The organism is Bacillus sp. 1A (genome assembly GCF_052682215.1).
The window spans coordinates 4,502,888-4,560,558 of record NZ_JBQYLZ010000001.1 but is presented as its reverse complement, the minus strand read 5'-3'; the positions used below and the strand labels follow the sequence as shown (position 1 = coordinate 4,560,558).

General features: G+C 33.3%; 58 protein-coding genes and 4 pseudogenes. 49 read left to right on the top strand and 13 right to left on the bottom strand.

Annotated features, from left to right (window positions below):
- Nucleotides 1-194: 194 nt before the first annotated feature.
- The gene (locus tag ACUN0F_RS23375; protein ID WP_264461300.1) at nucleotides 195-1,064 is read right to left on the bottom strand and encodes a hypothetical protein; all 870 of its coding nucleotides are present in this window, start codon (nucleotides 1,062-1,064) and stop codon (nucleotides 195-197) included.
- Nucleotides 1,065-1,308: 244 nt separating this feature from the next.
- On the opposite strand from ACUN0F_RS23375, the gene cbpA reads away from it, so the two are divergent.
- The 4 genes from cbpA (at nucleotide 1,309) to ACUN0F_RS23355 (ending at nucleotide 4,671) form a co-directional block, all read left to right on the top strand.
- Nucleotides 1,309-1,956 (top strand): cyclic di-AMP binding protein CbpA, encoded by a 648-nt coding sequence (cbpA, locus tag ACUN0F_RS23370; protein ID WP_001220512.1) that lies wholly within the window; start codon nucleotides 1,309-1,311, stop codon nucleotides 1,954-1,956.
- Nucleotides 1,957-2,392: 436 nt separating this feature from the next.
- Complete coding sequence (brnQ4, locus tag ACUN0F_RS23365; protein ID WP_412677871.1) at nucleotides 2,393-3,730, top strand: branched-chain amino acid transport system II carrier protein BrnQ4; 1,338 nt, start codon at nucleotides 2,393-2,395, stop codon at nucleotides 3,728-3,730.
- Between the two features lie 66 nt (nucleotides 3,731-3,796).
- Entirely contained in the window at nucleotides 3,797-4,126 is a 330-nt protein-coding gene (gene csaA / locus ACUN0F_RS23360; protein ID WP_046954946.1) for a chaperone CsaA, read from the top strand.
- A 17-nt stretch (nucleotides 4,127-4,143) separates the two neighbouring features.
- Nucleotides 4,144-4,671, top strand: coding sequence for a DUF1572 domain-containing protein (locus ACUN0F_RS23355; RefSeq protein WP_000351092.1), 528 nt, complete (start codon nucleotides 4,144-4,146; stop codon nucleotides 4,669-4,671).
- Here the strand turns inward: ACUN0F_RS23355 and ACUN0F_RS23350 are convergent.
- On the bottom strand, nucleotides 4,644-4,949 hold the full coding sequence (locus ACUN0F_RS23350) for a hypothetical protein (RefSeq protein ID WP_046954945.1): 306 nt from the start codon (nucleotides 4,947-4,949) through the stop codon (nucleotides 4,644-4,646). The genes ACUN0F_RS23355 and ACUN0F_RS23350 overlap by 28 nt on opposite strands.
- A gap of 4 nt (nucleotides 4,950-4,953) precedes the next feature.
- Nucleotides 4,954-5,250 carry a hypothetical protein gene (locus tag ACUN0F_RS23345; protein ID WP_046954944.1) on the bottom strand — a complete coding sequence of 99 codons (297 nt, stop codon included), beginning with the start codon at nucleotides 5,248-5,250 and terminating at the stop codon, nucleotides 4,954-4,956.
- 89 nt (nucleotides 5,251-5,339) lie between these two features.
- Here ACUN0F_RS23345 and spoIIP point away from each other — a divergent pair, with 89 nt between their 5' ends.
- The 5 genes from spoIIP to ACUN0F_RS23320 all read left to right on the top strand — a co-directional run bounded on the left by spoIIP (nucleotide 5,340) and on the right by ACUN0F_RS23320 (nucleotide 10,102).
- Nucleotides 5,340-6,494 carry a stage II sporulation protein SpoIIP gene (gene spoIIP, locus ACUN0F_RS23340; RefSeq protein WP_001079307.1) on the top strand — a complete coding sequence of 385 codons (1,155 nt, stop codon included), beginning with the start codon at nucleotides 5,340-5,342 and terminating at the stop codon, nucleotides 6,492-6,494.
- A gap of 226 nt (nucleotides 6,495-6,720) precedes the next feature.
- Nucleotides 6,721-7,218 carry a GNAT family N-acetyltransferase gene (locus ACUN0F_RS23335; RefSeq protein WP_000617581.1) on the top strand — a complete coding sequence of 166 codons (498 nt, stop codon included), beginning with the start codon at nucleotides 6,721-6,723 and terminating at the stop codon, nucleotides 7,216-7,218.
- An 11-nt stretch (nucleotides 7,219-7,229) separates the two neighbouring features.
- The gene (locus ACUN0F_RS23330) at nucleotides 7,230-7,970 is read left to right on the top strand and encodes a M15 family metallopeptidase (protein ID WP_264461303.1); all 741 of its coding nucleotides are present in this window, start codon (nucleotides 7,230-7,232) and stop codon (nucleotides 7,968-7,970) included.
- 23 nt (nucleotides 7,971-7,993) lie between these two features.
- Nucleotides 7,994-8,440 carry an NUDIX hydrolase gene (locus ACUN0F_RS23325; protein ID WP_445540266.1) on the top strand — a complete coding sequence of 149 codons (447 nt, stop codon included), beginning with the start codon at nucleotides 7,994-7,996 and terminating at the stop codon, nucleotides 8,438-8,440.
- 186 nt (nucleotides 8,441-8,626) lie between these two features.
- Nucleotides 8,627-10,102 carry an amidase family protein gene (locus tag ACUN0F_RS23320; protein WP_046954941.1) on the top strand — a complete coding sequence of 492 codons (1,476 nt, stop codon included), beginning with the start codon at nucleotides 8,627-8,629 and terminating at the stop codon, nucleotides 10,100-10,102.
- A gap of 45 nt (nucleotides 10,103-10,147) precedes the next feature.
- On the opposite strand, the gene ACUN0F_RS23315 is transcribed toward ACUN0F_RS23320, so the two are convergent.
- The gene (locus ACUN0F_RS23315; RefSeq protein ID WP_264461306.1) at nucleotides 10,148-11,365 is read right to left on the bottom strand and encodes an MFS transporter; all 1,218 of its coding nucleotides are present in this window, start codon (nucleotides 11,363-11,365) and stop codon (nucleotides 10,148-10,150) included.
- Nucleotides 11,366-11,640: 275 nt separating this feature from the next.
- Here ACUN0F_RS23315 and ACUN0F_RS23310 point away from each other — a divergent pair, with 275 nt between their 5' ends.
- The 4 genes from ACUN0F_RS23310 to ACUN0F_RS23295 all read left to right on the top strand — a co-directional run bounded on the left by ACUN0F_RS23310 (nucleotide 11,641) and on the right by ACUN0F_RS23295 (nucleotide 14,681).
- The gene (locus ACUN0F_RS23310; RefSeq protein WP_000741968.1) at nucleotides 11,641-12,069 is read left to right on the top strand and encodes an NfeD family protein; all 429 of its coding nucleotides are present in this window, start codon (nucleotides 11,641-11,643) and stop codon (nucleotides 12,067-12,069) included.
- 2 nt (nucleotides 12,070-12,071) lie between these two features.
- A complete protein-coding gene (locus ACUN0F_RS23305; RefSeq protein ID WP_088063126.1) occupies nucleotides 12,072-13,043 on the top strand; it encodes an SPFH domain-containing protein in 972 nt (323 codons plus the stop codon).
- 264 nt (nucleotides 13,044-13,307) lie between these two features.
- Nucleotides 13,308-13,898 carry a histidine phosphatase family protein gene (locus ACUN0F_RS23300; protein ID WP_046954937.1) on the top strand — a complete coding sequence of 197 codons (591 nt, stop codon included), beginning with the start codon at nucleotides 13,308-13,310 and terminating at the stop codon, nucleotides 13,896-13,898.
- 6 nt (nucleotides 13,899-13,904) lie between these two features.
- Nucleotides 13,905-14,681 carry a Cof-type HAD-IIB family hydrolase gene (locus ACUN0F_RS23295; protein WP_264461307.1) on the top strand — a complete coding sequence of 259 codons (777 nt, stop codon included), beginning with the start codon at nucleotides 13,905-13,907 and terminating at the stop codon, nucleotides 14,679-14,681.
- A 7-nt stretch (nucleotides 14,682-14,688) separates the two neighbouring features.
- On the opposite strand, the gene ACUN0F_RS23290 is transcribed toward ACUN0F_RS23295, so the two are convergent.
- Nucleotides 14,689-15,150 (bottom strand): DinB family protein, encoded by a 462-nt coding sequence (locus ACUN0F_RS23290; RefSeq protein WP_046954935.1) that lies wholly within the window; start codon nucleotides 15,148-15,150, stop codon nucleotides 14,689-14,691.
- Nucleotides 15,151-15,321: 171 nt separating this feature from the next.
- Here ACUN0F_RS23290 and alr point away from each other — a divergent pair, with 171 nt between their 5' ends.
- Complete coding sequence (gene alr / locus ACUN0F_RS23285) at nucleotides 15,322-16,497, top strand: alanine racemase (RefSeq protein WP_445540265.1); 1,176 nt, start codon at nucleotides 15,322-15,324, stop codon at nucleotides 16,495-16,497.
- A gap of 20 nt (nucleotides 16,498-16,517) precedes the next feature.
- Here the strand turns inward: alr and ACUN0F_RS23280 are convergent.
- Nucleotides 16,518-16,892 (bottom strand): annotated as a pseudogene (locus tag ACUN0F_RS23280) (class I SAM-dependent methyltransferase); the annotation flags it as partial.
- Nucleotides 16,893-17,135: 243 nt separating this feature from the next.
- Between ACUN0F_RS23280 and ACUN0F_RS23275 the strand changes: the two are divergent.
- Nucleotides 17,136-18,248 carry an RNA-guided endonuclease TnpB family protein gene (locus ACUN0F_RS23275; RefSeq protein WP_445540264.1) on the top strand — a complete coding sequence of 371 codons (1,113 nt, stop codon included), beginning with the start codon at nucleotides 17,136-17,138 and terminating at the stop codon, nucleotides 18,246-18,248.
- 343 nt (nucleotides 18,249-18,591) lie between these two features.
- Here the strand turns inward: ACUN0F_RS23275 and ACUN0F_RS23270 are convergent.
- The 3 genes and pseudogenes from ACUN0F_RS23270 to ACUN0F_RS23260 all read right to left on the bottom strand — a co-directional run.
- Nucleotides 18,592-18,888: pseudogene (locus ACUN0F_RS23270) on the bottom strand (class I SAM-dependent methyltransferase); the annotation flags it as partial.
- Entirely contained in the window at nucleotides 18,881-19,768 is an 888-nt protein-coding gene (locus ACUN0F_RS23265) for a GNAT family N-acetyltransferase (protein WP_046959230.1), read from the bottom strand. The pseudogene ACUN0F_RS23270 and the gene ACUN0F_RS23265, both read right to left, overlap by 8 nt.
- A 23-nt stretch (nucleotides 19,769-19,791) precedes the next feature.
- A pseudogene (locus tag ACUN0F_RS23260) lies at nucleotides 19,792-20,669 on the bottom strand (nitrate reductase).
- 386 nt (nucleotides 20,670-21,055) lie between these two features.
- On the opposite strand from ACUN0F_RS23260, the gene ACUN0F_RS23255 reads away from it, so the two are divergent.
- Nucleotides 21,056-22,264 (top strand): macrolide family glycosyltransferase, encoded by a 1,209-nt coding sequence (locus ACUN0F_RS23255; protein ID WP_000024482.1) that lies wholly within the window; start codon nucleotides 21,056-21,058, stop codon nucleotides 22,262-22,264.
- Between the two features lie 169 nt (nucleotides 22,265-22,433).
- Nucleotides 22,434-23,279, top strand: coding sequence for a YitT family protein (locus tag ACUN0F_RS23250; RefSeq protein WP_264461310.1), 846 nt, complete (start codon nucleotides 22,434-22,436; stop codon nucleotides 23,277-23,279).
- Nucleotides 23,280-23,325: 46 nt separating this feature from the next.
- Here the strand turns inward: ACUN0F_RS23250 and pdxR are convergent, their stop codons facing one another.
- Entirely contained in the window at nucleotides 23,326-24,726 is a 1,401-nt protein-coding gene (gene pdxR, locus ACUN0F_RS23245; RefSeq protein ID WP_445540263.1) for a MocR-like pyridoxine biosynthesis transcription factor PdxR, read from the bottom strand.
- A gap of 130 nt (nucleotides 24,727-24,856) precedes the next feature.
- Between pdxR and ACUN0F_RS23240 the strand changes: the two genes are divergently transcribed.
- Both ACUN0F_RS23240 and ACUN0F_RS23235 read left to right on the top strand, forming a co-directional pair.
- Complete coding sequence (locus tag ACUN0F_RS23240; protein ID WP_445540262.1) at nucleotides 24,857-25,279, top strand: GNAT family N-acetyltransferase; 423 nt, start codon at nucleotides 24,857-24,859, stop codon at nucleotides 25,277-25,279.
- 148 nt (nucleotides 25,280-25,427) lie between these two features.
- Nucleotides 25,428-26,555 (top strand): metallophosphoesterase, encoded by a 1,128-nt coding sequence (locus ACUN0F_RS23235; protein WP_445540261.1) that lies wholly within the window; start codon nucleotides 25,428-25,430, stop codon nucleotides 26,553-26,555.
- Between the two features lie 31 nt (nucleotides 26,556-26,586).
- On the opposite strand, the gene ACUN0F_RS23230 is transcribed toward ACUN0F_RS23235, so the two are convergent.
- Nucleotides 26,587-27,213 (bottom strand): DUF1648 domain-containing protein, encoded by a 627-nt coding sequence (locus tag ACUN0F_RS23230; protein ID WP_445540260.1) that lies wholly within the window; start codon nucleotides 27,211-27,213, stop codon nucleotides 26,587-26,589.
- A 136-nt stretch (nucleotides 27,214-27,349) separates the two neighbouring features.
- Between ACUN0F_RS23230 and ACUN0F_RS23225 the strand changes: the two genes are divergently transcribed.
- The 26 genes and pseudogenes from ACUN0F_RS23225 (at nucleotide 27,350) to ACUN0F_RS23100 (ending at nucleotide 53,905) form a co-directional block, all read left to right on the top strand.
- Nucleotides 27,350-27,916 (top strand): GNAT family N-acetyltransferase, encoded by a 567-nt coding sequence (locus tag ACUN0F_RS23225; RefSeq protein WP_445540259.1) that lies wholly within the window; start codon nucleotides 27,350-27,352, stop codon nucleotides 27,914-27,916.
- A 6-nt stretch (nucleotides 27,917-27,922) separates the two neighbouring features.
- Nucleotides 27,923-28,483, top strand: coding sequence for a 2'-5' RNA ligase family protein (locus ACUN0F_RS23220; protein WP_445540258.1), 561 nt, complete (start codon nucleotides 27,923-27,925; stop codon nucleotides 28,481-28,483).
- Nucleotides 28,480-28,965 (top strand): GNAT family N-acetyltransferase, encoded by a 486-nt coding sequence (locus ACUN0F_RS23215; protein WP_445540257.1) that lies wholly within the window; start codon nucleotides 28,480-28,482, stop codon nucleotides 28,963-28,965. The genes ACUN0F_RS23220 and ACUN0F_RS23215 overlap by 4 nt, the downstream gene beginning before the upstream one ends.
- A 12-nt stretch (nucleotides 28,966-28,977) precedes the next feature.
- Nucleotides 28,978-29,349 (top strand): cupin, encoded by a 372-nt coding sequence (locus ACUN0F_RS23210; RefSeq protein WP_445540256.1) that lies wholly within the window; start codon nucleotides 28,978-28,980, stop codon nucleotides 29,347-29,349.
- Nucleotides 29,346-29,774: a GNAT family N-acetyltransferase gene (locus ACUN0F_RS23205; protein WP_264461318.1), complete on the top strand. Its 429-nt coding sequence runs from the start codon at nucleotides 29,346-29,348 to the stop codon at nucleotides 29,772-29,774. Before ACUN0F_RS23210 ends, ACUN0F_RS23205 begins: the two co-directional genes overlap by 4 nt.
- 32 nt (nucleotides 29,775-29,806) lie before the next feature.
- Nucleotides 29,807-30,688 (top strand): phosphotransferase family protein, encoded by an 882-nt coding sequence (locus tag ACUN0F_RS23200; protein WP_445540255.1) that lies wholly within the window; start codon nucleotides 29,807-29,809, stop codon nucleotides 30,686-30,688.
- Between the two features lie 321 nt (nucleotides 30,689-31,009).
- Nucleotides 31,010-31,306 carry a WXG100 family type VII secretion target gene (locus tag ACUN0F_RS23195; protein ID WP_000918598.1) on the top strand — a complete coding sequence of 99 codons (297 nt, stop codon included), beginning with the start codon at nucleotides 31,010-31,012 and terminating at the stop codon, nucleotides 31,304-31,306.
- Nucleotides 31,307-31,432: 126 nt separating this feature from the next.
- Nucleotides 31,433-35,083 (top strand): type VII secretion protein EsaA, encoded by a 3,651-nt coding sequence (gene esaA, locus ACUN0F_RS23190; RefSeq protein ID WP_445540254.1) that lies wholly within the window; start codon nucleotides 31,433-31,435, stop codon nucleotides 35,081-35,083.
- Nucleotides 35,055-35,558 carry a type VII secretion protein EssA gene (gene essA / locus ACUN0F_RS23185; RefSeq protein WP_264461321.1) on the top strand — a complete coding sequence of 168 codons (504 nt, stop codon included), beginning with the start codon at nucleotides 35,055-35,057 and terminating at the stop codon, nucleotides 35,556-35,558. Before esaA ends, essA begins: the two co-directional genes overlap by 29 nt.
- A 4-nt stretch (nucleotides 35,559-35,562) precedes the next feature.
- On the top strand, nucleotides 35,563-35,814 hold the full coding sequence (locus ACUN0F_RS23180) for an EsaB/YukD family protein (RefSeq protein ID WP_264461322.1): 252 nt from the start codon (nucleotides 35,563-35,565) through the stop codon (nucleotides 35,812-35,814).
- A 72-nt stretch (nucleotides 35,815-35,886) separates the two neighbouring features.
- A complete protein-coding gene (gene essB, locus ACUN0F_RS23175) occupies nucleotides 35,887-37,086 on the top strand; it encodes a type VII secretion protein EssB (protein ID WP_445540253.1) in 1,200 nt (399 codons plus the stop codon).
- Nucleotides 37,087-37,129: 43 nt separating this feature from the next.
- A complete protein-coding gene (gene essC / locus ACUN0F_RS23170; protein ID WP_445540252.1) occupies nucleotides 37,130-41,635 on the top strand; it encodes a type VII secretion protein EssC in 4,506 nt (1,501 codons plus the stop codon).
- Complete coding sequence (locus ACUN0F_RS23165; RefSeq protein WP_098069216.1) at nucleotides 41,632-42,426, top strand: DUF3952 domain-containing protein; 795 nt, start codon at nucleotides 41,632-41,634, stop codon at nucleotides 42,424-42,426. The genes essC and ACUN0F_RS23165 overlap by 4 nt, the downstream gene beginning before the upstream one ends.
- Nucleotides 42,427-42,451: 25 nt before the next feature.
- Nucleotides 42,452-44,011: a lipase family protein gene (locus tag ACUN0F_RS23160; protein ID WP_445540251.1), complete on the top strand. Its 1,560-nt coding sequence runs from the start codon at nucleotides 42,452-42,454 to the stop codon at nucleotides 44,009-44,011.
- A 39-nt stretch (nucleotides 44,012-44,050) separates the two neighbouring features.
- Entirely contained in the window at nucleotides 44,051-44,311 is a 261-nt protein-coding gene (locus ACUN0F_RS23155) for a hypothetical protein (protein ID WP_016077813.1), read from the top strand.
- A gap of 1 nt (nucleotide 44,312) precedes the next feature.
- Nucleotides 44,313-44,663 (top strand): DUF4176 domain-containing protein, encoded by a 351-nt coding sequence (locus tag ACUN0F_RS23150; RefSeq protein ID WP_086409583.1) that lies wholly within the window; start codon nucleotides 44,313-44,315, stop codon nucleotides 44,661-44,663.
- Nucleotides 44,664-44,738: 75 nt separating this feature from the next.
- Nucleotides 44,739-45,561: pseudogene (locus ACUN0F_RS23145) on the top strand (DUF3952 domain-containing protein).
- Nucleotides 45,562-45,661: 100 nt separating this feature from the next.
- Nucleotides 45,662-46,456, top strand: a complete 795-nt coding sequence (locus ACUN0F_RS23140; protein WP_445540250.1) for a hypothetical protein — start codon at nucleotides 45,662-45,664, stop codon at nucleotides 46,454-46,456.
- A 206-nt stretch (nucleotides 46,457-46,662) separates the two neighbouring features.
- Nucleotides 46,663-47,466 carry a DUF3952 domain-containing protein gene (locus ACUN0F_RS23135; RefSeq protein WP_445540249.1) on the top strand — a complete coding sequence of 268 codons (804 nt, stop codon included), beginning with the start codon at nucleotides 46,663-46,665 and terminating at the stop codon, nucleotides 47,464-47,466.
- Nucleotides 47,467-47,499: 33 nt separating this feature from the next.
- Nucleotides 47,500-48,315 (top strand): DUF3952 domain-containing protein, encoded by an 816-nt coding sequence (locus ACUN0F_RS23130; protein WP_445540248.1) that lies wholly within the window; start codon nucleotides 47,500-47,502, stop codon nucleotides 48,313-48,315.
- A 417-nt stretch (nucleotides 48,316-48,732) separates the two neighbouring features.
- Nucleotides 48,733-49,494: a hypothetical protein gene (locus ACUN0F_RS23125; protein WP_445540247.1), complete on the top strand. Its 762-nt coding sequence runs from the start codon at nucleotides 48,733-48,735 to the stop codon at nucleotides 49,492-49,494.
- Between the two features lie 62 nt (nucleotides 49,495-49,556).
- The gene (locus tag ACUN0F_RS23120; protein ID WP_445540246.1) at nucleotides 49,557-50,327 is read left to right on the top strand and encodes a hypothetical protein; all 771 of its coding nucleotides are present in this window, start codon (nucleotides 49,557-49,559) and stop codon (nucleotides 50,325-50,327) included.
- A gap of 62 nt (nucleotides 50,328-50,389) precedes the next feature.
- The gene (locus ACUN0F_RS23115) at nucleotides 50,390-51,160 is read left to right on the top strand and encodes a hypothetical protein (protein WP_445540245.1); all 771 of its coding nucleotides are present in this window, start codon (nucleotides 50,390-50,392) and stop codon (nucleotides 51,158-51,160) included.
- A gap of 62 nt (nucleotides 51,161-51,222) precedes the next feature.
- Complete coding sequence (locus ACUN0F_RS23110; protein WP_445540244.1) at nucleotides 51,223-51,999, top strand: hypothetical protein; 777 nt, start codon at nucleotides 51,223-51,225, stop codon at nucleotides 51,997-51,999.
- Between the two features lie 179 nt (nucleotides 52,000-52,178).
- On the top strand, nucleotides 52,179-52,955 hold the full coding sequence (locus tag ACUN0F_RS23105) for a hypothetical protein (RefSeq protein ID WP_445540243.1): 777 nt from the start codon (nucleotides 52,179-52,181) through the stop codon (nucleotides 52,953-52,955).
- A gap of 176 nt (nucleotides 52,956-53,131) precedes the next feature.
- Entirely contained in the window at nucleotides 53,132-53,905 is a 774-nt protein-coding gene (locus ACUN0F_RS23100) for a DUF3952 domain-containing protein (RefSeq protein ID WP_445540844.1), read from the top strand.
- Nucleotides 53,906-54,188: 283 nt separating this feature from the next.
- On the opposite strand, the gene ACUN0F_RS23095 is transcribed toward ACUN0F_RS23100, so the two are convergent.
- Entirely contained in the window at nucleotides 54,189-54,974 is a 786-nt protein-coding gene (locus tag ACUN0F_RS23095) for a GNAT family N-acetyltransferase (protein ID WP_445540242.1), read from the bottom strand.
- Nucleotides 54,975-55,106: 132 nt separating this feature from the next.
- Here ACUN0F_RS23095 and ytfJ point away from each other — a divergent pair, with 132 nt between their 5' ends.
- The 4 genes from ytfJ (at nucleotide 55,107) to ACUN0F_RS23075 (ending at nucleotide 57,123) form a co-directional block, all read left to right on the top strand.
- Nucleotides 55,107-55,532 (top strand): GerW family sporulation protein, encoded by a 426-nt coding sequence (gene ytfJ, locus ACUN0F_RS23090; RefSeq protein WP_000349987.1) that lies wholly within the window; start codon nucleotides 55,107-55,109, stop codon nucleotides 55,530-55,532.
- Nucleotides 55,533-55,692: 160 nt separating this feature from the next.
- A complete protein-coding gene (locus ACUN0F_RS23085; protein WP_000014094.1) occupies nucleotides 55,693-56,469 on the top strand; it encodes an oxalate:formate antiporter in 777 nt (258 codons plus the stop codon).
- Between the two features lie 51 nt (nucleotides 56,470-56,520).
- Nucleotides 56,521-56,841, top strand: a complete 321-nt coding sequence (locus ACUN0F_RS23080; protein ID WP_046959260.1) for a hypothetical protein — start codon at nucleotides 56,521-56,523, stop codon at nucleotides 56,839-56,841.
- Nucleotides 56,842-56,910: 69 nt separating this feature from the next.
- Nucleotides 56,911-57,123, top strand: a complete 213-nt coding sequence (locus tag ACUN0F_RS23075) for a hypothetical protein (protein WP_000842867.1) — start codon at nucleotides 56,911-56,913, stop codon at nucleotides 57,121-57,123.
- A gap of 30 nt (nucleotides 57,124-57,153) precedes the next feature.
- On the opposite strand, the gene ACUN0F_RS23070 is transcribed toward ACUN0F_RS23075, so the two are convergent.
- Nucleotides 57,154-57,492 carry a hypothetical protein gene (locus ACUN0F_RS23070; RefSeq protein WP_001253204.1) on the bottom strand — a complete coding sequence of 113 codons (339 nt, stop codon included), beginning with the start codon at nucleotides 57,490-57,492 and terminating at the stop codon, nucleotides 57,154-57,156.
- Nucleotides 57,493-57,671: the final 179 nt, after the last annotated feature.

Here is a 57,671-nt window from a genome sequence, read left to right as displayed (position 1 = left end):
CCGTAGTTTGGAATAAAGATGTCACCTCCTGCGATTATGTTATACTTTTATAATAAATCCAAACGAAAAGAATAGTCAAAGAAAAAGGGCAAATATTGGTATGTTTCTGCAATAGTTTTTGAATTTGCTGTTATTTTGTCCGCTATACAAAAGGAATAACCCCCTACTTTCAGATTATAGAGGGTTATTTCAAATTAAGGTTTTGGAATACTTCTCGTTAAAGCGTATGATTGTTGTTTAACGTGATTTGTCGTCCATAGTGTTTGAAGGAAAGAGAGTATGCAATACGGGATATACAAAAGTAATAAGCTAATTGTAACAATAACAGGTGCATTTCCGCCGAATTGAACGATAAATTGCAATAGTCCGCTTGCATGAAAAACGCATTCCATAATAACGAATGAAAGAATAATGGAACCTAGAATAGATTTATGATTCGAAGTAAGCGCTAAAAACAATGTATCTACAAGGAAAGAAGATTGTTTTATTTCATATTCATTGGTGTTACTTAAGAAAGGAACCCACTTTTTTATTGCTTGCATAACGATAATCATGGAAGTACTACAAACGATGATAAAAGATGAGTAGTAAGGAAGCTTTATCAATTTTGCGATGTATAGGAGTAGTAATAAGACTGAACATTGTAATAATGCAGTACAAAAAGAGTACGGTATCCATTTTAATAAAGAAGTGAACTTCTTAACCGATTGAGGTGCTTTAAAAAATAAATGGCCGATCCCTAAGCTGATAAAGAATCCAATCGCAAGAGTAAAGGTAAAACGAACAATCGATAAAAAATATATTTCCCATATGTAAGGGAATAACGGTGTTGAATGATTAGAAGTATGAACCATTTGATTTGCTGAGAAAAAGATAGATTCGTGCATCCAATCAATCTTTGGAATTGTCATAGAAGAAAGTTGTGCGAAGTTATGAAAAATGCTTATAAAGCCAGTTATGTATGAGTATTTATGTGTAATGAATAATGCAGGAATAGGACTAATGATAAATATAATGAGAACACCAACGATAAATTTACATATATGTGAGCGCAATAAAGACATGTAATCACCTGCTCTTGGAATATTCAGAAAATTCTTATTCTTATTTTAGCTTTTTTTGGCGTAAGTTACAATATATTTTTCTTAAAGAAATTTAGTATTGTAGGGGATATAAGTGAATGAAACGTGAATAAATTATGACAAGAAAATGAATAATTTTCAGAAAAATGAAATAAATTATTTATTTTTTTCTGAAAATATAATATAGTTATGGCACAGAAAGTATTTTAACATAAGGAGGCTGTTTATGAGGATTAAAGGGAATTATGTGCCGAAAAGGGAAGTTTTATTTTGCTCAAGTTCAATTACGATAGGGGAAGCACTGGAGCATTTAAATAAAACTGGGTATCGTTGTGTACCAGTTTTAGATGAAAAAAAAGAGAAATATTTAGGGAATGTATACAAAGTAGATATTTTAGAATATAAAGGTTCGCTGGAAGAGAGTGTAGTACAATTATTAAACGATAAAGAAGGTTATGTTAGAGAAGATTCTTCGTTCTTTAAAGTATTTTTTACAATAAAAAAATTACCTTATTTATCAGTAGTTGATGAAAATGGAGTCTTTCTTGGAATTTTAACGCATAAAAAGGTTTTCGAGTTATTAGAAGATGCTTGGGGCGTTCATTCTAGTAAATATTCTGTCATGATTGGGACACAAGATTATAATGGGGCCATTCAAAAATTATCGACAGTATTAAAAAAATATACAGGTATCCAAAGTTTAATGACTTTTGATAATGACGCCTTATTAGTTCGGAGAATCATGTTTACATTAGGAGAAGAGTTTAACGACGGTGAATTAGAGACGTTACTGAAAGATTTAGAAGATCACGGATTTAGAGTTGTGTATGTGGAAGAGATGAAAAATCCACGTGAAGTTGAAACAATAGAATAACATACAAAAGCCATCTAATTATGTTGGATGGCTTTTACTATGTTACGAGTATAAAATTATTTGAAAATAACGATAGGATAAAAGTTGAGATTATAACAATATTTGTGTGAAAGAATGAAAAATGTAGATAATTTTGATTTTCAAAAAAATCAATTTGAAAATATGTTTTTATTTTTCAACTAAATATGTTACTATATGTGTGATAAAAACAAAGAGGTCTGACAACTATACTCCACGCAATACCACTCTAATGAGTTAAAAATTCAAAAAAATCAAAAATTAATAATTAGAGTAAAAATAAGGGGAATGGAGAAATTATGGAGAAAGACACTGCTTTGTAAGGGGCATATTTTATCAGCTTGAGCAGAGAGGAGGATGCATAGCATATTGTGAAAATAGAGATAAACAATGAAAAAGTGCTATGCAAATGAAAAGTATGAAAGGACGTTTAAGGCCAGGTGATACGGTAGCAATCGGTTTAATGTTATTTGCACTATTTTTAGGAGCAGGAAATTTAATTTTCCCACCAGTTTTAGGGCAACAAGCTGGAGAGAATGTTTGGATTGCTACAATTGGATTCCTTGTGACGGGAGTCGGATTACCCCTATTAGCTGTAACAGCTGTCGCGTTTGTAGAGGGGGACTTGAAAGCGCTATCTTCTAGAGTTCACCCAATATTCGCGTTTATTTTCCCATTGATTAGTTATTTAGCAATTGGACCATTTTTTGCGATTCCGCGTACTGGAGCCGTTTCATTTGAAATGGGTATGAAGCCATTTTTATCAGAGGCATTGGTTTCCGAATGGTACATGCTATTTCTTTTCACGATAATTTTCTTCGGAATAACGTGGTATTTATCTTTAAATCCATCTAAATTAGTGGATTGGTTCGGGAAATTTCTTACACCAGTATTAGTATTGATTGTTGCTGTTATTGTCGGAAAGGCAATTATTGATCCGATTGGAGAACCAGCTGCACCGCTAGCGGCATACAAAGAAAATGCTTTCTTTGGTGGATTTATTCAAGGGTATTTAACGATGGATGCAATTAGTGCGCTTGTATTTGGAATTGTCGTTGTACAAGTTATCCGCTCTAAAGGAATAAAAGAGAGTAATCAAATTGCAAAAATAACCGTAGTATCAGGTATTATTGCTGTACTTGGTTTAACGTTAATCTATTTATCACTTGCTTATCTTGGTTCAACAAGTACATCACTTGGTGTATCAGAGAATGGTGGACTTATTTTAACGAATGTTGTAAATGAGTTATATGGAACAAGTGGTAAAATTTTATTAGGGCTCGTTATTATACTCGCTTGTTTAACAACTTCTGTTGGATTAACATCAGCTTGTGCTGGCTTCTTTACAAACTTATTCCCTAAACTTTCGCATAAAGCGATTGTAACGATGGTATGTGTGTTTAGTTTACTTGTAGCTAACCTAGGTTTAACACAATTAATCACAGTTACTTTACCAGTGTTAATGATCATTTATCCAGTTGCAATCGTATTAATCGTACTTTCTTACTTCCATAAATGGATTGGGAAGCGTAATACCATTTATATTGGAGCTATTTTAGGCGCATTGTTAATTAGTTTCTTTAACGGTTTAGAAAGTGCGAACATTAAAATTGACGCGATTTCTAACGTACTACAAATGTTACCATTATATAATGAAGGAATAGGATGGTTAATCCCATCATGTATTGGCGGGATTCTTGGTTTCTTCTTCTATAAATCAAATGAATCAAGTGAACTACAAAAGAAAGGTGCTTAGGCGCCTTTCTTTTTTTAAAGGGGATTTTATTGTTTTGTCTAAGTAATAAATGGGAGGAATGATAAAATGGCTAATTTTGAAGATTTTTTAGCTTTGGATTTACGAATTGGAACTGTAACACATGCAGAGGAATTTAAAGAAGCAAGAGTTCCAGCGATTAAACTAGAAATTGATTTTGGAGAGCTTGGAATTAAGCAGTCAAGTGCTCAAATTACGAAGAGATATACCCCAGAAGATTTAATCGGTCAGCAAATCGTTGCTGTTGTAAATTTTCCGCCAAAACGTGTAGCTGGATTTAAATCAGAAGTGCTTGTTTTAGGGGGAGTACCTGAAGCCGGTGATGTCGTATTACTTCAGCCCAATATGGAATTACCAAATGGAACGAAAATTAGTTAGTGTAAAGGCGGGGGAACATGGATATTGGACGAGAATATTTACAATGTGCGATTTCGAATTTTGAAGCAACAAAGAAACAAGGGGAACGGGTGCTTTCTCAATTATCATATGAACAGATTGAATGGTCTTCTCATGAAGCAACAAATAGTATAGCGGTTATTATAAAGCATCTGCAAGGTAATATGCGTTCTAGATGGACGGATTTTTTAACATCTGATGGTGAAAAAATAGATCGTAACCGAGACGCTGAATTTGAAGATGGTTATCATTCTAAGGAAGAGGTTCTCGCAGCATGGAATGAAGGATGGGAATATGTTTTGAAAACGATGCATGTGCTAACGCCAGAAGATTTATTACAGACGGTATATATTCGCGGTGAAGCACATACTGTCATGCAAGCAATTGAAAGACAAATTTCTCATTATGCTTTGCATATAGGACAAATTATTTACATCGGTAAAATGTTAAAAGAAAATGAGTGGGAATGTTTAAGTATTCCTAGAGGACAGTCTGCACGTTATGTAGAGAAAAAACGTTCAACATAATAATAGGAGAGAAACCGATATAGAATAGGAAACAAAAAAATAAGCCAAATGATAGATGGTTCCGTAAACATAAGGATGCTGCCGAAAATAAGTCCATATATAATAAGAAAGAAATTAAAAAGCGTATTTACAGGGATAAATCGTGAGATGAACGCTTGCTGTCGTTTAAAGCAATCACTGTGAAATAAATAAAAGCGGAAGTGCGATGTGGCAATAATAAGATCTTTCTTTCGCACAATTCTTTTTTTGCATGTATGACAAATGAATGGTGGTTGCATTTTATTACGCTCCATTTTTTATTTTCGTAATAATGTAAGACAAGATTAAGTGCAAGGTATATATCCCTATATATGCTCCTGATATAAGAAAAAATGGATTTAGTAAAATTCCATGAATGCTTGTCATGAAAACTAAATCTTGTATTAAAACATCATATATATTAATAGAAATAATTGTACCGAGTACATAAAGTGCTAAGTACGCTGAAATATGTAAAGCAACACGGATTGTAGGATGCTTAGCAAGCCAATAAAAAATAAATGATAGTACAATGGGTAATGTTCCTATTAGTAGCTTCAATTCATTTCACCTCATTAACAATATAGCCGGAATTTAGACGGTCTATTCTCTAGAGCTTGTACATAACTTGAAATAGAGAGGGTGATAGTATGAATCGAGGCTTTTTTTATGTGAAGTTCACAAGTGTACGTAAGTTAGTTTTATTTATTATTACTACAGTACTAGCGACTTTTTTTCTTATTAGTATGATGGTAACCTCTATGAAAGAGACAAAGTCAACGTATTTATATAATTGGTTAAATGAGTTATCGATGAATGGTTACATGTACGTTCTTGGGAAAGAGAATCATTATTTTACACAGGAGTATCGAAATTTAAATCAAGATTTTTCAATTTCTTCGTTTCTCTTTTCTATGGCTACGAATATTCGTTTTAATGATGTACGCAGTTTTGTCGGAAAAGAGCTACCTGGTTTTGGAAAGTACGATACAGAAATTGTTATTGCGGGTGAAGGGACAAATTACTCTAACTTACCGATAGAGTCGAGCGTTCCGCTTGAAGAAGTGGTAAAAGAACGGACTGGTGAAGGTGGACAGGCTCAAAATCCGAATACGAACAAAGAGAAAAAGCAACCGGCTCAAACAACAGGAAAAAGACAAGTTGCGCTTATTTATCATTCGCATAGTTGGGAATCTTATTTGCCGTTACTAAATTTAGCAAACGATCCAAATCCGAATAAAGCAACAAGTTCCGTCACTAATATTTCAATAGTGGGCGATCGATTTCGTGAACAATTAGAAAGTGAAGGGATAGGAGCTACTAACGACAAGACTGATGTCGGCCAAAAGTTGATTAGTAAAGGGTTAAATAGTAATAGTTCTTACAAAGTGTCACGGGAAATTGTACAAGAAGCAATGACAGGTAATAAAGAACTGCAGTACTTCTTTGACTTGCATCGTGATAGTGCTCGGAAAAATGTCACGACAAAAGCAATTGGAGATAAATCATATGCAAAGCTTGCTTTCGTAATAGGGAAAGGCAATAAAAATTATGAAAAGAACTTACAATTAGCAACAGCTCTTCATGAGGAAATTAATAAGAAATATCCAGGAGTGAGTCGTGGTGTCATTCAAAAAGGATTCCAAACAGGAAATGGTGTCTACAATCAAGACTTATCAGGACAAGCGATATTAATTGAAGTTGGTGGCGTAGATAATACGGAGGAAGAACTAAATCGATCAATTGATGTACTTGCTAAAGCGTTTGGTGAATATTTCTGGCAGGCGGAAAAGGTGAATGGATAAAATGAAATATAAATTAGTGGGAGAGTCTGAAGAAACGTGAGTGTAAAGCTTGCGTTTTTTCTTTGTAATGATAAGGTGTCACAGAATAGACATAATTTGCCGTTGTTATGGTAATATCGAAATTTGTCAAATTATACTGGGAGATTTACAAAGGGATTTTCGGAAAATTAGAGAAAATCTTTTTACAAGGAAAACTTTTTATTATAAAACTGGTAGGGTGATAAAAGTGATTAGGGAGATCAAAATAGAAGATGCAGCACCATTTTTGCAATTAAGTAAGCAACTAGATGAAGAAACGAAATTTATGCTATATGAACCAGGAGAAAGAAAATTTACAGCCGAGCAACAAGAACAAATGATTCATCGCTTTATAGAAAATGAATATGCAACAATATTCGTAGCAGTTGAAGAAGAAAGTATAGTAGGGTTTATTTTAGTGAATGGAAATCATATTCAAAGAAAAAGACATGTAGCAAGTATTGTAATTGGTATTTTGCAAGAGTATAGCGGGCGAGGTATTGGAACGAGATTGTTTAAAGAGGCTGAGAAGTGGGCAAGATTACATGATGTATGGCGTTTAGAATTAACGGTAATGGCCCACAATACAAGAGCTCAGGCACTATATAAAAAAGTTGGATTTGAGAAAGAAGGTGTCAAAAGAGCAGCTCTTATTATCGGTGGAGAGAACATCGATGAGTATGAAATGGCCAAATTATTAAACTAAGAGGTCGTTATATGAAAAAAAGATGGATACTACTTGGTATCGTAGCGATGATACTCATTGTTGGAGTAGCAGGAATCAATTATAAAATGTATAAGGATAAGCAGGCGCGCGAGGTAAATGTGAATAACATATTTCCGAAAGCGAAAGAAACGATTGCCAATATGGATGGTGATATTGCGGTAATTAGTAATCCGAATTCGATGCTTGTGCTTGTGAATAAAAGTAGACGTTTACCAGATGGATACAGACCGTCAGATTTAGTTATTCCGAAAGTGCGCTACTCAAGTGAAGGTGATCAAGAAAAGAAAAAAATGAGGAAAGAAGCAGCAGGGGCGCTAGAGGAAATGTTTCAGCAAGCTGATAAGGAGCATATTTTCTTATTTGCAGTATCGGGATTTAGATCTTTTGATCGACAAAAGGCATTAAATACGATGTATAAAAAGCAAGATGGAGAAGTAAAAACAGCGATGTCGAGTGCGGTTCCTGGTACGAGTGAACATCAAACAGGGCTTGCTATGGATATTACATCTCAAGCTGCTAAGTTTCAGTTAGAGACAGTTTTTGGTGAAACGAAAGAAGGGCATTGGCTTTCTGAAAATGCTCATAAATTTGGGTTTGTCATTCGATATACAAAAGAGAAAGAATCGCTTACGGGCTATCGATATGAACCATGGCACGTAAGGTATGTGGGGAACCCACAAGCTACATATTTATATGAAAATCAACTGACGCTTGAAGAAGTAACGCAGTGAACAATTGAGGGGAGAGAAGGATTATGACGGTGTTATATAAGAAAAAAGTACACGCATATGTGACAAGAGAAAAAGAAGGAGTTATGCAACTGCTTGTTTTTAAACATCGTGATAAACCTGAAGCTGGTATACAAGTACCAGGGGGAACAGTTGACGAAGGGGAAACGTTAGAAGCAGCAATTTTACGTGAAGTACAAGAAGAGTCTGGATTACGTCATTTATGCATAGAAAGATTCCTAGCCGATTACATCATACTTGTGAAAGAGCAAAAGGAATATCAAAAGCGCCATTTTTTCCACGTAACTTTACTAACAGATGTAAAAGATGATTGGGAACATATTGTAAGTGCCGGTGAGGAAGATCAAGGATTAGTATTTTGCTACGAATGGATTGATATTGCAAAATGCCCTGCATTAGCTGGGAAACAAGGTGAGTTTTTACATTTGTTAGATGAGGTATATGTAAAGTAATAAAAGAGTCTGAAGCGGAAATTTAATCGTTTCAGACTTTTTTTATTTTTCAGGAAATAAAAGGTTTTTACATTGGTAAGTTGAATTCTTTGAAAGGGATTGTAGTTGTATATGCGAGGAGCGGAGAAAATGAAAAAGTAATAGATACACGTTATCAATAAAAGCTTTTAAAGAAGGAGAATGAAGATGGAGATTCAGTTCAATGCTCGATTACAAAAAGAATTAACAATTCATGATATACAAGTAGCGATGGAAGCTGGGCAATTAACTTCAAAAGAATTAGTTATGTATTATCTTCATAGAATTGCGAAATATGATCAAGAAGGACCAAAAATCAATTCTATTTTAGAAATCAATCCAGACGCTATTTTTATTGCAGAAGCGTTAGATTATGAAAGAAAGACAAAAGGTGGACGGGGACCATTACATGGTATACCTGTTTTACTTAAGGACAATATTGAAACGAATGACTCTATGCATACAAGTGCAGGTACGATTGCCCTGGAACAAAATATTAGTAGTGAAGATGCATTTCTTGTTACGAAACTACGAGAAGCAGGAGCAGTGATAATAGGAAAAACAAATATGACAGAATTAGCAAATGGAATGTCTTTTGACATGTGGGCTGGATATAGTGCAAGAGGTGGGCAAACAATAAATCCATACGGTACAGGTGAGGATGATATGTTTGTTGGAGGCTCAAGTACAGGGTCTGCGATAGCAGTTGCCGCTAATTTTACAGTAGTATCTGTTGGAACGGAAACAGATGGTTCTATATTGAGTCCAGCTGTTCAAAACTCTGTAGTAGGTATTAAACCGACTGTTGGTCTAATTAGTCGTAGGGGAATTATTCCGCTTACTTATTCACAGGATACAGCGGGACCATTTGCTAGAACGGTAACAGATGCGGCTATTTTGCTAGGGAGTTTAACTGGGTTAGACGAGAAGGATGTAGCTACTCATAAAAGTGAAGGTAAAGCAGAACATGATTATACAAAGTATCTTGATGACAATGGTTTAAATGGAGCAAAGATTGGTGTATATAGCAATGCACCAAAAGATTATTATGAAACTGGTGAGTATGATGAAAAATTGTTTAAGGAAACGATTGAAGTATTGCGTAGTGAGGGAGCGACAGTAGTAGAAGATATTGATATTCCATCTTTTCATAGGGAATGGAGTTGGGGAGTATCGCTATATGAACTAAAGCATAGTCTAGATAACTATCTTTCTAAATTACCTTCAACTATTCCGGTACATTCTATTTCGGAATTAATGGAGTTTAATAAAAACATAGCAGAAAGAGCTTTGAAATATGGACAAACTAAATTAGAAATAAGAAAAGATTTTCCTAATACGTTAAGAAATCCTGAATACTTAAACGCAAGATTAGCAGATATATATTTTTCTCAAGAACAAGGTATTGATTTTGCGTTGGAAAAATATAATCTTGATGCGATACTGTTCCCGTCTTATATAGGTTCTACTATAAGTGCGAAAGCAGGTTATCCGTCTATAGCGATACCTGCGGGATACATGGATAACGGCAGACCGTTTGGAATTACGCTTGCAAGCACTGCTTTTTCTGAGGGAACTTTGATTAAACTAGCATACGCTTTTGAACAAGCGACAAAGCATCGGAAAATCCCTAACTTATCATGAATAAAATAAATAGGACAGGGATTCCTGTCCTATTTATTTTGTTAATTAGAGTGAAATATTTTTCTGCTCTGTCTTATCATATTTTAATAAGTTAAAGGAGAAACAAGCAGAGCATAATATAAGGATTGAAGCGAGAATATAAATCGTACGAACACCGAACAAATCGGTAATAATTCCAACGCTAAGCATAGAAAGACCAGAAGCTGTCGAGATGAGAGCGCCATGAGCTGTATACATTTTTGATAATAAAGTAGGGGGAACACTAGATTGTAACACTGTTGTTTGAGAAATATCTCTAATTTGATAACATGGCCCCATTAGAACGCATAGAAAAAGCGCAATAAACCCGCTACTTGTCATACCATATAAAAATGTAAGAATACTAAACATAAGAGAGCCTATCGCCATGGAGCGTATTAAATTGTTTTGAATGTATGTACTCATTTTCCATGCTAATATCCCGCCAATTAACGTCCCAACATAATAACTTGTATTAATATATCCCCACCATTCTTCTCCTTTATGAAGAACAGTCGTTACATAAGCCATCGTAATAGCGCCGATCCATATCGTCCCTGCGAAAGTTTCAATTAAGTCCATACATGTAACGATACGGAGAGAAGGGTTTTGAAATAAGAGTTTCCAACCTTCCAGTAAAGCAGCGCCTTTTGAAGAAGAAGGTTCAATTACTCGTTCAGTATGTATGGAACGTAATGAAAGGTGTAGTGCAACACACCCCAAAATCATCAAAATGTTATTCATCATGAGTGTAGAAGTGGCGCCGATAAGAAGAACTATAACACTTGTAAATGAATAAGCAGCGGCTTGCGCAATTTGTGTGGAAAAGGAAAAAATACTATTTACTTTTACTAAATTTTCTTGTGGTGTAAGGCGCGGTAGAATACCATAAAGTAATGGAGCGCTCCAGCCACTACATAATGAAATGAAAAAAATGAAAATGAATAGTGCTACAATGTTTGTGGACAGGGATGGGAATAATATCATTAATAAAAATAATAGAGCAGTTTTTGTCCATTGTAGTGTGAAAAGTAAGGAATAAGATGAAAAACGATTCATTATAAGTGGTGCAGATGTATTTGCTATAAGAGTAGTTATGACTTGGAGTAATGGAAACAGAGCAGTTAATGTAGCTGATTTCGTTGTGATATACATATGAGTTGTAATAATCATGATGTATACGATGTCAGCGAGAGTAATGCATATTTTAGAGCCTAAATAGTAAATTAGTGAACGATTTTGCAACAAGCACACCACCTTCCTAAAAAATAATATTTTAGTAGTTAAAATAATTATAAATTGAAAATTAAATTTTCGAAAGAATTTCATTTTTTGTCGCTTTTTGAAAGGGATTTTCATGTATAATGAAGAATATATTAATATAGTATTTTATTAATACTTTTTATAACAGTGAATATGTACAATAGCTTGTAGTAAATGCCCCGGTACAAGAAAGGGCGGATAAACCATTCTTTTCTTCATATACATATAGAAAATGAGAAAGAAAGTGAGGGTTGCATATGGCTGCTTGGGTAATTTGGTTTATAATAGCTGGTATTTTATTTATTGCGGAACTGTTGTCGATTACGTTTTATATGCTTTGGCTTGGAATTGGAGCTGTTGTCGGAGGTCTAATTGCTTTGTTTGCCCCTGAAGCACTACTGTTACAAGTTGTTGCTGGTGCGATTGTAAGTTTAACATTGACTTTCTTTACGAAAAGAATTTCAAAAAACTTTCGAGAAGCAAAAGGTTTTACTGATACAGTAGATTTGCTTGTCGGTAAAAAAGGTATTGTTATGCAAGCGATTACAAATGAAGTAAATGGTATTGTGAAGGTGGATGGAGATACTTGGACAGCTATTGCAGATGATCCAATTGATGTTGGAGAAAAAGTTATTGTTATAAAGAGGAATAGTACTATATTACAAGTTAAAAAGGAGAGTGAATAAATATGGCAGTAGCATTAACATTAACGATTATTTTAGCACTAATTGTTGTTACATTTATCGCATTAACAATTAAAATTATTCCACAGCAAAAAGTTGGGGTCGTTGAAAGATTTGGTAAGTTTCAGCGTGTTATGCAGCCAGGGTTAAATTTATTAATACCAATTGTAGATCGAGTTCGTGTATATCACGACTTACGTATTCAACAAACGAATGTACCACCGCAAAAGGTAATTACGAAAGATAACGTACAAGTAGAAATAGATACAATTATTTTCTATCAAATTGTTGAACCAGAACTTGCGACATATGGTATTTCGAACTATGAATACGGTGTTCGTAACATTACTTCTGCAACGATGCGTCAAATTATCGGTAACATGGAACTTGATGAAACATTATCTGGTCGTGAAAAAATTTCGACAGAAATTCGCTTAGCACTTGATGAAGCAACAGAAAAATGGGGCGTTCGCATTGAGCGTGTTGAAGTTGTTGATATTAATCCGCCAAAAGATGTGCAAGCATCGATGGAAAAACAAATGAAAGCAGAACGTAATAAACGTGCGATCATTTTAGAAGCTGAAGCTGCAAAACAAGATAAAGTTCTTCGTGCTGAAGGTGAAAAGCAAAGTAAAATCTTAATGGCTGAAGGTGATAAAGAAGCACGTATTCGAGAAGCTGAAGGTATAAAGGAAGCAAAAGAACTAGAAGCGCAAGGGGAAGCAAGAGCGATTGAGGAAATTGCAAAAGCAGAACAAAATCGAATTGAATTACTTCGTGCAGCAGATTTAGATGAACGCGTACTTGCTTATAAATCATTTGAATCATTGATTGAGGTTGCGAAAGGGCCAGCAAATAAAGTCTTTATTCCGTCTAATGCAATTGAAACACTTGGTACTCTTGGGGCCATTGGAGAAATCTTTAAAGAAAAACAAGCGAAGAAATTGCCTTCTTCAGATACACAAAAAGAACAATAAGAGTGAAAAAGAGAAATGGGGTGCCATTTCTCTTTTTATTTTTGAGTAGGATAAAAAATATTAGTCCTTTGCCATTATGGATAGGGCTTTTTTGTTTGTCACTTTTCAAAGAATTATAAGTTTAGAGTGTTTGGAATTGTTAAGTGGAATAACACGTTTACTAGACGGTTAAAAAACTGTCAAAGTAATATATTTTTGTTAAAGAAAATTTAAAATATGATATAATGGAATTTTGTGGATATTAAACAAGGGAGTGGGAAACAAGTGCAAATATTATTAATACGTCACGGTGAATCCGAAGCAGATATTTTACATGTACATGAAGGACGAGCTGACTTTGAATTAACAGAAAATGGAAGACGGCAAGTGCAAAGGCTTGTACAGAAAGTGAAAGCAGATTTTCCACCAGATTTCATTTGGGCAAGTACATTAAAGCGTGCTCGTGAAACGGGTGAAACGTTAGCTGAAGGAATTGGATGCCCAATTCAACTAGAAGAGGAATTAATGGAGTTTAATAACGGAGTGCAAGCAGGCTTATCTTTTGAAGAAGCAAAGAAATATCCAGAGCCAAAGTTTCTTCATGACCGTTTTGAAAATGGGGAATCATTTATTGAATTTAGAATGAGAATAGAAGGAATCTTTTCTAAAATCGTGACAGAGAATACTTATGAACGGATAGCAATCGTTGCACACGGTGGTGTAATAAATAGTCTATTACGTGCGTTTTTCAAAATGCCCATTTCAATGGACTATTATTTTAAAATGGGAGATACGGGAATAAGCTTAATTGAAATTGATGGCGAACAAAAAACGGTGCATTTCATTAATGATACGAATCATTTGGACGGGATGTAAAGACCCGTGTACAAAGTAGTGTTTTTTGATGTTGACGGTACGCTTTTAAGTGAGATTGATAGAAGTATGCACGAAAGTACAAAAGAAGCGATACAAAGATTAATAGATAAAGGAATTCACGTAGTTGTTACAACAGGGAGACCATATAGCTTATGTTCGCAATTTAAAGAGATGGGCATACATACAATTATTTCTGCAAATGGTGCACATATTAAGTGTGGGGAAACAGTTCTACATAAATCGGTACTTTCAAGTGAAATCGTTCATGATATCTCAGAGTTTGCAGAATTACATGGTCACGGCGTTTCTTATTTTACTGAGGGTTTTACAATGAACGGAATAGCCTCAGATAATGAGCGTGTAATGCAAGCGCTTAGCGAGACGTTAAATTTAGGGGAGTACCCTGAAAAAAGCAAGGATTTGTCTGAAGAAATCTATTGTTTATGTCTGTATGCGGATGAAATAGAATCTCAAAAATTTATTGAAAAATACCCAATGCTTACATTCGACCGTTTTCATGGTTATGTCATAAATGTATTGGAAGATAATAAAGTATCGAAGCTCACCGCAATTCAAAAAGTATTGGATCACTTAAACATTTGTAAATCAGAAGCAATTGCTTTTGGTGACGGTGGAAACGATATTGAGATGTTGCAGTATGTAGGATTAGGTATTGCGATGGGGAATGGCGGAGAAGTACTAAAAACAAAAGCTGATTTCGTTACAAAGAAGGCGAGTGAAGGTGGTATTTTATTTGCTTTAGAGAAGTTTCATGTCGTCTAACATACCTTTATTGGAATAAAGGTATGTTAGGATCTTTAATGTGCTCGCACAATAAAATATGAATTTGCCCACGATGATGATAAAAGTGGGCAACAATTTCAAGCAACCATTCAAAACGGGAATAAGAAATACCCCAATAAGCAGTCTTAATTTCCGCTAATTCTTCATTGGAATAGAATAAAAAAGTTTTAGAAAGTAAATCGTAGTCCTGTAGCATCGTTTTTTGCATTTGCGTAATTGTTTCGGGTGTTTGTTCTTTATAGAAAGTGTGTAGTTGTTTTTCCGTAACACCATTTAAAATGAGTAGATCTGCATGGCAAATAAGAGAAAGATGTGCACACATTTCAAATAGAGATCGCTTTGCGTGAATGGGCTGTATTTTTAAATCGGCTTCATTATATTGGTTAAGCATTTGAATAGAAGTATCAACAGCAACTTGTAGTTGATGCAATGCAGATTGTACAAACATTGTAATTCTCCTCTTCTCCGTATATAATAGTTTCTTAAGAGTATTATATCATACTCAAAATTCCGAAAATTCTAGTAGTTTGACTAGCATATTGAAAAGTATTATATTGTAAAAGGTCATATGAAACGTGAAATAGAATGGAATGCAATTATTGAGTTAGGAGTTAGACCAATGAGTTTGAAATATGGAAGAGATACAATTATTGAAGTTGACTTAAATGCAGTAAAACATAATGTAAAAGAATTTAAAAAACGTGTGAATGATGAAAATATTGCAATGATGGCTGCTGTAAAAGCAAATGGGTATGGTCACGGGGCGGTTGAAGTTGCGAAAGCTGCTATTGAAGTAGGAATAGATCAGCTTGCAGTTGCATTTGTAGATGAAGCGATAGAGTTAAGAGAAGCAGGAATTAACGTGCCGATTTTAATTTTAGGTTATACATCAGTAGCAGCTGCGGAAGAGGCAATTCAATATGACATTATGATGACTGTTTATAGAAGTGAAGATTTACAAGGTATAAATGAAATCGCAAACCGTCTTCAAAAGAAAGCGCAAATTCAAGTGAAAATTGATACAGGAATGAGTCGTATCGGTTTACAAGAAGAAGAGGTTAAACCATTTTTAGAAGAATTAAACCGTATGGAGTATGTAGAGGTAGTAGGAATGTTTACACATTACTCTACGGCAGATGAAATTGATAAATCATATACGAATATGCAAACAAGTTTATTTGAGAAAGCTGTCAATGCAGCAAAAGAATTAGGAATTCATATTCCATATATTCATAGTTCAAATAGTGCAGGTTCAATGGAGCTTAGCAATACATTTCAAAATATGGTCCGTGTAGGTATTGGAATATATGGAATGTATCCTTCAAAAGAGGTAGATCATGCAGTCGTTTCTTTACAGCCTGCGTTGTCGTTAAAATCAAAAGTAGCTCATATTAAACATGCGAAGAAGAATCGCGGTGTAAGTTATGGGAATACGTATGTAACGACTGGTGAAGAATGGATTGCAACTGTACCGATTGGTTATGCTGATGGCTATAATCGTCAGTTATCTAATAAAGGGCATGCATTAATAAATGGAGTTCGAGTACCTGTTATTGGCCGTGTTTGTATGGATCAACTTATGTTAGACGTTTCACAAGCAATGCCAGTACAAGTTGGGGACGAAGTAGTATTCTACGGTAAACAAGGCGAAGAAGAAATTGCGGTAGAAGAAGTAGCGGATATGTTAGGTACAATTAACTATGAAGTTACATGTATGTTAGACAGAAGAATCCCACGAGTTTATAAAGAAAATAATGAAACGACTGCTGTCGTAAATATACTAAGAAAAAACTGAATCGATATGATTCAGTTTTTTTATTTTTGACAAATGAAAAATGTTCTGTTTGTACCGTGTAATTGAATGTTCTTAAAACCTACAGATTCCAATGAAGAAATTATTTCTTCATTGGAATAACAAGCTTCCTCAAAAGAAAAGTCACTTCTTTTCCAATTATTATCTATGTCATGTTGAAATAGTATAAAGTTCATTTCTGCTTTTTTATTTTCGTTATCATATGTAGAATCAATTGTACATACATATTCTTCCGCTGAAATATGAAATGAAGCAATCCATTTTTCAAGAAAACCTTTCTCCATATTCATATCAAATACGAATGTACCTTCGCTATGTAATACGGAGTAAACATTATGAAAAACATTTTTTAATTCATCTAATTTTAACATATTATCCGAAAGAAGTCTCCTTCCTCAGGCGTGTGAAAGACGATAGTCTAGCGGCAGGTGGGAGATGAATTTCAGTTTGGCGTAGCCAAACATTTGTTTTTCCTATTTATTTCGCCTCTGATATAATCAGTCTTATAAGAGGGGAATTTTGGTATAACAATGAAAGTAGATAATAATCTTATAGTGTTCAGGTTGTGTGATCACCGTCATAGCTTATGGAAAATGAAGCGGAAAATGAGGTGAATGGATATGCCAAAGCAGAATAAGGCGTATAAATTTCGTCTGTACCCAACAGAAGAACAAGCACATCTCATACGAAAAACATTCGGGTGTGTACGTTTTGTGTATAACAAAATGTTAGCTGAACGAAAAGAAGTATATGAAAAATATAAAGAGAACAAGGAAGAACTAAAGAAAGAAAAATTCCCTACTCCTGCAAAATATAAGACAGAGTATGAATGGTTGAAAGAAGTTGATTCATTGGCATTGGCCAACGCGCAATTAAACTTGCAAACTGCTTATAAGAATTTTTTTAGTGGTCAAAGTGATTTTCCTACATTCAAAAGTAAAAAGAGTAGAAAATCCTATACAACGAATCGAGTAAACGGAAATATTATGTTATTTCATGGTTATATCAAATTACCAAAATTGAAAATGGTGAAACTGAAGCAACATAGAGAAATCCCGCCAAAACATATCATCAAATCGTGTACGATTTCGATGACACCTACTGGTAAGTATTACGTGTCTATTTTGACCGAATATGAAAAAGAAATCACTCCAAAAGAAGTAGAACGTGTAGTTGGATTAGACTTCGCAATGGCTGAATTGTACGTGAGTAGCGAAGATGAGAAAGCCAATTATCCTCGCTTTTATCGTCAGATGTTAGAGAAATTAGCGAAGGCACAACGAATATTAGCAAGACGTGTGAAAGGTTCAGAGCGCTGGAATAAACAACGCATTCGTGTAGCGAAATTGCATGAAAAGGTCGCCAATCAACGTAAAAATTTTCTTCATCATAAGTCTAAAGAATTAGCTACGAGTTTTGACGTTGTAGCAATCGAAGACTTACATATGAAAGGAATGTCACGAGCATTTAGATTTGGTAAGAGTGTAGCGGACAACGGTTGGAGGATGTTCACGACATTTTTAGCATATAAGCTACAAGAACAAGGAAAACAGCTTGTAAAAATAGATAAATGGTTTCCTTCTACAAAGATGTGTAGTAATTGTGGAAATAAAAAAGAAATGCCATTATGTGAACGCACGTATGCGTGTTTGTGTGGACTCACAATTGGCCGTGATTATAATGCAGCCATCAATATCAAAAAGGAAGCCATCCGCTTATTAGTTTTGGCATAAATAGTAATAAAATAACCTTTGGAACAAGGGAGTTAGCTCGGCTGTCCTAGGACAAATTCGTTAGCTATCAAAAGTAGCGATGAACCGAGAAGCCCCTACTTCAAGTAAGCTCGTAACAGGTACTAAGTGGTGGGTAGTTCACAATATGGTTTAAGCTATCGCCAGTAGAGATAACATAGTGAAATTGCTCATTTATCCCGCTTTAATGGGCAGTAAGACCACCACCTCAAAATTCAGCGAAAGCAAAGAAGTTAGGTGGGGGATCAACTGCCCATAAAAGTCCGATTGGTTCAACTAATAATCAGTGGGGGATGAAGCCCCCCCACTGATTAAAGTTTCACTTTATATTGAAATAACGAGCATCATCGACGATAAAGGTTGCGTCTGGCGCGTTTTGACGTGCGTATTCAATCATTTGGACAGAACCATCTATACCAGTTACTAAAAAAGTATTATCAATTAATTTCTTAGTAAGGTGACCAGTCCCGCAGCAAAGATCTAAAATATGAGAATGTGGTGGTGCATATTGTAAAACGAGTTTTTCCAAAAGTAGATAGGAGTGTTCAGCATAATGCCCCCAATGTTTATTATAAATGGATGCGAAAATATCATAATCAGAATAAATTAGTTTTTTACACATATGTATTCACCTCAAGATTCATTACATTATAATAGTCATGCTTCTTTTTCATTTCAAAACCACATTGTGTATATAGTTTTAAAGCGTGGTTATTTTTTGTTTCGACGTCTAATTCAATTGTTGAAATTCCTTTTGTAATAAGGGTATGTACCATATAACTAAGAATATCTTTTCCGTATCCTTTACCTTGATAAGAAGGATGAACAGCGAACCCTGATAGTGTAGTAGATTGTTCTTGCTCAGAAACTGTAATCGTTCCTATCACTTTTTCGTCGATAAGAGCACAGTAAACTTGATAGGAAGGGGAATTCATCATTTTTTGTAACCATGTAGCGGTATTTTTTGCTGAATCTCCAAAAGCTTTACTGGAAATTTCAATAAGATCAAGAAGTGACCCTGAAGATGCAAGAGTGAGCTGTATAGTATTCTTTGTTGATTTTTGCACTTCTTTTGCTTTGAACTCCATACTATATTCACTATATAAATAAGGTAACTTCATATGTCTTGCAAATTCTTTCCCAGAAGCAGAATCCCCATTCATAATAAGAAGAGCTTCATCTGCCTTTCGTATTCGTATTTCTTTCATTGCGGTTTGTAAAAGAGTAGTGCCTATATGTTGTTTCCTATAGTTCGGATGAACAAACCCTATTAACTCCAGTTTTGTCGGTCTTTCAAAATCATACATACTTAATGCACCGATTAATTGAGTATTATCATAAAATAGGAAATCATTTATCTCTTCATTAGTACGAGCACTTAAAAAGTTTATATGTAAATCTGATGAGTAATTAATTTGATCGTGTTGCCCACAAATATGAGCTAAATCTTTCATTCGCTGAATTTCGTTTGTTATTAAAGATTTCTTTTGTTCAATATTCATTTCATAACCCCTCTCATTCGTATTTAAAAATAGGATGGATGACTAAGCCACTTTTTTAACTCCACGCTGCCCTGAACAGATAATAACCGGTACAAATATCGATAGGGAGGTCTACATTCTGCAAGATGAGGAAGGGGCATAATGGTTTCGTAACCTTGTTTAAAAGCATGTGCCTCTTTTTCTGTAAACACATATTCTAAGCCGATAAAATCAAACTCCCGGGGAGCAACGGCATAGGCTTCTGTATCTACTAATCCCGTAATAGTTGTACCATCTGATAAAAACTGAGTAGGGTCCATATCAATTAAAACGAGCGTTGATTCCTTTGGTGCTGGTAAGGAAGAAAGTTGTGATTCAAAAGTAGGAAATGCATTTTGTATGCTTTCATTATCGGAATAAAACATATTCACAAGCTCTTTACTCACATTTAAAATGTGTGATTGGAATTCATCTAGTGTAATTTGGAAGGAACCTGACACATTTCCTATGTAATCGGCTTTAAATGTATGTATTTCTGCAAGCCCTTTTCCTAGACTGAATAAAATAGAATCTGGTTGCCCGATAAAAGATTGAACTGTGTTACCTACTAACTTTTCGGCTACAACGAATTCACGGCCATTTAAAATATGTTTTTCTAATATTGCTGGATAGGAAGATTAGTATGTTCTTGCAGCAATGTATGTACAGCTTTTAAATGATGTACGTTCCTTGGATTAATTCCAAATAGGTTTTTACATCCCCACCAAAAATCATTATTTGGCTCTTCATTCATTTTAGAAGAACGAACGATGACTTCTGCATCTTCTGTTCGGACGAGAAACACATCGCTTGCATGGTCTTCATAACCTGGGTGTAAAGCTTGAATAGATAAAATAGTTGAAGTGAATAGTTGTTGTAGCATGAAGTTGCTCCTTTTTCTGTAAATTCTATAAATTCATTATATAACAGAATATGTTCCAAATGGATAAAGATAAGGACAACATAGAACTTAAATAAATTTATAATGAGAAATCAGTGTGGAAATTATATTTTTCTAGTTTTGTATGAATTATCAAAATAATGTTTCTGATGATAAATCTGTAAAAATGCCTGAATGTAAATCCCGTATTTTTCAATAAATGAAAGGTTAAGCATATTTTTATAAGAGTTATAATGTAGGTTATGAAAAATATTTCTCAATAATAAAATGAAGTGAAAAATATGAAGAAGTAGAATAGATTCCTTTATAATAGTTTTAAATTAATTAATATAATTAACTATTAATATTGTTAGATAGGAGAGAATATGATGGCAAATGTACTCGTAATAAATTTTCCTGGAGAAGGTCATATAAATCCGACTTTAGCTATTGTAAGTGAGTTAATTCGGCGAGGGGAGACAGTTGTTTCGTATTGTATTGAAGATTATAGAAAGAAGATTGAAGCAACAGGTGCAGAATTCCGAGTGTTTGAGAATTTCCTCTCTCAAATTAATATTATGGAACGAGTAAATGAAGGTGGGAGTCCTTTGACGATGCTATCTCATATGATTGAGGCATCAGAGCGTATTGTGACTCAAATTGTAGAAGAAACAAAAGGGGAAAAGTACGATTACTTGATATACGATAATCATTTTCCCGTAGGACGTATTATAGCCAATGTTTTAAAATTACCTAGCGTTTCATCTTGTACAACATTTGCTTTTAATCAGTACATTACTTTTAATGATGAACAAGAATCAAGACAAGTAGATGAAACGAATCCATTATATCAATCTTGTTTAGCGGGAATGGAAAAATGGAATAGGCAGTATGGAATGAAATGTAATAGTATGTATGATATTATGAATCATCCTGGTGATATTACTATTGTATATACTTCAAAAGAATACCAGCCGCGTTCAGATGTATTCGATGAATCGTATAAGTTTGTCGGCCCATCAATTGCTACTCGAAAAGAAGTAGACAGCTTTTCTATGGAAGATTTAAAAGATGAAAAATTGATTTTCATTTCTATGGGAACAGTTTTTAATGAACAACCTGAACTATATGAAAAATGTTTTGAAGCGTTTAAAGATGTAGAAGCAACAGTCGTATTAGTTGTTGGTAAGAAAATAAATATAAATCAATTTGAAAACATTCCGAATAATTTTAAGTTGTATAATTATGTGCCGCAATTAGAAGTATTACAGTATGCTCATGTATTCGTGACACATGGTGGTATGAATAGTTCGAGTGAAGCGTTATATTATGGTGTCCCGTTAGTTGTAATTCCGGTAACAGGAGATCAGCCTTTAGTTGCGAAACGAGTGACCGAAGTAGGGGCTGGAATAAGGCTTAATCGTAAAGAATTAACTTCTGAATTGTTACGTGAGACTGTAGAAAAAGTTATAGATGATGTGACGTTTAAGGAAAATAGTCGTAAAGTTGGAGAGTCACTTCGAAATGCTGGTGGGTATAATAGGGCAGTTGATGAAATATTTAAAATGAAGATGAATTCATACTTAAAACTTAAATAAATGTTTGGAGCACACTTACTGTAATATGTAAGTGTGTTTCTATAAATAAATTACATAAAAAATCACTGTAAAGGTGAAACTTTTGTGTATATAAACTCATATCTTTGAATTAGTAGTAAAATTACGTTAAAATAATACTAAGAAAATATATAAGTTTTGGGGGTAATGAATGAAGAAAGTATTTGAATACGTATTATTAACAATTGGCTCAATTATTGTAGCGGGTTCATTAGAACTTATTTTAGCACCTAATGGATTAGTAGATGGCGGAGTAACGGCCATTGCTATTATGGCGAATAAAGTTGCAGGATTGCCGCTTTATGGAGTATTCTTAGGAATTAATATCCCGATTTTATTATTTACTGCAAAAGTAATGGGGAAGAAGTTCTTTATCCGTACATCTTATGCAAATGTAGTTACAACACTCGGATTAATCTATTTAAAACCATTTCCGGCGATTACAACTTCTGAACTATTAATTGTACTTTATGGCGGAGTACTGTTTGGAATTGGCGTTGGGATTGTTGTTAAAATGGGTGGCGCAATTGATGGATCAGAAATGTTAGCTGTTTGGATGAATAAACATTTTAAAGTGCCGATTAGTACATTTTTACTTGCTGTAAATGCGGTTATTTTCATTTTTGTTGCCATTTTATTTTCAATTGAACAAGCGATGTTCTCATTAGCAATTTTCTATATTGTTACGAAGATGATTGATTTCATATTAGATGGTATTAATCAAGGAAAGAGCGTTATGATTATTTCTGGTAAAAATAAAGAAATAGGCGATTTACTTATGAAAGAATTGCAATTATCCGTTACGTATCTACATGGAGAAGGTGGTTTTTTAGGAGAACATAAGAGAATCATTTATTGTATTACAAACCGTTTCATTTATCCGAAAATGAAAGATCTCGTTCTCTCTGTAGATCCAACTGCTATCATTGAAGCTTCCTATTCAACAGAAACAACTGGTGTTAAGCGTCCGGGAAGGACTGCGAGATCAGAAAAATAGTGAATGAAAATAGCTCCACGTAAGTATAACTTGCGTGGAGCTATTTTTATTTAGCGAACCAGGCCTTTTTCAGTAATTGGACAACGGTTTCGATACGATCCTCTGGAATACTGCCAAAACCGAGCAATACATACGACTCATCCATTACATTATGAACAGAATCGTATGTGGAGAGAGGGTATAACTTAATACGTTCTTTTGTGGCTGCATGAATAAGTTCTTGTTCATTCATCCCGTTATGAACGTGAAGTACAATATGAAGTCCGGATTGTTCACCGAGTATATGAACGTTATTTCCCATCTCGTTTGTAATAGATGTAATTAAAGAAATATGTTTTCTTTTATATAACGTCCGACTTCGGTTAATATGACGTTCCCAATCACCATTTTGAATAAACGTGGCAAAGGTAAGTTGCTGCAGCGTAGAAACAGTTTGTTTAAACATACCACCAAGCTCATCATAGGCTCTTAACAGATGAGGTGGTAAAACAATATATCCCATTCGTAAAGAAGGTAAAAAAGATTTCGAGAAAGTTCCCATATAAATAACACGTTCATTTGCATCTAGTCCTTGTAAAGAAGGAATAGGTTTTCCTATATAACGGAATTCCCCGTCGTAATCATCTTCAATAATATAGCCCTTACAATCATTCGCCCATTTTAATAACTCGAGTCTTCTAGATAACGGCATAATGATTCCAAGTGGAAATTGGTGAGATGGAGTGACATACGCTACATTGCAACCCGATTCACGTAAAGCGGAAATATGAATCCCTTTATCATCTAAAGGGATAGGGTGAACGGTAAGACCAGAACTTTGAATCATAGCAGGAATACGGTGAAATCCAGGGTTTTCGATTCCAAATTCCTTTTTTGAACCAAGCAGCTGAAGTAGTAGCCAAAGAAGAGGCTGCGTACCTGCTCCGATAATAATTTGATCAGGTGAAGAATGTACCCCGCGAGCATGATATAAATACTTTGAAATATGTTCCCGTAGAACGAGCTCACCTTGTGGATCTTCCTTAGCAAATAATTCATTTTCATACTGAAATAAAGTTTCGTGTATTGCTCTTTTCCAGTTTGTTATCGGAAAAGCTTTTTGATCAATAAGTCCTTGACTACAATCATAATCATATTGTTCGTTTTCTTTATTGTTAGCACTGTTTGACGCAATTTGCTGTTTCTTTTGAATGACATCAATATCAACTTCTGCAACAAAAATCCCACGTTTCGGTTTGCTTTCTACATACCCTTCAGCTAGTAATTGTTGATAAGCAGATTCCACTGTAATACGGCTCACATTAAGTTGCATAGCTAAATTTCTGTGAGAAGGAAGGCGTGTACCGGCACGTAGTGACCCATGAGAGATTTCAAGTTTCATATATTCATAAATTTGTAAGTAAAGGGGTGTTTTACTTTGTAATACTAATGGGATAGTCAGATCCATTCGTAGACGCTCCTTTTCATACTGGCCTTATAAAAAAGAATAAAACTGTCACTTAAGCTAAGGGCAGTGGCTTTCTATAATGATGATATAACATTTAGAAAATTTTATAAATAGTAAGGGGAGAATCAAAATGAATATTAGAGAAGTAGTAACAGAAGCGGATTTACATGACGTATTTCCTGTATTACAACAGTTAAGAACAAAACTTTCAAAAGAAGAAGTAAGTTCTTTATTTCAAAAAATGAAAGAAGAAAATTATAAACTGTTTTTGCTACGTAATGAAGGGGATGAAGTTGTGAGTCTAGCTGGTGTAGCGATTTGTACGAATTTTTATAATAAGAAGCACGTTTTCGTATATGACCTTGTAACAGCAGAAGCACATCGTTCAAAAGGGTATGGTAAAGTTCTGCTGTCATATGTAGAAAAATGGGGGAAAGAAAAAGGGTGCAGCTCTATTGTTCTTACATCTGCGTTTCCAAGAATGGATGCACATCGTTTTTATGAAAGAGAGGGCTATGATAAGGTAAGCTATTCTTTTTATAAAGGGCTATAATACTAAGTAGGTTCCATGTTTAAAAATATATGGAACCTATTTTTCTTTTCTGAATTTGAGCTAGCAACAGGTCCAGTAATATAATTTGTCGAATATTAGAAAATAACAAGGGAATATTGAATTTGGAGAATGTTAGGAGCGTTCATACTTGGAAAAAATAAAGAAATTATCTATACCAAATAATGGAAGAGTCATCATTATTTCTGATATTCATGGAGAATTAGATCTTTTTAAGGAACTACTACATAAAGTTCATTTTAAAGATGAGGATTATTTAATTATTAATGGTGATCTTTGTGAGAAAGGAAGAAATAGCATTGGCGTCGTAAACTATGTGATGGATCTAGTAGTTAGCAAGCCAAACGTTTATGTAATTGAAGGGAATTGTGAAGTTGTAGTTGAAGCACTTGTAAATGAAAATCCCGCGCTAATAAATTATTTATGTACGCGAAAGAATACAATTTTTAATGAATGGCTAGCGGAATTGAGTGTTACCGTTAATGAAGAAAGTGATATTTGTGAAGTGAAAAACATATTGATGGGTCATTTTTCAAAAGAAATAAAGTGGCTAACAGAATTACCAACAGCGATTGAAACAGAAGATTATATTTTTGTACATGCTGGCCTTGATGATAAAGAAGAGTGGAAAGAAACAGAGCGCAAAAATGCGATAGCAATGCCAGAGTTTTTCAATAAATCACATAGAGCAAATAAGTATGTAGTTGTCGGTCATTGGCCTGTTGTAAACTATTCAGACAAGGCACCGTCTAACAATCCAGTTATTGATGAGGAGAAAAAGATTATTGCAATTGACGGTGGAAATGCGATTAAAGAAGCAGGACAATTAAACGCATTTATCATTCAAAGGACAAGAGCAGGTGATACGTTTTCTTATACATATGTAGACTATTTTCCAGAGTTTGAAGTGATAGCGGATTTTAATGCGAACACATCAATGCAGGGCGGGGTGAAATATCCGTATTATTACATAGAGCCTATGGAGAAGATGAAAGATTATACGGTATGTAAGCAAAGAGAAACGAATAAATTACTCTCTGTGAAAAATGAATATATTAGGCAACTTGATTCAGGTGAATACACAGTGAAAACCGATATTTCTTGTGCACAAATAAGTGTAAGGAAAGGGGACATTGTTTCTCTCATTGATGGAAGCTGTTCAGGATATGATTTAGTTAAAAGAGATGGAATAGAAGGTTGGATAGAGAAAGGTATTTTAGTTGAGATAGAAAAAATGAAAAAGAAAACGTTTAGCTGAAATAGGAGGTATAGAACCTCCTATTTTTTTATTACCTTTTTAAATGAGTAGATTGCTTGCTGTCTTTCATAAGTAAGTAAATCGTACTCGGTAAAATGGCAAGCGTCATTCCTAAAATAATTACGATTATAGCATAACCTCTATACGGAACAGGAACGATAAATGGAAGCCCGGCTAGGAAAATACCTGCTATTACCATTGAAATACTACAAATATTTGAAGCTCTTTTTTCAAGGTGTTTATCATTCCATTCCAATGAAACCGTTGATTTACTCGTATCAATTTTGGAACTGAAATAGCCTATTACTATAAATAAAAGCCCTAATGCTAAAAATATTAAATGATCAAGAGGAAGAGTGAAGCCAAGAGCGATGAGAGCAATGACAATATCGACAAAAAATAAAAATAGTAAAATTGTGTTGCCAATCCAAAGGAGAAATTTCTGGTTACTCGCTGCTTTAGATAAAGCTAAAAATAAAAAGAATAAGAAGGTACATATAATTATATGTACGATAACAAAAGTGCTTTTATCCATTGTTGATGTAGGCGTTCCATTGAAGTACCATTTCGTAACAATACGTAATGGTAAGAAGAAATAGAGAATAATATTTGTTGTAATAATAGTGAGAAATAAAGTAATACTAAATCGATTATTCATTGAATCACCAGCTTTCCACATGAATAATTGGTATCTTATAACAAAATTATACAATATAATAAACGATATTTGTTTTGATTTTTCTGAAAAAATATTATAATTATATATGAAATAAAGAGGAGTGTAGGAGGAAATTATGCAAAACGTAAGAGTAAAAGGGGATAAAGTTACAATTCGTGCAATTGAAGAATCAGATATAAAAAGATTATGGGATCTCGTATTTAAAGAAGAAAATCCAGAATGGAAAAAATGGGATGCACCGTATTTTCCGTTTTCAATGCAAGAATACTCGTCTTATAAAGAGAAGATGAAAACTCGTTTAAAGGAGGAACCTCTATCCAATTTAATTATAGAAAATAACGGTCAAATTATAGGGACAATCGGGTTTTATTGGGAATATAAACCGACGCGTTGGTTAGAGATAGGGCTTGTTATTTATAATCCAAATTACTGGAATGGTGGTTATGGTACAGAGGCGTTAACGTTATATCGAGATTTACTATTTGAAAAGATGGAGATTGGCAGAGTAGGAATCACGACTTGGTCTGGCAATGAACGAATGATGAAAGTAGCGGAGAAAATAGGAATGAGCTTAGAAGGTAGAATGCGAAAATGTCGTTATTATAACGGGACGTACTATGATTCTATTCGAATGGGAATGATTCGTGAAGAATGGGAAGCGTTATATGTAACGAAGGGGTGAGGAAGTATGTACGCTATTATTGCTACATTTGATCGTGTGTTTACTAATAAAATTATAGAATTGCAAAATGAAATAACAAATATCATTGGTACAAATCAATTAGCAGGAGTAGAACCTCATATTACATTAGCTGATTACAATGAGGTAGATGTTAACTTATATACTAAGAAACTAGAGGAGTTTGTAGCTGTTCAAGAAAATATGGCTGCAATAAATTTTCCTTCTGTTGGAGTTTTTCCTACTAATGGAACGATATTTTTAGCACCGACCATTACAGATGAATTGTTAAAATTTCATCATTCTTATCATGATAATTTTAAAACTTTTCATGATAATTTAAATTCATATTATGTACCAGGAAAATGGGTTCCGCATTGTACGATTGCAAATAAGTTACATGCAAATCAGTTTTTAATTGCAATGGAATATATTTATGAAAAATTTGATTATGCAACAGCTTCAATTGAGAAATTAAAATTAATTAAGGTGAATTATGAAAAAGGTTTTGTCATTTCTTCTAGTATATTAGCAGAATATAATTTAAAGAGAATGGAGACAACGAGATGACATATGTAATTAGAGAAATGAAGCAAGAAGATATCCATGCGGTACAATCAGTAGCGAAAGTTGCTTGGCATGATACATACGAAAGCATTATTCCGAGAGAGATTCAAGACAGATTTTTAGACGAGGCCTATTCTGATGAAAAAATGAAATATCGTCTTGAAAATACACATTTATTCGTTGCGGAAGAAGAGGGAGAAGTAATTGGCTTTGCGAATTTCTCGCCTGTTAGACTGCAAAACGAAGCAGAATTAGGAGCGATTTATTTGTTACCTGATCAGCAAGGGAAAGGGATAGGAAGTGCTTTATTACAAAAAGGGTTAACGGAATTAAAAGGAATTCGGAAACTATACATTCATGTAGAAGCAGCGAATGAAAAAGGAAAACGTTTTTATGAAGCGAAAGGTTTTGCACAATTAGAGGAATTTGAAGAAGATTTTGAAGGACATATGATGCAGACAGTAAGGATGGTTTTATACGTATAGGGAGGATTAGTAATGAAAATTTTTGATTTTAGTGAAAAAGTGGGAAAGAAAATCTCAGCATTTCAATCTAATTTCATAATGTCAAAAATATTAAACTATAAAGGAAATGTACATATCGGTGCTATGCATTTAAAAGAGAATGGAATAATTGGATATCATGAAGCAGTTGTATCACAGCTGCTTCTTATTGTGGACGGAGAAGGATATGTATGTGGAGCAGATAAAGAAAAAGTGAAGGTGGAAGCGGGACAAGCTGTGTTTTGGGAGAAGGGAGAGCTTCATGAAACGAGTACGGAAAAGGGATTGATGGCAATTGTAATTGAGTCGGAGGAACTTGAACGAGCAATATTAATGCCTATTAAAGAGGAGAGTTGTGAAAAATGATAGAAAAGGCAAATCGGGAAGAAACGGACGAAATAATACAATATGCAGCTCAATCGCTTTTTGAAGGAACGAGGGGGAATTGTCAGTTAAGTACAGAGAAAGCAATTGAAATTACAAGGCCGATTATAGAAAAGGGAGCATATTATTTAGTCGTTAAAGAAGAAAACAATGTAATGGGGTGGATATTAATAGGGGAAAATACGGACTATTTTTCTCATAAAAAACTAGGGTTTATATACGAATTGTATGTTTTTCCAGAGTACCGTGGGAAAGGGTTGTCAAGAAAGTTAATGGGGGCTGGTATTAAGGAATTACAAAAGAATTATTCAGAAATTCGTTTAAATGTATTTGCAGGAAACTTTGCGAAAGAGATGTACGAAGAGTTTGGTTTTGTTGAAAGACAGGTAATTATGACTTTGAAGTGAGAACAATAGGCTTGAACGGGAGGAGGGAAAGAATGAGAAAAGAAAATGAGTATATTTCGTATTTACAAAGAGTATGTCCTGAATTAAAAATAAGATCCGCTTATATAAATGAAATAGGCCAGAATAATGATGTATTAATTGTAAATGAAAATATAGTATTCCGTTTCCCGAAATATGAAAAAGGTATTCAGAAACTGCGAATAGAAACGCAGTTGCTAGAGAAAATAAGACCCTTCATTACGCTTCAAATTCCCAATCCGAGTTATCAAGGGTTTCAAGATGAAGTACCGGGGAAAGTATTTGCAGGATATGAAATGATTGAAGGGGAACCGTTTTGGGAAAATATCTTTACGGGAATAAATGAAGAAAAACAATTACAGAAACTTGCGTGCACATTGGCGGGATTTTTAAAAGAGTTGCACGAAATTCCGTTATCTACATTTGAAGGTATTATGCAATATGATAGTGCTGATATGTATTCAGAAATAAATAGTTTATATAGTCAATTAAAAGATTATGTTTATCCATACATGAGAGAAGAGGCAAAAAAAGAAGTTTCATTATCTTTTGAAACGTATTTAAATGAAGAGAGTCAGTTTAATTTTACACCGAGTCTCGTTCATGGGGATTTTGGCATGATAAACATTTTATATAGTGCAATAAAAAAGGATATTTCAGGAGTCATAGATTTTGGTGGTGCGAGCATCGGGGATCCTGCTTATGATTTTGCAGGGATATTAGCTAGTTATGGAGAGGAGTTTTTACAACTATTTGCAGCCTATTACCCTAATTTAGAAGCAGTAAAGGAACGAATGTATTTTTATAAAAGTACATTTGCGCTTCAGGAAGCGTTATTTGGGGTGATTAATAATGACAAGAAAGCTTTTAGAGCTGGAATAGCCCAATATGTTTAAAAATTTGATTGGTGAGAATGAACAGTCAGTGGAGAAGGGAAAATAATGATTTAGTGAACACTTTATTGCTGAAATTAAAAATGGATAAGTCCTTAAAGATACATAAAATAAAAGGTTTTCTTTAAATTTATAGTTGATTTATAGAGTATGCCTAAAAACACTAAATTAATATTATATAATATAGTGTTATTATAGTAAAAGAGAAAATTTGGAAAAATATCATTTTTTTGTTTAGAAATTTTTAAATTATTGATATAATCAATTTGTAGAATTGATTATTGGTTAATTTTACTATTTTTAAATTTTAAGGGGGATTTATTCATGGCAGGACAAATTCGCATGTCACCAGAGGAGCTTAAATCGAAAGCGACTCGATATGGACAAGGTGCAAATCAAATTGAGGACATTTTACGTCAACTACAAAACTTACAAAATGAATTAAGAGGAGAATGGGAAGGTCGTGCTTTCGAAGGTTTTGATCAACAGTTCAATCAATTAAAGCCAAAAGTACAAAACTTCGCAGAGTTATTACAAGAAATTAATATGCAGCTTAATAAAACTGCAGAAGCTGTTGCAAGACATGACGAAGATCTTTCTCGTAATTTCGGTCTACAATAAGACAGATAAAAAGAACTATATAATTTAGCCATGCAACCATACGTTGTATGGCTAAATTACTTTAAAATTAGAGTAAGATACGAAGTCTTTAACTTAAAAGACTCGCAGTCGCAGGAGTGATAAGTAGTGAAAAAGTTCAAGTGGAGCATCTTGTTGTTTATTATTTTAGCTCTTGTGTTATCAACAGGGATCTCCTATTTAGCGTTAAACCAAAATGTTAAGAAAGCAAATGAGAACACCACGCCAAAAATGACAGTTGCATTGGTAAATGAAGATCAAGGTACTGTATTTGAAGGTAATAAAATAGCATTTGGAGATCAATTTGTTAAAAATGTAAATAAAAATACGAAACAAGAATGGTACGTAGTAAGTCGTGGTGTAGCAGAAAGTGGTTTGAAAAATAATAATTACAATATGATGATTGTAATACCTAACGATTTTTCTAGAAAGGCTGTTGCAATTGATTCAGAACTTCCGGAGAAATTAACTTTAAATTACAAAGTAAATGCAACTGGGAATAAAGATTTGAAAGCTGAGGCAGAAAATACAGCTTCTGCTATTTTAGAAGATTTTAATAAGCAAATCATCGATGTGTATTTTGCAAGTGTTATCGGTAAGTTGCAAGGTGCACAAGATAATATAGGTAAAATAATTGAAAAAGGGACCAATCAAACGACTATGTATAAAAAAGATGTACATAGCCCGTTGGCAAATTACACAAACCAATTTAAAACGGTACAAGATTACACTGGTATTTCTGTTAATAGTTTTAAAGGATTCCAAGATGTTTTAAAAGGGTTTGGACAAGCTTTAGATGAAGGGAATAAATCTAATAATACGTATTTAGAAGGATTTAATAACTTTCAAAAAATACAAACGGATAATAATCTGTTAGCGAATAATTTTACAAATCAATTTAATCAGTATATGAGTGATATGAATTCAGGCGATGTTTTAAAGCAGTTAAGCGCATTAGAATCTGCGAATAAAATTATCGCAAATCAGTTTACACTTTCAGAGAAAGATCCTAATATTTTAGCTGATGCTTCAACAATACAAAAATATTTAACAGATGTAAAAAAACAAGTGTCAGAATATGATACAGAACTTGCAGAGAAATTAGAAAGTGACATGCAAGCGACAATCCTTAAACGATTACAAAAGTCTATTTCAAATGATGGACAACATGAAGTAGTTATAAATTCGTTAATGAAACAACCAGATATTCGAATCAAGCAACAAATTGAAAATTTAATTACGAAATTGCCTAGTATGAACATGGAAGAAATCGTTCAAAGTGATTTGCCTGATGTAACGAAAGTACAACTGAAAAACGTAATCCAATTTACGAATAAATATAATAAAGAAAATAATTTTAATTATGACCCAGTCAATAAAATATCTTTAGGAATTTCAATTAAAGAAGTAAAAGAAAGTTTGGCTAAAGATGGAATTACATTCAGTGATACAGCGAAAGTAATTGGAATGGATTCTTCGCAAACTATGAATATAACTATTCCTAGTGGCTTTGAGTTATATGGTAGTACAGATTCACTATTAATTGATGGTGTGGACCGTACAAGTGAATTTAAACAAAACGGATCAATTGTAATATCAGCACGTAATGAAGGAGATTTGAAAATTAGCCTTCATGTGAAGTTAATAGATCCAAGTATCAACATAGATGTTTTCTCTCCAGTAACGTGGGAATGGAAATTGAATGGTAATTACGAGAAAGAAACTAGTACTGGAAAAGAAGAACCTAAAAAAGAAGAACCAAATAAAGAGAATGAAGGAACAAAAACAGGAAATAACAAGGTAGAAAATGTAGTTAATAAAACGCAGTATGGAATAATGCCGCTAGTACACACTGCTAAAAACCCTATTATTCAAAAGACAGAGCATAGTAATAATGGTGTCAGTGTAACTCCTGATGCAGGAGGAAAGCCTGATACAGGAGGAAATCCAGACACAGGAGAAAAGCCTGATACAGGAGGAAATCCAAACACAGGAGAAAAGCCTGATACAGGAGGAAATCCAGACACAGGAGAAAAGCCTGATACAGGAGGAAATCCAGACACAGGAGAAAAGCCTGATACAGGAGGAAATCCAGATACAGGAGAAAAGCCTGATACAGGAGGAAATCCAGACACAGGAGGAAAGCCTGATACAGGAGGAAATCCAGACACAGGAGGAAAGCCTGATACAGGAGGAAATCCAGACACAGGAGAAAAGCCTGATACAGGAGAAAAACCAGACACCGGAACAGATAACGATGGGAATTCAACAGTTATTGAACGTACAAATAATTATATTGTACATCAAAAAACTGAGAAGTTAACAAATAATACATCTAATGTATTAATTAAAGAAGCAGTGGAGACCGTTCAAAGTTATCAAGGTTTAATGAGTCTTTATCAAGTGTATTATGGGATTGATTTAAGAACGAATGATGTGGGGCCTAAGCTTGAAGAGGGAAGTTTAGATGTGATTGCTACTGATCATTCATTGTACTATATGTTAAATAAGCAAAGTGTAATTGATTTAATTTCAAATCTTGTTTCAGCTAGTATTACGAGTGAAGTAAAGCAAGATATGACAGGTTTAAAACAAAAAATAGACTCTTACCAACAGCTCATTACTAGTGCAGATCAAAATTCAATGCTATTAGCAGAGAAGTTAAATGAAACGATGCAGCAAGCGACTAGTATGAATCAAAATTTAGGAGAGTATGTAAAAGGTTTAGCGAAATGGCGTGAAAGTAGCTTAAAGTTAGTGGAAGAGCAACAAGTATTAACGACTAATAATGCAGGTGAACAAACAGCTGTATTATCGTTAGACTCTGGTATTAAATCTTTAACGATGCAAACTCAGTCATTAGTAGAAAGTTCGAAGCATAGTTTAGCGACATCAGATGATGTGTATAAAACATTTGACCAAATTAATGGACAAGCAAAAGAAATTCAAGACAGCGGAACAACAATTGTTTCGAAAGCAGATTCTTTATTAAATGATTTTACGAAGAAAATGGAAGATGATAAAGCATTCTCGAAAAACTTTACGAAGATTTTGGCGAATAGTCGTATTGGAGATCGTCAAAATGAGATGCTATATGAGTTTTTATCTAGTCCAGTTCAGAAACAAAATGATGGGGTAATTGTAGCTGGTAATGCTTTTACACCATACTTAATCGTATTAACTTGTTTCATTGTTGCGTTATTTACGGCATATGCAATTGCGAATCAAGAAAAGAAACGAACACAATCAGATCATTTTGAAGAGAGATTCTCTTTAATTGATATGAATGTACCAACTACAGTAGTAGCATTTGGGATATCGATTGTGGAAGGAATCAGTATAGGAATCATTTCAGGCCGTCTTTTAAAATTCGGTCAGGATCAAAGTTTACTATGGATTGCGTTTATCACAATCATTATGATGGCGTTCGTATTAGTTTCAACATACTTACTACGACAAATAAAAATGGTAGGGATGTTTATCTTATTAGTATTTTTAAGTATGTATCTATTTTTAACTGAAGCAGTTGGAAGTAAAGTAGACCAAATGTCTTCTGTAGGTAAATTGCGTCAATTTTCACCGCTTCAATATATAGAAGGATTTCTAAATGATTTTATTAGCGGTAAAGATACAGGAAAAGTTATTTTTATCGTATTGTTTGTAATTGCCATTATAGGAATAGTTAGTAATCTATTTGTATGGCACAAGAAATGGGAGGAAAAAGAAGTAAATGATCAAACAATGGAGCATAGTGGTTAAGTTATCATTTATTTGTTTCCTTTTACTGTTTGTCGCGCTACCAATAAGGAGCGCGGCTGACAGTTATCTTGGTGATGATGGGAAAATTCAGTTTAAAGTAGACCGCTTTGAAGATAAAGACCAAGAAAAAAATAAAAAGGAACATAAGGAAACAGAATTAGATAAAGCATCGATTGAGTTGTTTAACGAAGAAGTAGAAGAAGAAATTCAGAAAAAGAAAAAGAAAGAACAAAAAGAGATGGAATCCTTAAGAGATTCTCTTTTTATAAAACAAAAAGAAAATAATCGTGTTAAAGATACGAAAAATAGTTTGTTTAGCAGTGAATACGTTGTAAGAAAAAGCGCTGATGAAGTAGCAAGTAATCAAACAATGAATGAAAAGCCAATCAGTACAACAATAATCATATTGTTAGGCGGCAGTGTTTTACTTATTTGCAGCGGTATTTATACGGTTCTTCGGAAAAGTTGGAGGTAAAGTAATGGCAATACAAACGCATATTAATGTAACGGTAGATTTTAGTAAATGGAATGGAAATACATATGATTTGCGTATTCCGAATCATCAATCTATTAAATATTTATTGAAAAACTTATTAGATACGTTAAAGATTGATAATCATGAAGGTTCACATTTTGTAATGAAAGTGAAAAGTAAGTCAATTGTTTTAACAGATAATGATCGTTTAATTGATCACCAAATAACAGACGGAGATATTTTACAAGTTTTATAAAGAATATTTCTTACTTGTAGTTTTGGAAAATAAGTTATTACTGGTTATAAAGAAAAGGAGAAGAGGATAAACATGACGGAAAAAACAATTCAAATTGATGCAATGAACTATCAATTTCAAATAGAAAAAGAAAATTGGAAATTGGAGATGACAAAATCTCAAACACGTATAAAAGACTTCCGTCAATTCGATATAATTACGGGCGCATCATCTGACTTTGTACCATTAACGATAGAAGAAACGGATGATATGTTTACGTTTCTATTTCAAGTCGACAAAAAATTATATAAGTGGGACGATCTTAGCCGTTTTGGAAGAAATGAGAAATTGAGGCTGCTTCGAAATGTTGCGCAATTTCGTAAATATTTAAATAAACGAATTACGTTCTTTTTACATCCAGACAATATAGTTTTTAATGCGAATTTAATGCCAAGTATTATACATAGAGGAATTCGAGATATTGTTCCACCAACCCCGTTGTTAGAAGAGCAATTTTTAACGCAATACAAGTGTCTAATTATTGCTTTATTCTCCGAAAAGCACAATTTTGATGATTTATATGCTGGGTTACTAAAAGATGCAAAAGAAACAACATTTGAACAGACAGTTGCTCAAATGGAAAGCTTAGATGCATTACTGCAGTTTCTTGATGACAGCTTTGAGAAGGAACAAACAAAAACAGAAAAAAATATGCAGTTAGTACCTAAAAAGAGCTATAAATCGTTTAAATACTTAGCTTTTTCCTTCATAGCGGCGACAGTTATTTTAGCTGCTCCTTTAATATATTTCACTTTTATAAAATTTCCTTATCAAAATAAATTAATAGAAGCAAATGCGAGTTTCATAGCAACTGATTATGACAAAGTAATTACGCAATTAAATGAAGAGGAATTTGAATCATTACCGATTGCATCTAAATATGAGTTAGCATTTGCATACATTACGGCTGAAAAACTAGGTGAAGATCAAAAGAAAATGATTATGAAAAATATTAGTTTGAAAAGTGATGAAAAGTATTTGCTGTATTGGATGTATAACGGAAAAGGTAATTTTGATAAATCATTAGATTTAGCTAAGACACTTGATGATCCTCAGCTTATTATGTACGGCCTTGTTAAACAAATTGAATCGCTGAAAAATAATCCGGATTTATCAGGTGAAGAGCGTGATCAAAAATTAAAAACATATGAGCAACAATTAGATGAATATGAAAAGAAATATGGCAAATCATCAAACGATAAAGACTCGTCAAGCACAGAGAAGAAAGAGTAAGCAAGCACTTGATGAGACAGTTGAAAAGGAGCAGTGAACACGCATGGAGCAACTATTAGTATTGACTTATGGAGACAAAATATATAAGTGCACATTACATCCAAATGAGCAATCAATAGTGTCGATTGGAAAAGAGTGGACAAATGATATTACAAATCCAAGTTTAGAACAAGAAGTAGAGTTAAAGTGGAATAATGAAGTAAATGCTTGGATGGTACAAAATCAATTAATAGAGTTCAATAAGGAATTTGAGATTGGAAAAACTAAAGATGTGAGCTTGAAAATCTTTATCTCTATTATTGGCACAACTAAAGTGTTTGATATCGGAACGAAACATTCTCTTACAATTAGTCAAAACAGTTTTGATGATATTTCTATTACTGGGGCAAATATAGATTTAATGCTATCTCGTGAAACGTTGTACGATTCTTTTAAAGTGAACGTATATGACGGGGATGTATTTCATAATTATACGAAGCTAAAAGATAGCGTTATGTTAGAAGCTGGAGACGTATTATATTTTGATGGTGTTTTAGTAGAAATAGGCAGTGAAGATATTCAAGTATTGTCTTCAGAAGAGAACGTTAAATCTACGTTACCTATTTTAGTAGAATCAGAAACGAATTATCAAAGTGGTTATCCAGACTATCATCGTTCACCACGTATTATTTACCGTGAACCAGAAGAGAAAATGACAATTGCAAAACCTTCAAGTATGCCGTCAAAACCGACTGAGCATTTGGCAAGAATCATTGCACCATCTCTTGTCATGATTGTCGTAACAGTATTACTTGCTATCTTTATGAAATATGGAATGTTTATTATTGCATCGATTGCGATGACATTAGTAACGATTATTGTTTCTGTCACATCTTATATAAAAAATTTAAAGCAATATAAAATCGACATTGTTGAACGTGATAAAAGTTATAGAGCGTATATAAAACAAAAAACGAAAGATTTACATGCAGAAAGTGAAAAGCAGCGTCATGCATTACAATATCATAATCCAAATGTTGAAGTTATACGTAATATGGCTATGCAAGTAAATCCACGTATATATGAAAAAACAATGTTACATCATGATTTCTTAACATTTAGCGTTGGAACAGGACAAGCTAACACAAGTTTTGAAATTCAATTTAATGAAGAAGAATTTAGTCAAACGAAAGATGAATTAATTGATATAGCACGTGAACTAAGACAGCGTTATCTTACTTTGGAAGATGTACCTGTTGTAACAGATTTGATAAATGGACCGGTTGGCTATATTGGACAACGCTCTTTAGTGTTAGAACAATTACAATTATTAGTTGTGCAAACCGCGTTATTCCATAGTTATTATGACTTGCAGTTTATTACTATTTTTCCTGAAGAAGAAAAAGAAAAATGGGATTGGATGCGCTGGTTACCTCATGGAAGTGTTCGCGATATAAATGTACGTGGATTTGTATATCATGATCGTAGCCGTGATCAAGTGTTAAATAGTTTGTATCAAATGTTGAAAGAACGAAAATTAAAACTAGATGAAAAAAGTTCAACGAATGAAAAAATGTACTTTGCACCGCACTATGTCGTTCTCATTACAGATGAAAAACTAATACTAGACCATGTTGTTATGGAATTCTTTAATGATGATCCGAGTCAATTAGGTGTATCACTTGTATTTGTACAAGATGTTATGCAAAGTTTACCGGAGCACGTGAAAACGGTAATAGACATAAGAGATGCAAAACAAGGGAACATCATCTTAGAACAAGGAGAGCTTGTAAACCGTCAATTTAAACTAAATCACGTACCGAAAGGGTTCAATTTAGAAGATGTTTCACGAGCATTAGCACCGTTAAATCATTTGCAAAACTTAAAAAATAGTATCCCAGAAAGTGTAACATTTTTAGAAATGTACGGTGTTGAGAAAGTAAAAGAACTGAATATCACAAGTCGCTGGGAGAAAAATGCAGCGCATAAATCTTTAGCTGTACCACTTGGATTACGTGGTAAAGAAGATATCGTAAACTTAAACTTACACGAAAAAGCACACGGACCACACGGGTTAATAGCAGGTACAACAGGTTCAGGTAAGTCGGAAATTATACAATCGTATATATTATCTCTAGCGGTCAATTTCCATCCTTACGAAGTAGCCTTTCTACTAATTGACTATAAAGGCGGCGGTATGGCGAATTTATTCAAAAACTTACCGCATTTATTAGGAACAATTACGAACTTAGATGGAGCACAAAGTATGAGAGCGCTCGCATCAATTAAAGCTGAATTGCAAAAAAGACAACGCTTATTTGGGGAAAATGATGTAAACCATATTAATCAGTATCAAAAATTGTATAAAGAAGGCTTAGTAAGTGAACCGATGCCACATCTATTTTTAATTAGTGATGAATTCGCGGAACTGAAGTCAGAACAACCAGAATTTATGAAAGAGTTAGTTTCAACAGCGCGTATCGGTCGTTCACTTGGAATTCATTTAATATTAGCTACGCAAAAACCGAGTGGTGTTGTAGATGATCAAATTTGGAGTAACTCGAAATTCAAACTAGCATTAAAAGTTCAAAATACGTCAGATAGTAATGAAATTTTAAAAACACCAGATGCTGCTGAAATTACATTACCAGGACGTGCTTACTTACAAGTTGGGAATAATGAAATTTATGAACTATTCCAATCAGCTTGGAGCGGAGCAGACTATGTAGAAAACAAAGAGGATAAAGAACATTTAGACGCAACAATCTATGCAATAAATGATCTAGGACAATATGAAATATTAAGTGAAGACTTAAGTGGACTTGGTAGCAGTAAAGAAGTAATAAGCGTACCATCTGAACTGGATGCTGTTATTGACTACATTCACGATTACGCAGAAATAAATGAAATTGAAGCGTTAGCTAGACCGTGGTTACCGCCACTTCCAGAAAGCGTATATTTACAAGACTTACACGCTATTCAGTTCAAAGAAGCATGGACGAAAGAAAAGAAACCATTAAAAGCAACAGTTGGTCTACTAGATCAGCCTGAATTACAATCACAAACACCATTAACATTAGATATTAGTAAAGACGGACACGTAGCGGTCTTCTCAAGTCCAGGCTACGGAAAATCAACATTCTTACAATCAGTCATTATGGATGTAGCTCGTCAGCATAGTCCGGAGCATTTGCATGTGTATTTAGTGGACCTTGGAACAAATGGTCTTCTACCTTTGAAAGGATTACCTCATGTAGCGGATACGATTACGATTGATGAATCTGAAAAATGTTTAAAGTTTGTTGAAAGATTAACTCAAGAAATGAAAAATCGTAAACGATTATTAAGTGAATATGACGTTGCAAATATTGAAATGTATGAAAAGGCAAGCGGGAAAGAAATACCACATATTATTATTGCAATCGACAATTATGATGCAGTAAAAGAAGCGAAGTTCTATGAAAGCTTTGAAATGCTAATTATGCAAATTGTCCGAGATGGTGCAAGTTTAGGAATTCATACCTTAATTAGTGCAGGGCGACAAAATGCACTTAGAATTCAATTGTACAATAATATTAAAATCCAAACTTGCCTATATATGATTGATCAAAGTGAAGTAGCTAGTATTGTAGGGAGATCTGATATAAAAGTGGAAGAAACAGCAGGAAGAGCGTTAATAAAACTAGAATCTCCTACATTATTCCAGGTTGCATTACCTACGAAAGCAGAAGATGAATTACAGCAAATTCAATTATTACAACAAGAAGCAAATGATATGGATCGAGAATGGGATGGAGAACGTCCGAAGGCAATTCCAATGATGCCAGAAGTGATTGATATTGCTACTTATCGTAAAAATAAAGACGTTACAAAAGCTCTACAAGCAGCAAGAATTCCAATGGGGCTTGATTTTGCAAACGTAGAAGTTATAGCTCATGATATTGCAGTGAATGATCATTTAATGATTTATAGTGTAGATGATAGTATGAGAAAACAAATTGTATCTAGCATCCTATCTCAATTGAATAAAGATTATTTTGAAAGTGTGACGTTGGTGGATACAGCAGAGTATAGTTTCGTTCAATATAAAGACGATGTGACGCACTACATTGTAGACGAAAATGAAATCAATATGCATGCGAAGTATTGGATGGAAGTAATTCGTGAACGAGCTTTTGAATTAGCACAAGCAAGACAAGAAGGTAGAGAAATTCCTGCATTCACAAAACAACTCATTATCATGACAAATGTTGAAGAGTTTAGTAAATTTGTTTATTTAGAAATGGAGGATGCAGCGACTTTAATTGATTTATCTCGTACAGTAGGTATTTACTTTGTATTAGCAGGTCACCACGACTACATGGACCGAAATCGTGAAGCTCTACCTATGAAAATGAGAAGTAAACTAACAGCAGCAATTATCGCAATGCCATTAAATGATCAAAGTATCTTCAATATAAAATATATAAGCAACGAAGCGCCATTAGGTAAAGATGAAGTGTATTACTATCAAAAAGGGAACATAATGAAACTAAAAATGCCTAGAGTAACTAACGAGGTGACAGTATGAAATTAAAGAAGAAAGCTAAGGTGATGATAGTCGTGTCAATAGTGGCAAGTTTATTAAGTGGATGTGGTTTTGGAGAGACAAAGATAGAGTATGAGAGATTAGTAAAGGCATTGGATGAAGGGGACATGAAGACAGTTATGTCTGCGAGTGATGATGGGTATGCGTATGTAACCCAAAGAGGTATATATAGTACATTTGAACAAAAGGAAGATGGAGAGCATAGTAAAACAATCTACCAAACTTCGACAGGCGTATATAATATAAAAGATAAAAGTTTATATGGGAATACAACACAAGAAATTACCTCGGAAGTAGATGATAAAAATTATAAAGAAGAAGTTAATTATAGTACAAATATTATGTATAAAAATGAAAAGGTGCAAAGTCCGGATTCAAATCTAGATGTTTCATACGTGAACTTAATTGTAGATCGTTTAAAAGGAATAGGGAAACTAAAGATAAAACCTGGAGATGATATAAAAAAGTTTGATCAACCTAATTCAGTGGGATATCGACTAACTGAATCCGAATTCCAGAGTATTATTAATGGTAAGTTAAAAATAAATTATGATGAATATGATGGATCAACAATTTCACTAAGTTTTGACTCTGCAAAAAATCCCAAACAGATATTACAATTAAGTATTGATATAGATTATAAAACAAAAAATGAAGATGGAAAAATAGTGAAAAATATGGTCCAAATAATAACATATTTTGATAAGAAACAAAATAATATTCATGATGGGAAAAAAGAATATTTAAATTATAAGGAAGATTACACAAAATAATAAATGATTAGGAGAGAGGGAGAAAATGGGTAAGGAAGTGAAACTAGGTAATAAGTTAAAAATAAGTTCTGATTGGGGGAAATTAGAGCTAGCAGGTGAGGATATCTATAAATTTAAAGCTGGTAAGCCTCCATATGATAAATCAAAAATAGATAATATAACGAGATTAGAAAAAAGATTTAATGCAACAATTGTAGATCGACAAGTTGATGAGAATACAGGATTTGCTGCATACGCTTTTAAAGATAACTCTACAGGAGAAATTGTTATAACATACGTAGGAACGGAAGATGCAACGGATGCAATAACAGATGGTGAAATTGGGGGACATAATATAACTGGTGCAAATAAAATAGTGTTAGGTAATTGGGAACACGATTTTACAGTCAAACAGTATGATCAAGGAGAAGAATTTTATTTGAAGGTTAAACATGATAACCCTGCTGCCAAAATTAGTGTAACAGGGCATTCATTAGGTGGTGGTTTAGCTAATACGGTATCGTTAAGGCACCAAGAAGATAATATTGAATCATTAACATTAAATCCAGCACCTATATTAAATCGAGATGTTGATAAATTTGGTAATGGATTTGATATGAATAATATTAGGAATGTTATTAATGAAAAGGATCCATTACATCTCGGAATAAAAATGGCGGATTTTACAATACCTGGGAGAATGTATATAATTCCAAACCAAGCATGGCATTCTTACGTTTTCTCTATGAAAGATTATGATAATAAGGGCAAGTTAATATGGTTTGATAAATTACCCAGTACTAATGATACTGGAGGGGATATAATTCCAGGTTTTGTAGAGTTTACCCAATCGGCAGGTGGTTTTTATACAGGTCTTATAAATAAAAAATTTGATAGAAAAGTTTCTTTAGCGGAAGAACAAGTCGCAGGTATAGGAATAAACTTTATCATACAAGGAACACCGATTTCATCGATTTTATGGGTGGCACTTACCTATTCAGATGCTGTACAAGCTGGGAGAGAGTATAGAAAAATAAAGGGTCAAGTGACAGAAAGTATTTATAACCTCAATAAAAAGTATGAAGGACTAAAATCTCAAATTACAGCAGAAGCAATCCAATTTAGTATAATGGCTACAGTTGAAATTAAAGGAGCGGTAGATATCGCTGTAGAATGGATTGAAACAACTTTAGCGAAATGTAAGGAAAAAGTTTTAGAAGTATTAGAGTCTGTATTTAATACTGCTATAAATTTTTTAGCTGGAAGTGTTGTAGTATATTTAGCTACAAGTGAAATTTTAGAAATTGCAAAAGAAGTTGCAGCTTCTTACGTGCAAGATTTACTAGATTTGTTTAAAGGAGATTTTGTAGTTGATACAAATGTAGCTGCAATTGTATCTGAACATATATTAAGTCATCGTCACTCATTGTTAAATCTCTTTATGAATGATAACAACAGGGGGATAAACCGTTCTTTATTAGGTGAAATTGCTAAAGATGTGAAGGAGTTATCAAAAGATTTAAAGCAATTAAACGACGATGTTTCAGAAGCGGTATTTTCTATGTTTGCAAAAGACGAAGAATTAGGAGCAGTTTCATATTATTAAAGCTCCAAGTTTATAAATTTAAAAGAGAGGGGTATGAAGGTGGATTTACATACGATAATGTCAAGGGTTCATAGTACATTTCCAGCTAGTGGTGGACGAGAACAAATTATAAACGTTGTAGTGCAATTAGAAAAAGCAGCTGCATCTTTAACAGGGGAAATTAGAAGGTTAGAGAGTAGTATTGATAGTACATTACAAGGAAAAACACGTGAGGCATTTATTGATCGGATCCGTCAATTAGAGAAAAAAAGACAAAAAATAGAAGAGAAAATTAGCGTACTAAAAGGGACAGTGAATTAATATGAAAGACTATATGGATAAAGTATTACCTTTAGGCAGTGTTGTAAGATTGGGTCTTAAAGAAGAGGAAGATGCGGAGTATGTAATTACTACGAGAGGTTTATTACTTGATGAAAACACATTCTATGATTATGGCGGAGTGTTGCATCCAGTGGGTTTAACCGAAGAGACGTATAAATTATTTAACCACGCGGATATTGCAGAGGTTAAATTTGAAGGGTATCGAAATAAAATTGAAGGTCAATTCGCAGCTAAGTTTAAAATGTGGCGGAATGAGTTTGTTGAAAAAGTAATTGAAAAAAATAAAAAGCAACAACAAGCACAAGAGTTAGAAATAAAGGGAAAAAAATAAATTTAAAAGGAAATAAGCTTTCCTCTTCCAAAATGGAAAGAGGAAAGCTTATTTTGATTGAATAAGGGTGTTAGTATGAAGTTCAAGAAGAAAGCTAAGATGATGATAGTACTGTCAATAGTAGCAAGTTTATTAAGTGGATGTGGCTTTTGGGAGACAAAGATAGAGTATGAGAGATTTGTTAAGGCATTAGAAGAAGAGGACATGAGTACGGTAATGTCTGCGAGTGATGATGGGTATGCTTATGTGATCCAAAGAGGTATTTATAGTACATTTGAGAAAAAAGAAGATGGAGAGCACAGTAAGACAATTCGTCAAACTACGGAAGGTGTATATAATACAAAAGATAAAAGTTTATATGGAGAGGCGATACAAACAGTTGCGACTGAAATAGAAAAAGACAAGGGGGAAAGGACAAATGAAAATTATAAAAAAAAACTATTTATAGTACTCATGTTAAGTATGAAAATGGACAGGTGAAAAGTTCGGATTCAAATCTAGATGTTTCATACGTAAACTTAATTGTAGATCGTTTAAATGGGATAGGGAAACTAAAGATGAAGCCCGAGGATGATATAAAAAGTTTGATCAGCCTAATTCAGTGGGATATCGACTAACTGAATCTGAATTTAAAGATATTATTAATAATAAATTAAAGATACAATACGATGAATTTGATGGAGCAACAATCGTATTGCGCCTGGATGCCCCCAAAAATCCAAAACAAATTTTGCAAATGAGGATAGATATAGACTTTAAAGAAAAGAATGAGGATGGAAAATTAGTAGAAAATATGTTCCAAATAATAACGTATTTTAATAGAAAACAGGATAATAACCAAGATGCGAGACAGGAATATTTAAAATACAAGGCGCAGTACAACAAAAGAGATGGTTAAGAGTGGCGATGAAAATAAAAAGGTATAAAATCAGGGACTAAAAAAATTGCATCTTTATTTTGGTAATATACTATAGTTCGGGGAAAGGTGGAGCTAACAAATGTGGAGCATAAAAGAAGAAGATTTAGATGAATTTAAAATAACATGTAGACATCGTTTAAGCCCTGAAGGAGCTATGTTGTTTATGTTTGGTGGAATGCTTTATAGTTCGTTATTGATGCTTTTTATTTTTGTAGCATTAATTAGATTTGGCTGGGATTACTATCCGACTCTTTTTGACACAGTAATAGTTAGAATGGAATTGTTGTTATATAGCCTACAAGTAATCTTTTTTATTATATATCTGATCCCTAAGGTACGTTTTAAATTTCAAAAGCTCCAGACATTGGTGATATTATTATATGCGTTTCAGTTAGGTACTATAGGTCTTACGGCATTTGTTCTTCCAGGGATGAGTAATTATTCTATTAATTTTATTACGCTTATTTATGTAGGTTTACTAGTATTAGGAGCAATACTTGTTCATGGTGTAACAACAGTTGATACTTTTAAACAAGCAAGTAAAGGTGCATTTAGTATGGGAGAAAGATCTACTTCATTTTTTAATAAGGCAAAGAAAAATGTAATGTTTGGTGTGGCAATTTATGTACTAATTCTTCTTGTTTTAATTTATGTACAAAATAATTACTCATTGAGCATAATGTTTGGTTACTTTATATTTACGTTCATCATGTACGCGATAGCCATAGGCGCAGCTGAGTTCCAATTATTAGCCTATTGTAGATTTAAATTTACATCATTTTATATTTCGTGGGAGGAACATGAAAGGGAATGTCAGAAAAGACTAAAGCTTTATGAAGAGAAGGAAAAAAAGCAAGCCAAAGAAATAAAATAAAATAAGTTTTGGTTTCTGAAAATTCGAATAGAATATATAAGCAATAAAGGATTGTATATAAATCGATGCTATTAAAAATTAAAGTATCTTTAATATAATCTGTATGAGTAAATAAATACCAATAAGTAAAGGTGAAATATATTACTATCCAAAAAGGAACATAATGAACTTAAAAAAATGCTTAGGGAAATCAACGGGGTGCCAGTATGAAGTTAAAGAAGAAAGCTAAGATGATGATAGTTCTGTCAATAGTATCAAGTTTATTAGGTGGATGTGGTTTTGGAGAGACAAAGATAGAGTATGAGAGATTAGTAAAGGCATTGGATGAAGGTGATATGAAGACGGTTATGTCTGCGAGTGATGATGGGTATGCTTATTTGAAAGAAGAGGTTAGGGATAGCACGTTTTGGGCGGAAACTGATAATCGCATTAGCGTTGTATATCAAACAACAGGAGGAGTATACAATATTAAAGAAAAAAAGTTCTATGGAACAACTTTTCAAGAAATTACTAGTTCATTAAATAGTGAGCAAAAAAAAGAAGAGATTGTATATAGAACTAGTATTAAATACGAAGATAATCAATCAAAAAGTCCAGATCAAAATTTGGATGTTTCGAATGTTCGATTTATATTTAATAGATTAAAGGGAATAGATAGTTTAAGGCCAAAAAAAGATAAAAAAAGATTTAATGAACCACCCAAGGTAACATATTACTTAACTGAATCGGAATTTCAAGAAATAATTAATAATAAGTTAAAGGTGGACTACGAGAAATTTGATGAAGCAATATTATTAATGGAGTTTAGTTCGGCGAAAGATTCAAAAGAAAATCCAATGGAATTCACTACAATAAGCATCACAATGGGATATGAAAAAAAGAATAAAGAAGGCCGATTAATAAGGCATGATCAAAAAATAGCAATCTATTTAAATAGTAAAGAAGATAATGATAAAGCTTCTAAAACCCGATATGAGAAGTATGAAAAACAATATTTGAATAGCAAGTAATGTATAAAATAAGGGGAAAGGTGTAGTTATGGCATGAGTAAAAGGTTAGTTAAAAAAATAGTTATTGTAATGACTGTAACGTTTTTACTAAGCGCGTGCAGTTTCGGGGAAACAAAAATAGAGTATGAGAGATTAGTAAAGGCATTGGATGAAGGTGATATGAAGACGGTTATGTCTGCGAGTGATGATGGATATGCATATGTGAAAGAAGAGACTAGCGACAGTGCTTATGAAGAAAAAGAAGATGGTGAACATAGCAGGATAATATATCAAACAACCCATGGAATATATAATGTGAAAGAAAACGACTTATATGGGAAAACAACTCAAAAGATTGCTACTGATATAAAAAATGATAAAAACGTTGGTAGTAATCAAAATTACAAAAAAGAAACTGTCTATAGTACAAATTTGAAAAATGAAAAATCTCGTTCAATAGCCCAGAATCAAGGCATAGATATTTCATATGTAAAAATAATGTTTAGAGGATTAAATGAACTTAGTAAATTAAAACCGAGTGAAGATACAAAAAGATTTAGTGAACCTAGCATAATAAGCTATGATTTAACTGAATTACAGTTTAAAAGCATAATAAATGACAAGTTAAATTTAAAATATGATAAATTTGATTCTGCAATATTGATGATTGAATTTAATACGCCTAATGATACAAAAGAAAATCAAATGAGAATAATACAAATAACAATATTGGTAAATTATGAAGAAAAAAAAGAAGATAAGCTTATAAAACGCAATCAAGAGATTTCAACATATTATCATACCAGGGAAGATAATAATCAAAGTTCCAAAAAAGAATATGTAAATTATGAAAAAGAGTATATAAATTAAAAATAATATATTTTGATTGAATTTTGAGAATGATAAATGTTGTGAGGATATGAGTAAAGGGGTAGTGAAAAATAGTTACTGTGATAACAGTTATGTTTTGCTGAGCGCGTGTAGTTTTAGGAAATCAAAATAAAGTATGAGAGCCTAATAAAGGAAATGGATGAAGGTGACAAGAAGACGGTTATACTTAAGTGAAAGAGAGAAGAATATTTGGAACTTTTGAGGAGAAAGGATACTATTTGAACTATCAAAAAGCATTCTGAGTATATGATTATGGTAATTAATGTGGTAATGGTATATCTAAAAGATTATCTGAATTTAATTGTACAAAGATCTATGTACTTAAAAATATTAAGAATGTAATAGAATTTTAGTGCACGAAAATTATTTAAACTGTATAGAAGGGGAAATATCAGGGTGTGGAATATAAAAGAAGAAGATTTAGATAAATTTCGAATAACATGTCAAGGACGTTTAAGTCCTGAAGGTGCTACGGGTTTTATGGTTGGAACAATATTTTATATTTCAATATTTATGTTTGTTATTTTTGTAGGTGATTTGAATTACTACAACAATTTTTTTAATAGAACAATTGTTAAAACTGAAATTGTGTTATTTAGTATTCAAATTATATTTTTAATTATATATCTATTTCCGAAAGCATGTTTTAAATTTCAAAAGTTACAAACGCTAATCGTATTACTATATGCGTTTCAACTTGGAACGATATTATTTGTAGTTTCGATTGTTTCTGAAATGGCTGACAATTCAATTGGTAGGATGTATACCGCGCTACTAGTTGTAGGAGCAGTTATTATCCATATTGTAGCAACGCTAGATACATTTAAACAAGCAAGTGAAGGTGCATTTAGTAGTGATGAAAGATCCACCTCGTTTTTTAGTAAGACAAAAGGAGCTATGATAAAGGGGGCTATAATATATATATTAATACTACTTATTTTAATGTATTTTCAAAATGATTATTCAATTGATTTTTTTGTTATGTATGGAGTAGGAACTGTATTAATGTATGCGGTTGCAATCGGAGCGGCAGAATTCCAACTATTGGCGTACTGTAGATTCAAATTTAAGTCATTTCATATGACGTGGGAGGAGAATGAGAGAAAGTGTGGAAGAATCCGAAAACAAAATAAGAAATTCAAAACGAAAAATAAATAATATATTAATAGAATTTTAGTGTTCGAATAATAATTGAAACGAATAGAAGGTGAAGAGCCAGGATGTGGGATATAAAAGAGGAAGATTTAGATAAGTTTAGGATAACATGTAATGATCGTTTAAGTCCTGAGGGTGCTATGGTTTTCTTTATTGGAGGGATAGTTTATACTTCAGTATTTATGTTTTTTATTTTTATGGGGGGATTGGATTATTATCATACTTATTTTGATAAAACAATTGTTAAAACTGAAATTGTTTTATATAGCTTACAATTCATCTTTTTAATTCTATATTCATTTCCAAAAGCACGTTATAAATTTCAAAAGTTACAAACGCTCGTTGTATTATTATATGCATTTCAATTAGGTACAATAACATTTACAGCGTTAGTTCTTCCTGGGATATCTGATTATTCAATTGATCGAATGACTTTAATTTGTGTAGGGTTATTATTTGTAGGAGCAGTTATCGTTCATATTGTGACAACAATTGATACATTTAAACAAGCGAGTGAAGGTGCGTTTAGTAAGGATGAAAGATCCATCTCATTTTTTAGTAAAACAAAGGGGAATGTGATGAAGTGGGCTACAATATATGCGCTAATCCTGTTTATTTTGATATATTTTCATAATGATTATGGAATTGATGTTTTAGTTCTTTATGCGGTAGGTATTGTTTTACTGTATACAGTAGCCATTGGAGCGGCGGAATTTCAACTATTGGTGTACTGTAGATTTAAATTCAAGTCATTTCATATGTCATGGGAAGAGAATGAGAGAATGCGTGGGAGAATTCGAAAGCAAAATACAAAATCCAAATCGAAAAGTAAATAAGAGTGAAATAGAATTGAAGTGAATGAAAATTATTTAAACTGTATAGAAGGTGAAATGTTAGGGTGTGGAATATAAAAGAAGAAGATTTAGATAAGTTTCGAATGACATGTCAAGGGCGTTTAAGTCCTGAAGGTGCTGCGGGTTTTATGCTCGGAACGATATTTTATACTTCATTATTTATGGTTATTATTTTTGTGGGAGGAATGGATTATTATACTACCTTGTTTGATAAGGTAATTGTTAGGATTGAATTAGTGTTATATGGTTTGCAAGTAATGTTTTTAATACTATATTTATTCCCTAAAGCTCGTTATAAATTTCAAAAATTACAAACGCTCGTTATATTATTATATGCATTTCAACTTGGAACTATCGGATGCACGTTATTTGTTCTTTCTGGGATGATAGAGCATTCAATTAATCTCAATACACGTGTTTATGTAGGGCTATTAGTATTAGGTGGAATTATTGTTCATATTGTGACAACAGTTGATACATTTAAACAAGCAAGCGAAGGTGCATTTAGTAGTGGAAACAAATCAGATTCGTTTTTTAGTAAAACAAAGGGACATGTTATACGAGTTGCTGTAATTTACGTGTTAATTCTTCTTGTTTTAATTTATATAAATAATAATTACTCATTAAACACAATGTTTGGTTATGGTATGTGTAATGTTGTTATGTATGCGGTAGCAATCGGAGCGGCAGAATTCCAACTATTGGTGTACTGTAGATTTAAATTCAAGTCATTTCATATGTCATGGGAAGAGAATGAGATAAAGTGTGGAAGAATTCGAAAACAAAATAAGAAATTCAAAACGAAAAATAAATAATATATTAATAGAATTTTAGTGCGCGAAAAATAATTGAAACGTATAGAAGGTGAAGAGCCAGGATGTGGAATATAAAAGAGGAAGATTTAGATAAGTTTAGGATGACATGTAATGATCGTTTAAGTCCTGAGGGTGCTACAGGATTTATGTTTGGAGGAATACTTTATAGTTCAATAGCCGTTTTTTCTATTATTGTATCAGGTGATTGGGATTACTGTATGGTTCTCCTTAATATAGGAATTGTTAAGTTGGAAGTGTTGTTATATGCTCTGCAAGTAATTTTTTTCATTCTATATTTATTTCCAAAAGCTCAATTTAAATTTCAAAAGCTACAAACAATTGTTGTATTATTAAATGCATTTCAAATGGCAACAATATTACTCGTAGTTTTGATTGGTACTAAAATGGCTAATAATTCAATTGATCAGATTACATTACTGTATGCAGGATTATTATTTTTAGGAGCAGTAATTTTTCATATTTTGACAACAATTGATACGTTTAAACAGGCAAGTGAAGGTGCATTTAGTATGGATGAAAGATCCGCTTCCTTTTTTAGTAAAGCAAAAGGAAAGATGATGAAGTGGGCTACATTATACGCAGTAACTATTCTTATTTTGCTATATTTTCATAACGATTATGGATTTGATACTTTAGGTATGTATGTAGTAGGGACCTTTTTAATGTATACGATAGCCATAGGTGCAGCTGAATTTCAGCTATTAGCGTATTGCAGATTTAAATTTCCGTCATTTAATAAAACGTGGGAGCAACATAAAAGAGAAACTCCAAGATATCAAAAGAAAAATAAAAAAAGTAAATCGAAACGTAAGGCATAAAGGGAAATGGCAGAATAAATTAGAATGTCCGCCATTTAATATAACGTGGGAAGAGAATGAGAGAATGCGTGGGAGATTTTGAAAGCAAAATACAAAATCCTAATCGAAAAGTAAATAAGAGTGAAATAGAATTGAAGTGTATGAGAATTATTTAAACTGTATAGAAGGTGAAAAACTGAGTGTGGAATATAAAAGAAGAAGATTTAGATAAGTTTCGGATGACATGTGAATATCGTTTAGACCCTCAAGGTGCTACAGGATTTATGTTTGGAGGAATACTATTTAGTTCAATCACAATTTTTTCTATTGTTTTATCAGCTGGGTGGGATTACTGCATGCTTCTCTTTAATATAGGAATTGTTAAGTTAGAAGTATTTTTATATATTATACAAATAATTCTTTTCGTTTTTTATTCATTTCCGATAGCTCAATTTAAATTTCAAAAACTACAAACCCTTGTCGTATTATTATGTTCATTCCAATTGGCAACAATAGCTCCTATTGCTTTGACTGTTACCAAAATGGCTAATAATTCAATTGATTGGATTACAATACTGTATGCGGGTTTATTGCTTTTAGGAGCAGTAATTTTTCATGTTTTGACAACAATTGATACGTTTAAACAAGCGAGTGAAGGTGCGTTTAGTATGGATGAGAGGTCTGCTTCTTTCTTTAGTAAAACAAAAGGGAAGATGATGAAGTGGGCTACACTATACGCAGTAACTATTCTTATTTTGATATATTTTCATAACGATTATGGGTTTGATGATTTATTTATGTATGTAGTAGGGACCTTTTTAATGTATACGATAGCCATAGGTGCAGCTGAATTTCAGCTATTAGCATATTGCAGATTTAAATTTCTATCATTTAACAAAACGTGGGAGCAACATAAAAGAGAGACTCCAAGATATCGAAAGAAAAATAAAAAAGGTAAATCGAAGCGTAAGGCATAAAGAAAGTGCGTATTGTAAGTTTTGATGATAGAAAAGTAATTATTTACAGGAGAGTATTTTAACTTCTAAAAGAAAATTTAATTATGTAAGGTGATTAAAGTGATTAGAAGGTTATCTGATCGAAAATGTAGAGTGGGTAGTGTGATGATGAAATGAACACAAAAAAGGTTTCTAAAATGATTACTATCATAATAACAATCAGCCTACTACAAGCATGTAGTTTTTTTGAAAAAAAGATAGAATATGAGCCATTTGTCAAAGCTTTGGATGAAGGTGATATGAAAAAGGTTATGTCTGCGAGTGATGATGGATATGCGTATGTGAAACAAAGAGGTATATATAGTACATATGAGCAAAAGGAAGATGGAGAGCACAGTAAAACAATCTATCAAACTTCGAAAGGCATATATAATACGAAAGATAAAAGTTTATATGGAAATACAACACAAGAAATTACCTCGGAAGTAGATAATAAAAATTATAAAGAAGAAGTTAATTATAGTACAAATATTAGTTATGAGAATGGACAGGTACAAAGTACGGATTCAAGTCTGGATGTTTCATACGTGAACTTAATTGTAGATCGTTTAAAAGGGATAGGGAAACTAAAGATGAAGTCAGGAGGTGATATAAAAAAGTTTGGTCAGCCTAGTACTGTTGGATATACACTAACTGAATCAGAGTTTCAAAATATTATTAATGATAAGTTGAAAATACAATATGATGAATATGGTGGTGGATCGATCGCACTGCATATTGAGTTTACAAAGGGCTCAGAGCAGATATTGGAAGTGAGTATTGTAGTGAATTATAAAAAGAGAAATGAAGAAGGAAAGTCAGTAGAACACATATCACAAATACACACATACTTTGATAGTCAACAAGGTAATAATCAGGACGCGAGACAGGAATATATTGATTTTAAAGCACAGTATAATAAGAAGCAGTAATATTAAAAAGAGCATTTGCACGTAATGATAATAGCGACATAAGTGGAATAAATGTTTCATAAATATAGTGGAAAGAATTTGAGGGTAAACGCCCCAATTGCTGGAGTAGGTGCAACAATTGGGGCGTTTATCTATCTAAATTTAGCTTGAATACATAACATGTTTTAGTTAGAGTATTGCTCCGCAAGTAGTTTTTCCATCTTCATAATAACGGTGTGAAGTTTTTGTGTAATCGGCTTTTATTGCTAAGTTACAACTATTTCCTCTTATAGAGTACTTCTTATTATCGATACATCGTCCACATTCCAATGTCTTTAAATCCTAGTCGTTTATAAATACGTCCAGCAGCTGGATTGTTATAAAATAAACAAAGTGTTCGGCCTTCTTTCGTAAAGTCTTGAGTCATTTTTTGTAATATGAGTGAAGCAAATCCATTTCCGCGGTAGTTCGGATGCGTACATACGCCAACAACCATTGCAGATAATGAGTTTTCAGCGGAAGTTGAGGCGGATGCGATGATTGCGCCGTTTTTTTCAATATAATATGTACGTCCTGTATTGGTTTCGATAGCTTGCCTTAAAATTTTTTCTGATTCATGAGCAGTCGGGAATTCATCGATGCTACTTCTTAATTGCATAATTCGCTCTAAGTCATCTAGTGTGGCAAGTTTAATTGTTTCTTGGATAGGCGTGCTAGGTAAGTTGTTGTCATCTAGGCATTCGCAAAAATACATTTCATTTTTAGTACCTAGTTGTATATTTGAAGCAGTTTCAAATCGTTCTACAATAGTTGACTTACCAGAGAGTTTAAGCGGCTTATATGCGGAAAGAAGTGCCTCATAGTCAGTAACCACAAACTCTTCTTTACTATAAGGTATAAATGTATCGTGAAAGCGAAGTAAAATCGATTTTAATGTTCCGTTCTCTTCAAATACTCCCCATAATACTTGAAAATCTGTATCATAACCGAAAGCTTCAATATCTCCAATAATAAATAAGTTAAGGGCTGCTTCTTCTTTTAGGTAAGCGAATACTTGTTCATGATCTTTCTTTGTTAATTTTCGCATCATAACGAATCGACCTCTTTTTTTATTTTTCTAAATATTACAACTTAAGTTTTTTGAAATCAATATAAAATTTTATGTTTAGTTCACAAACTTTCGGAAAAACTAGGAAAGATATGACAAAGGAGGTTATGAACGGTGGATCATCCAATTCAAGGGTTAATGAAAGCGGCAATGGAAAATTTGAAGGAAATGGTCGATGTAAATACGATTGTTGGAGAGCCTGTTCAAACGGCTGACGGTGGTGTAGTGTTAACGGTTTCTAAAGTAGCGTTCGGTTTTGGAGCAGGAGGTTCTGATTTCCAAACGAATGATGGACAAAGAGCAAACGGTAACCCTGCATTTGGTGGCGGTAGCGCGGGTGGTGTTTCTATTACACCAGTAGCATTTCTTGTAGTGAATAAAGATGGAGTAAATATTCTGCATCTACAAAATGCGACACATTTAGCAGAAAAAATGATTGAGTTAGCTCCACAAACAATTGATAAAATTCAATCGATGTTCCAAAAAGATGAAAAGAAAGAGGGAAATCATCATCCTCAAAACCCAGATGAAATCCTTTAAAAACACCTGCTCACGAGCAGGTGTTTTTTCTTGTAATCACTATGTAATAAAACACATGAAATTGTAAATAGTTTTTGAATTTTTTTCTATGTTTCTAAAATTTTTCATGTTAAAATATGCTATAGAATTGAAACATATAAAACGAAGGTGGCTAGGTGCTTTGTCTGGAGGATCTGACCAAGTAAAGAATATGATATATATTAATGGTAATCGTCGGGGTCATTGTTTTATTACATCAGGAATTACGTTTAAAGAGTTTGCAAGTAACATCCCTTCACCGCTTCATCAAGTGTTGCTTTTGAAGCATAACTTTGAATGGACAGATTTTCATTATCATACTTTATTTGAATATGTTGAGGAAGAAAATATACATAAGCTAATTCAAGCAGAGATTGATGAATTTGATGAATTTTGTTGGGTAGATTTTGATGATGCAAGCGATTTAGATGAATTAGAGCCAAAAGAAATTGCAGAGCTTTTATATTTGGCTCACAAAAAAGAACCACTTGCAAGAACATTCTTTCCGCTATTGAAAAATAGATTTGTTTATTTTTCACATGATGACGGATGGTACAACAAAGTGTATTATCGTAGAATTGCTGACTTTGTAGGAATGTTAAGTAAAGTCATTCCTTATAAACTCGGTGCTTTCGGTAAGAAACGTTTTTCTTTGTTCCAAAAATCAAAAATTTTCCCAGCCATTTCGAAAGAAGTGATCATGGGGCTTCTTCCATTAATGGAAGATGGTCTTTATATTGATCTAGCAGGGAAAATTGAGTCAAGAAGAGGTCTTGAAATTCCGGTATATGTAGTTGGTTCGTATGAAAGTACGGATGAGGTACTAGATAATATTGATGAATTGAAAGAAGAAGCAACAGAGACAGGTTGGCTCATTTTTGATAAGAAAGAACAAGAATGGCAATGGGTTGTGGACTAAGAAAACTTGGCGTATGTAGTCAAGTTTTCTTGTCATTTGAAAGGAGTACAAATGAAGAAATATTATACAATTGTGGGTATTATAAGTATTATTCTCGTGGCGATTTTACTTATTACTTGTCCGAAAGAATCAGATTTTAAAGTGTATGTAGAGGATAAGTATGCATTGAAATGTGATGAGAGTAGTTTTGAATGCACACAAAATGTAGATGGTAAAAAAGAAAAACTACAATTTGAAAGTATAGATGCACGAAATGGTGTATTCTTTATGACTGTAAAGCAAACATTTAAAACAGAAGCTGGTGTTACGAAAGAATATAGCGGAGTAGGAATGTTTGGTACATTTCTTTTTGTTTCAGAGAAGACTTTCTAGTAATAGAAGGTCTTTTTCTTATGCTTATGTTCATATAGATGAAGTAAGACAAGCATAGGAGGGGTAGTGATGAAGAGTACATGTATCGTTTGCGGTGGTGAGGAGTTTTTTTCCTCAACTTTGTATGCACGCACGAAACAAGATTGGGCATATGCACCAAATATGTATCGATTTGAAAAGGTGTTTATTGAGCATCGGGATGAAGAAAATTACCCAGTGTTTCAAGAAATTACAGCGAAACATTGTTGTGGATGCGGTCATATTATGTTGTATCACGAATGAACACACCAAGTATAACTTGGTGTGTTTTTTTTAAAACGCTGACAAAGCAAGCGGATAAAGTAAAGTAAATAAAACAGAAAAACTACCAAAGCCAATTGCTGTATATCCAAGTGTTCTCGCTCCGAAATTGACAGCTAATAAGCCAACTAAAATCGCGAGAGAACCGAGTGTAACCGGATAAAATGCAATTGAGAAAAGCGAAAGAAATAAAGCGACATAGCCAATCATTGCACCAGTATTTGTACCTTCTATTTCATTTGTAATTTCTTTACGCTTATGTCTAATTGGAATGCCAGCTGGTGATATTTCAGCTGCATACTCTTCATTTTTTTCACCACTTTTAAAATGATGATTTCTCTTTCTACGCATGTACATCCCTCTCTTTCAATTGGGTGTACCTATAGTATCTTTCATAAAGAGAAGAACATGAGTATGAGTTAAACCCAAGTAAAGCAAAAATTGGAGAATAAAGATTCCATCATTAGCTTGTACATCTCCTAGTGAAGATAAACAGGAATTTTGGAAAATGATGTAGAATGAAATGAGTG

Excerpts from the sequence above, each read along its gene's own strand:
- ACUN0F_RS23375 (WP_264461300.1), bottom strand. The coding sequence starts at position 1,064 with ATGTCTTTATTGCGCTCACATATATGTAAATTTATCGTTGGTGTTCTC.
- cbpA (WP_001220512.1), top strand. The coding sequence starts at position 1,309 with ATGAGGATTAAAGGGAATTATGTGCCGAAAAGGGAAGTTTTATTTTGC.
- brnQ4 (WP_412677871.1), top strand. The coding sequence starts at position 2,393 with ATGAAAGGACGTTTAAGGCCAGGTGATACGGTAGCAATCGGTTTAATG.
- csaA (WP_046954946.1), top strand. The coding sequence starts at position 3,797 with ATGGCTAATTTTGAAGATTTTTTAGCTTTGGATTTACGAATTGGAACT.
- ACUN0F_RS23355 (WP_000351092.1), top strand. The coding sequence starts at position 4,144 with ATGGATATTGGACGAGAATATTTACAATGTGCGATTTCGAATTTTGAA.
- ACUN0F_RS23350 (WP_046954945.1), bottom strand. The coding sequence starts at position 4,949 with ATGCAACCACCATTCATTTGTCATACATGCAAAAAAAGAATTGTGCGA.
- spoIIP (WP_001079307.1), top strand. The coding sequence starts at position 5,340 with ATGAATCGAGGCTTTTTTTATGTGAAGTTCACAAGTGTACGTAAGTTA.
- ACUN0F_RS23330 (WP_264461303.1), top strand. The coding sequence starts at position 7,230 with ATGAAAAAAAGATGGATACTACTTGGTATCGTAGCGATGATACTCATT.
- ACUN0F_RS23325 (WP_445540266.1), top strand. The coding sequence starts at position 7,994 with ATGACGGTGTTATATAAGAAAAAAGTACACGCATATGTGACAAGAGAA.
- ACUN0F_RS23320 (WP_046954941.1), top strand. The coding sequence starts at position 8,627 with ATGGAGATTCAGTTCAATGCTCGATTACAAAAAGAATTAACAATTCAT.
- ACUN0F_RS23310 (WP_000741968.1), top strand. The coding sequence starts at position 11,641 with ATGGCTGCTTGGGTAATTTGGTTTATAATAGCTGGTATTTTATTTATT.
- ACUN0F_RS23305 (WP_088063126.1), top strand. The coding sequence starts at position 12,072 with ATGGCAGTAGCATTAACATTAACGATTATTTTAGCACTAATTGTTGTT.
- ACUN0F_RS23290 (WP_046954935.1), bottom strand. The coding sequence starts at position 15,150 with ATGTTTGTACAATCTGCATTGCATCAACTACAAGTTGCTGTTGATACT.
- alr (WP_445540265.1), top strand. The coding sequence starts at position 15,322 with ATGAGTTTGAAATATGGAAGAGATACAATTATTGAAGTTGACTTAAAT.
- ACUN0F_RS23275 (WP_445540264.1), top strand. The coding sequence starts at position 17,136 with ATGCCAAAGCAGAATAAGGCGTATAAATTTCGTCTGTACCCAACAGAA.
- ACUN0F_RS23265 (WP_046959230.1), bottom strand. The coding sequence starts at position 19,768 with ATGAATATTGAACAAAAGAAATCTTTAATAACAAACGAAATTCAGCGA.
- ACUN0F_RS23255 (WP_000024482.1), top strand. The coding sequence starts at position 21,056 with ATGGCAAATGTACTCGTAATAAATTTTCCTGGAGAAGGTCATATAAAT.
- ACUN0F_RS23250 (WP_264461310.1), top strand. The coding sequence starts at position 22,434 with ATGAAGAAAGTATTTGAATACGTATTATTAACAATTGGCTCAATTATT.
- pdxR (WP_445540263.1), bottom strand. The coding sequence starts at position 24,726 with ATGGATCTGACTATCCCATTAGTATTACAAAGTAAAACACCCCTTTAC.
- ACUN0F_RS23240 (WP_445540262.1), top strand. The coding sequence starts at position 24,857 with ATGAATATTAGAGAAGTAGTAACAGAAGCGGATTTACATGACGTATTT.
- ACUN0F_RS23230 (WP_445540260.1), bottom strand. The coding sequence starts at position 27,213 with ATGAATAATCGATTTAGTATTACTTTATTTCTCACTATTATTACAACA.
- ACUN0F_RS23225 (WP_445540259.1), top strand. The coding sequence starts at position 27,350 with ATGCAAAACGTAAGAGTAAAAGGGGATAAAGTTACAATTCGTGCAATT.
- ACUN0F_RS23220 (WP_445540258.1), top strand. The coding sequence starts at position 27,923 with ATGTACGCTATTATTGCTACATTTGATCGTGTGTTTACTAATAAAATT.
- ACUN0F_RS23215 (WP_445540257.1), top strand. The coding sequence starts at position 28,480 with ATGACATATGTAATTAGAGAAATGAAGCAAGAAGATATCCATGCGGTA.
- ACUN0F_RS23210 (WP_445540256.1), top strand. The coding sequence starts at position 28,978 with ATGAAAATTTTTGATTTTAGTGAAAAAGTGGGAAAGAAAATCTCAGCA.
- ACUN0F_RS23205 (WP_264461318.1), top strand. The coding sequence starts at position 29,346 with ATGATAGAAAAGGCAAATCGGGAAGAAACGGACGAAATAATACAATAT.
- ACUN0F_RS23200 (WP_445540255.1), top strand. The coding sequence starts at position 29,807 with ATGAGAAAAGAAAATGAGTATATTTCGTATTTACAAAGAGTATGTCCT.
- ACUN0F_RS23195 (WP_000918598.1), top strand. The coding sequence starts at position 31,010 with ATGGCAGGACAAATTCGCATGTCACCAGAGGAGCTTAAATCGAAAGCG.
- essA (WP_264461321.1), top strand. The coding sequence starts at position 35,055 with ATGATCAAACAATGGAGCATAGTGGTTAAGTTATCATTTATTTGTTTC.
- ACUN0F_RS23180 (WP_264461322.1), top strand. The coding sequence starts at position 35,563 with ATGGCAATACAAACGCATATTAATGTAACGGTAGATTTTAGTAAATGG.
- essB (WP_445540253.1), top strand. The coding sequence starts at position 35,887 with ATGACGGAAAAAACAATTCAAATTGATGCAATGAACTATCAATTTCAA.
- essC (WP_445540252.1), top strand. The coding sequence starts at position 37,130 with ATGGAGCAACTATTAGTATTGACTTATGGAGACAAAATATATAAGTGC.
- ACUN0F_RS23165 (WP_098069216.1), top strand. The coding sequence starts at position 41,632 with ATGAAATTAAAGAAGAAAGCTAAGGTGATGATAGTCGTGTCAATAGTG.
- ACUN0F_RS23160 (WP_445540251.1), top strand. The coding sequence starts at position 42,452 with ATGGGTAAGGAAGTGAAACTAGGTAATAAGTTAAAAATAAGTTCTGAT.
- ACUN0F_RS23150 (WP_086409583.1), top strand. The coding sequence starts at position 44,313 with ATGAAAGACTATATGGATAAAGTATTACCTTTAGGCAGTGTTGTAAGA.
- ACUN0F_RS23140 (WP_445540250.1), top strand. The coding sequence starts at position 45,662 with ATGTGGAGCATAAAAGAAGAAGATTTAGATGAATTTAAAATAACATGT.
- ACUN0F_RS23135 (WP_445540249.1), top strand. The coding sequence starts at position 46,663 with ATGAAGTTAAAGAAGAAAGCTAAGATGATGATAGTTCTGTCAATAGTA.
- ACUN0F_RS23130 (WP_445540248.1), top strand. The coding sequence starts at position 47,500 with ATGAGTAAAAGGTTAGTTAAAAAAATAGTTATTGTAATGACTGTAACG.
- ACUN0F_RS23120 (WP_445540246.1), top strand. The coding sequence starts at position 49,557 with ATGTGGGATATAAAAGAGGAAGATTTAGATAAGTTTAGGATAACATGT.
- ACUN0F_RS23110 (WP_445540244.1), top strand. The coding sequence starts at position 51,223 with ATGTGGAATATAAAAGAGGAAGATTTAGATAAGTTTAGGATGACATGT.
- ACUN0F_RS23100 (WP_445540844.1), top strand. The coding sequence starts at position 53,132 with ATGATTACTATCATAATAACAATCAGCCTACTACAAGCATGTAGTTTT.
- ACUN0F_RS23095 (WP_445540242.1), bottom strand. The coding sequence starts at position 54,974 with ATGATGCGAAAATTAACAAAGAAAGATCATGAACAAGTATTCGCTTAC.
- ACUN0F_RS23080 (WP_046959260.1), top strand. The coding sequence starts at position 56,521 with ATGAAGAAATATTATACAATTGTGGGTATTATAAGTATTATTCTCGTG.
- ACUN0F_RS23075 (WP_000842867.1), top strand. The coding sequence starts at position 56,911 with ATGAAGAGTACATGTATCGTTTGCGGTGGTGAGGAGTTTTTTTCCTCA.
- ACUN0F_RS23070 (WP_001253204.1), bottom strand. The coding sequence starts at position 57,492 with ATGCGTAGAAAGAGAAATCATCATTTTAAAAGTGGTGAAAAAAATGAA.